This is a genomic window from Actinoallomurus spadix (assembly GCF_024055725.1).
GTDB classification, from domain to species: Bacteria; Actinomycetota; Actinomycetes; order Streptosporangiales; family Streptosporangiaceae; genus Actinoallomurus; species Actinoallomurus spadix.
In genome coordinates this window covers 57,672-113,742 of record NZ_JAMXMX010000018.1, presented here as the reverse complement: position 1 = coordinate 113,742, position 56,071 = coordinate 57,672, and the positions used below count along the sequence as shown (strand labels likewise).

At 72.3% G+C, this 56,071-nt stretch carries 55 protein-coding genes (2 of these 55 only partly in view); 26 read left to right on the top strand and 29 right to left on the bottom strand.

Annotation, left to right across the window (positions count from 1 at the left end; genetic code table 11):
• Positions 1-507, bottom strand: the beginning of a protein-coding gene (locus tag NE235_RS25170) for an MFS transporter (RefSeq protein ID WP_252807161.1). The gene continues 720 nt to the left of window position 1, outside the view; the window shows 507 of its 1,227 coding nt (coding positions 1-507); the start codon lies at positions 505-507; its stop codon lies off the left edge, out of view.
• A gap of 64 nt (positions 508-571) precedes the next feature.
• Here NE235_RS25170 and NE235_RS25165 point away from each other — a divergent pair, with 64 nt between their 5' ends.
• Positions 572-1,762: an ROK family protein gene (locus NE235_RS25165; protein WP_252807158.1), complete on the top strand. Its 1,191-nt coding sequence runs from the start codon at positions 572-574 to the stop codon at positions 1,760-1,762.
• Here NE235_RS25165 and NE235_RS25160 read toward each other — a convergent pair whose 3' ends face one another.
• Both NE235_RS25160 and NE235_RS25155 read right to left on the bottom strand, forming a co-directional pair.
• Complete coding sequence (locus NE235_RS25160) at positions 1,763-2,425, bottom strand: HAD family hydrolase (protein WP_252807156.1); 663 nt, start codon at positions 2,423-2,425, stop codon at positions 1,763-1,765. It lies immediately after the preceding gene.
• A complete protein-coding gene (locus tag NE235_RS25155) occupies positions 2,422-3,762 on the bottom strand; it encodes a sensor histidine kinase (RefSeq protein WP_252807154.1) in 1,341 nt (446 codons plus the stop codon). Before NE235_RS25155 ends, NE235_RS25160 begins: the two co-directional genes overlap by 4 nt.
• A gap of 542 nt (positions 3,763-4,304) precedes the next feature.
• Here NE235_RS25155 and NE235_RS25150 point away from each other — a divergent pair.
• On the top strand, positions 4,305-4,454 hold the full coding sequence (locus NE235_RS25150; protein ID WP_252807152.1) for a hypothetical protein: 150 nt from the start codon (positions 4,305-4,307) through the stop codon (positions 4,452-4,454).
• A gap of 165 nt (positions 4,455-4,619) precedes the next feature.
• Positions 4,620-5,771, top strand: a complete 1,152-nt coding sequence (locus tag NE235_RS25145; protein ID WP_289849167.1) for a CaiB/BaiF CoA transferase family protein — start codon at positions 4,620-4,622, stop codon at positions 5,769-5,771.
• Positions 5,772-5,800: 29 nt separating this feature from the next.
• Here NE235_RS25145 and NE235_RS25140 read toward each other — a convergent pair whose 3' ends face one another.
• A complete protein-coding gene (locus tag NE235_RS25140; protein ID WP_252807150.1) occupies positions 5,801-6,349 on the bottom strand; it encodes a hypothetical protein in 549 nt (182 codons plus the stop codon).
• On the opposite strand from NE235_RS25140, the gene NE235_RS25135 reads away from it, so the two are divergent.
• The 5 genes from NE235_RS25135 (at position 6,339) to NE235_RS25115 (ending at position 11,119) form a co-directional block, all read left to right on the top strand.
• The gene (locus NE235_RS25135) at positions 6,339-7,010 is read left to right on the top strand and encodes a response regulator (RefSeq protein WP_252807148.1); all 672 of its coding nucleotides are present in this window, start codon (positions 6,339-6,341) and stop codon (positions 7,008-7,010) included. The genes NE235_RS25140 and NE235_RS25135 overlap by 11 nt on opposite strands.
• A 165-nt stretch (positions 7,011-7,175) precedes the next feature.
• A complete protein-coding gene (locus NE235_RS25130) occupies positions 7,176-7,886 on the top strand; it encodes a sensor histidine kinase (RefSeq protein WP_252807147.1) in 711 nt (236 codons plus the stop codon).
• Positions 7,883-8,533: a response regulator gene (locus NE235_RS25125; protein ID WP_252807145.1), complete on the top strand. Its 651-nt coding sequence runs from the start codon at positions 7,883-7,885 to the stop codon at positions 8,531-8,533. Before NE235_RS25130 ends, NE235_RS25125 begins: the two co-directional genes overlap by 4 nt.
• Before the next feature lie 184 nt (positions 8,534-8,717).
• Positions 8,718-9,494 carry a DeoR/GlpR family DNA-binding transcription regulator gene (locus NE235_RS25120; RefSeq protein WP_252807143.1) on the top strand — a complete coding sequence of 259 codons (777 nt, stop codon included), beginning with the start codon at positions 8,718-8,720 and terminating at the stop codon, positions 9,492-9,494.
• Between the two features lie 233 nt (positions 9,495-9,727).
• Complete coding sequence (locus NE235_RS25115; RefSeq protein ID WP_252807142.1) at positions 9,728-11,119, top strand: cytochrome P450; 1,392 nt, start codon at positions 9,728-9,730, stop codon at positions 11,117-11,119.
• A 172-nt stretch (positions 11,120-11,291) separates the two neighbouring features.
• Here NE235_RS25115 and NE235_RS25110 read toward each other — a convergent pair whose 3' ends face one another.
• A complete protein-coding gene (locus tag NE235_RS25110) occupies positions 11,292-12,440 on the bottom strand; it encodes an alpha/beta hydrolase (protein ID WP_252807140.1) in 1,149 nt (382 codons plus the stop codon).
• Positions 12,441-12,748: 308 nt separating this feature from the next.
• On the opposite strand from NE235_RS25110, the gene NE235_RS25105 reads away from it, so the two are divergent.
• Both NE235_RS25105 and NE235_RS25100 read left to right on the top strand, forming a co-directional pair.
• Entirely contained in the window at positions 12,749-13,972 is a 1,224-nt protein-coding gene (locus tag NE235_RS25105) for a sensor histidine kinase (RefSeq protein WP_252807138.1), read from the top strand.
• Complete coding sequence (locus NE235_RS25100; RefSeq protein ID WP_252807136.1) at positions 13,969-14,634, top strand: response regulator; 666 nt, start codon at positions 13,969-13,971, stop codon at positions 14,632-14,634. Before NE235_RS25105 ends, NE235_RS25100 begins: the two co-directional genes overlap by 4 nt.
• 70 nt (positions 14,635-14,704) lie before the next feature.
• On the opposite strand, the gene NE235_RS25095 is transcribed toward NE235_RS25100, so the two are convergent.
• The 3 genes from NE235_RS25095 to NE235_RS25085 form a co-directional block, all read right to left on the bottom strand.
• Positions 14,705-15,136: an ATP-binding protein gene (locus NE235_RS25095; RefSeq protein WP_252807134.1), complete on the bottom strand. Its 432-nt coding sequence runs from the start codon at positions 15,134-15,136 to the stop codon at positions 14,705-14,707.
• Between the two features lie 110 nt (positions 15,137-15,246).
• On the bottom strand, positions 15,247-17,181 hold the full coding sequence (locus tag NE235_RS25090; protein WP_289849166.1) for a serine/threonine-protein kinase: 1,935 nt from the start codon (positions 17,179-17,181) through the stop codon (positions 15,247-15,249).
• 52 nt (positions 17,182-17,233) lie between these two features.
• Positions 17,234-18,358, bottom strand: coding sequence for a serine/threonine-protein kinase (locus NE235_RS25085; protein WP_252807130.1), 1,125 nt, complete (start codon positions 18,356-18,358; stop codon positions 17,234-17,236).
• 100 nt (positions 18,359-18,458) lie between these two features.
• Between NE235_RS25085 and lysX the strand changes: the two genes are divergently transcribed.
• The gene (gene lysX, locus NE235_RS25080) at positions 18,459-21,719 is read left to right on the top strand and encodes a bifunctional lysylphosphatidylglycerol synthetase/lysine--tRNA ligase LysX (RefSeq protein WP_252807128.1); all 3,261 of its coding nucleotides are present in this window, start codon (positions 18,459-18,461) and stop codon (positions 21,717-21,719) included.
• A 61-nt stretch (positions 21,720-21,780) separates the two neighbouring features.
• On the top strand, positions 21,781-22,443 hold the full coding sequence (locus NE235_RS25075) for a hypothetical protein (RefSeq protein ID WP_252807125.1): 663 nt from the start codon (positions 21,781-21,783) through the stop codon (positions 22,441-22,443).
• 162 nt (positions 22,444-22,605) lie between these two features.
• On the opposite strand, the gene NE235_RS25070 is transcribed toward NE235_RS25075, so the two are convergent.
• The 4 genes from NE235_RS25070 to NE235_RS25055 all read right to left on the bottom strand — a co-directional run bounded on the left by NE235_RS25070 (position 22,606) and on the right by NE235_RS25055 (position 27,343).
• On the bottom strand, positions 22,606-23,802 hold the full coding sequence (locus NE235_RS25070; protein WP_252807123.1) for a TIGR02679 family protein: 1,197 nt from the start codon (positions 23,800-23,802) through the stop codon (positions 22,606-22,608).
• Between the two features lie 205 nt (positions 23,803-24,007).
• Positions 24,008-24,676, bottom strand: a complete 669-nt coding sequence (locus NE235_RS25065) for a GOLPH3/VPS74 family protein (RefSeq protein WP_252807121.1) — start codon at positions 24,674-24,676, stop codon at positions 24,008-24,010.
• Between the two features lie 132 nt (positions 24,677-24,808).
• Positions 24,809-25,561 carry a C39 family peptidase gene (locus tag NE235_RS25060; RefSeq protein WP_252807120.1) on the bottom strand — a complete coding sequence of 251 codons (753 nt, stop codon included), beginning with the start codon at positions 25,559-25,561 and terminating at the stop codon, positions 24,809-24,811.
• Between the two features lie 483 nt (positions 25,562-26,044).
• Entirely contained in the window at positions 26,045-27,343 is a 1,299-nt protein-coding gene (locus tag NE235_RS25055; RefSeq protein ID WP_252807118.1) for an extracellular catalytic domain type 1 short-chain-length polyhydroxyalkanoate depolymerase, read from the bottom strand.
• Positions 27,344-27,713: 370 nt separating this feature from the next.
• Between NE235_RS25055 and NE235_RS25050 the strand changes: the two genes are divergently transcribed.
• Positions 27,714-29,777: a cellulose binding domain-containing protein gene (locus tag NE235_RS25050; protein WP_252807116.1), complete on the top strand. Its 2,064-nt coding sequence runs from the start codon at positions 27,714-27,716 to the stop codon at positions 29,775-29,777.
• Positions 29,778-29,815: 38 nt separating this feature from the next.
• On the opposite strand, the gene NE235_RS25045 is transcribed toward NE235_RS25050, so the two are convergent.
• Together NE235_RS25045 and NE235_RS25040 are read right to left on the bottom strand one after the other, a co-directional pair.
• A complete protein-coding gene (locus NE235_RS25045; RefSeq protein ID WP_252807114.1) occupies positions 29,816-30,229 on the bottom strand; it encodes a PIN-like domain-containing protein in 414 nt (137 codons plus the stop codon).
• Positions 30,204-30,911, bottom strand: coding sequence for a DUF433 domain-containing protein (locus tag NE235_RS25040; RefSeq protein WP_252807242.1), 708 nt, complete (start codon positions 30,909-30,911; stop codon positions 30,204-30,206). The genes NE235_RS25045 and NE235_RS25040 overlap by 26 nt, the downstream gene beginning before the upstream one ends.
• A gap of 392 nt (positions 30,912-31,303) precedes the next feature.
• On the opposite strand from NE235_RS25040, the gene NE235_RS25035 reads away from it, so the two are divergent.
• Positions 31,304-32,242, top strand: a complete 939-nt coding sequence (locus NE235_RS25035; protein WP_252807111.1) for an SDR family oxidoreductase — start codon at positions 31,304-31,306, stop codon at positions 32,240-32,242.
• Positions 32,243-32,282: 40 nt separating this feature from the next.
• On the opposite strand, the gene NE235_RS25030 is transcribed toward NE235_RS25035, so the two are convergent.
• The 8 genes from NE235_RS25030 to NE235_RS24995 are packed head-to-tail and all read right to left on the bottom strand — an operon-like array spanning position 32,283 to position 40,534.
• Positions 32,283-33,146 carry an amidohydrolase family protein gene (locus NE235_RS25030; protein ID WP_252807109.1) on the bottom strand — a complete coding sequence of 288 codons (864 nt, stop codon included), beginning with the start codon at positions 33,144-33,146 and terminating at the stop codon, positions 32,283-32,285.
• Positions 33,143-34,087 carry an aldo/keto reductase gene (locus NE235_RS25025; RefSeq protein WP_252807107.1) on the bottom strand — a complete coding sequence of 315 codons (945 nt, stop codon included), beginning with the start codon at positions 34,085-34,087 and terminating at the stop codon, positions 33,143-33,145. Before NE235_RS25025 ends, NE235_RS25030 begins: the two co-directional genes overlap by 4 nt.
• A gap of 2 nt (positions 34,088-34,089) precedes the next feature.
• Entirely contained in the window at positions 34,090-35,103 is a 1,014-nt protein-coding gene (locus NE235_RS25020; protein WP_252807106.1) for an ABC transporter permease, read from the bottom strand.
• On the bottom strand, positions 35,096-36,613 hold the full coding sequence (locus NE235_RS25015; RefSeq protein WP_252807104.1) for a sugar ABC transporter ATP-binding protein: 1,518 nt from the start codon (positions 36,611-36,613) through the stop codon (positions 35,096-35,098). Before NE235_RS25015 ends, NE235_RS25020 begins: the two co-directional genes overlap by 8 nt.
• Positions 36,610-37,662, bottom strand: a complete 1,053-nt coding sequence (locus tag NE235_RS25010) for a sugar ABC transporter substrate-binding protein (RefSeq protein WP_252807102.1) — start codon at positions 37,660-37,662, stop codon at positions 36,610-36,612. The genes NE235_RS25015 and NE235_RS25010 overlap by 4 nt, the downstream gene beginning before the upstream one ends.
• 7 nt (positions 37,663-37,669) lie before the next feature.
• The gene (locus NE235_RS25005; protein WP_252807100.1) at positions 37,670-38,413 is read right to left on the bottom strand and encodes an SDR family NAD(P)-dependent oxidoreductase; all 744 of its coding nucleotides are present in this window, start codon (positions 38,411-38,413) and stop codon (positions 37,670-37,672) included.
• A gap of 1 nt (position 38,414) precedes the next feature.
• Positions 38,415-39,698, bottom strand: coding sequence for an enolase C-terminal domain-like protein (locus tag NE235_RS25000; RefSeq protein ID WP_252807099.1), 1,284 nt, complete (start codon positions 39,696-39,698; stop codon positions 38,415-38,417).
• Positions 39,695-40,534 carry a fumarylacetoacetate hydrolase family protein gene (locus NE235_RS24995; RefSeq protein WP_252807097.1) on the bottom strand — a complete coding sequence of 280 codons (840 nt, stop codon included), beginning with the start codon at positions 40,532-40,534 and terminating at the stop codon, positions 39,695-39,697. The genes NE235_RS25000 and NE235_RS24995 overlap by 4 nt, the downstream gene beginning before the upstream one ends.
• Before the next feature lie 190 nt (positions 40,535-40,724).
• Here NE235_RS24995 and NE235_RS24990 point away from each other — a divergent pair, with 190 nt between their 5' ends.
• Positions 40,725-41,432 carry a FadR/GntR family transcriptional regulator gene (locus tag NE235_RS24990; RefSeq protein WP_252807095.1) on the top strand — a complete coding sequence of 236 codons (708 nt, stop codon included), beginning with the start codon at positions 40,725-40,727 and terminating at the stop codon, positions 41,430-41,432.
• A 2-nt stretch (positions 41,433-41,434) separates the two neighbouring features.
• Positions 41,435-41,749, top strand: coding sequence for an L-rhamnose mutarotase (locus tag NE235_RS24985; protein ID WP_252807093.1), 315 nt, complete (start codon positions 41,435-41,437; stop codon positions 41,747-41,749).
• 29 nt (positions 41,750-41,778) lie between these two features.
• Here NE235_RS24985 and NE235_RS24980 read toward each other — a convergent pair whose 3' ends face one another.
• Together NE235_RS24980 and NE235_RS24975 are read right to left on the bottom strand one after the other, a co-directional pair.
• Positions 41,779-41,958 (bottom strand): PspC domain-containing protein, encoded by a 180-nt coding sequence (locus NE235_RS24980; RefSeq protein ID WP_252807240.1) that lies wholly within the window; start codon positions 41,956-41,958, stop codon positions 41,779-41,781.
• 110 nt (positions 41,959-42,068) lie between these two features.
• Positions 42,069-42,707: an MBL fold metallo-hydrolase gene (locus NE235_RS24975; protein ID WP_252807091.1), complete on the bottom strand. Its 639-nt coding sequence runs from the start codon at positions 42,705-42,707 to the stop codon at positions 42,069-42,071.
• A 130-nt stretch (positions 42,708-42,837) separates the two neighbouring features.
• Between NE235_RS24975 and NE235_RS24970 the strand changes: the two genes are divergently transcribed.
• From NE235_RS24970 to NE235_RS24960, 3 genes are all read left to right on the top strand, one after another.
• Entirely contained in the window at positions 42,838-43,935 is a 1,098-nt protein-coding gene (locus NE235_RS24970; protein WP_252807089.1) for a phosphotransferase family protein, read from the top strand.
• Complete coding sequence (locus NE235_RS24965) at positions 43,932-45,029, top strand: hypothetical protein (protein WP_252807087.1); 1,098 nt, start codon at positions 43,932-43,934, stop codon at positions 45,027-45,029. The genes NE235_RS24970 and NE235_RS24965 overlap by 4 nt, the downstream gene beginning before the upstream one ends.
• Before the next feature lie 80 nt (positions 45,030-45,109).
• Positions 45,110-45,463 (top strand): hypothetical protein, encoded by a 354-nt coding sequence (locus NE235_RS24960; protein WP_252807085.1) that lies wholly within the window; start codon positions 45,110-45,112, stop codon positions 45,461-45,463.
• Positions 45,464-45,521: 58 nt separating this feature from the next.
• Here NE235_RS24960 and NE235_RS24955 read toward each other — a convergent pair whose 3' ends face one another.
• From NE235_RS24955 to NE235_RS24945, 3 genes are all read right to left on the bottom strand, one after another.
• Complete coding sequence (locus NE235_RS24955) at positions 45,522-45,812, bottom strand: iron-sulfur cluster biosynthesis family protein (RefSeq protein WP_252807083.1); 291 nt, start codon at positions 45,810-45,812, stop codon at positions 45,522-45,524.
• 119 nt (positions 45,813-45,931) lie between these two features.
• On the bottom strand, positions 45,932-46,879 hold the full coding sequence (locus NE235_RS24950; RefSeq protein ID WP_252807081.1) for an LLM class F420-dependent oxidoreductase: 948 nt from the start codon (positions 46,877-46,879) through the stop codon (positions 45,932-45,934).
• 11 nt (positions 46,880-46,890) lie between these two features.
• Positions 46,891-47,664, bottom strand: a complete 774-nt coding sequence (locus tag NE235_RS24945; protein WP_252807079.1) for an SDR family oxidoreductase — start codon at positions 47,662-47,664, stop codon at positions 46,891-46,893.
• Positions 47,665-47,735: 71 nt separating this feature from the next.
• On the opposite strand from NE235_RS24945, the gene NE235_RS24940 reads away from it, so the two are divergent.
• Positions 47,736-48,518, top strand: a complete 783-nt coding sequence (locus tag NE235_RS24940) for an SDR family oxidoreductase (protein ID WP_252807077.1) — start codon at positions 47,736-47,738, stop codon at positions 48,516-48,518.
• A gap of 50 nt (positions 48,519-48,568) precedes the next feature.
• Here the strand turns inward: NE235_RS24940 and NE235_RS24935 are convergent, their stop codons facing one another.
• Positions 48,569-49,429, bottom strand: coding sequence for a LysR family transcriptional regulator (locus NE235_RS24935; RefSeq protein WP_252807073.1), 861 nt, complete (start codon positions 49,427-49,429; stop codon positions 48,569-48,571).
• A 71-nt stretch (positions 49,430-49,500) separates the two neighbouring features.
• Here NE235_RS24935 and NE235_RS24930 point away from each other — a divergent pair, with 71 nt between their 5' ends.
• From NE235_RS24930 to menC, 6 genes are all read left to right on the top strand, one after another.
• A complete protein-coding gene (locus NE235_RS24930; protein WP_252807071.1) occupies positions 49,501-50,739 on the top strand; it encodes an MFS transporter in 1,239 nt (412 codons plus the stop codon).
• A 48-nt stretch (positions 50,740-50,787) separates the two neighbouring features.
• Positions 50,788-51,330, top strand: a complete 543-nt coding sequence (locus NE235_RS24925; protein WP_252807069.1) for a Zn-ribbon domain-containing OB-fold protein — start codon at positions 50,788-50,790, stop codon at positions 51,328-51,330.
• 32 nt (positions 51,331-51,362) lie between these two features.
• Positions 51,363-52,520 (top strand): lipid-transfer protein, encoded by a 1,158-nt coding sequence (locus NE235_RS24920; protein WP_406567634.1) that lies wholly within the window; start codon positions 51,363-51,365, stop codon positions 52,518-52,520.
• A gap of 231 nt (positions 52,521-52,751) precedes the next feature.
• Positions 52,752-53,903: an MCE family protein gene (locus NE235_RS24915; RefSeq protein WP_252807065.1), complete on the top strand. Its 1,152-nt coding sequence runs from the start codon at positions 52,752-52,754 to the stop codon at positions 53,901-53,903.
• Between the two features lie 43 nt (positions 53,904-53,946).
• A complete protein-coding gene (locus NE235_RS24910; protein ID WP_252807063.1) occupies positions 53,947-54,714 on the top strand; it encodes a GNAT family N-acetyltransferase in 768 nt (255 codons plus the stop codon).
• Entirely contained in the window at positions 54,711-55,811 is a 1,101-nt protein-coding gene (gene menC, locus NE235_RS24905; protein ID WP_252807061.1) for an o-succinylbenzoate synthase, read from the top strand. Before NE235_RS24910 ends, menC begins: the two co-directional genes overlap by 4 nt.
• Here menC and NE235_RS24900 read toward each other — a convergent pair.
• A protein-coding gene (locus NE235_RS24900) for a cysteine dioxygenase family protein (RefSeq protein WP_252807059.1) crosses the window boundary here: on the bottom strand, positions 55,808-56,071 show its final stretch. The gene runs 273 nt beyond the window's last position; 264 of the gene's 537 nt are visible here — the last part of the coding sequence; its start codon lies beyond the right edge, outside the window; its stop codon occupies positions 55,808-55,810. The two genes, menC and NE235_RS24900, sit on opposite strands and share 4 nt — an antisense overlap.

Genomic DNA, 56,071 nt, shown 5'->3' with positions numbered 1-56,071 from the left:
CGCCGTGCCGACGAGGAGGGTCCGGACGCCGAGACCGCCGTGGAGGACGGCGGACGTGACGAGGCCGCCGGCCGCGCCGCCGAGGCTCCACATGCCGTGGAACGCCGACATGATCGGCCGGTCGTAGCGGACCTCGACCTCGACGGCGTGGGCGTTCATGCCGACCTCGATCAGCCCGAACCCGAGCCCGAAGACGACCGCGCCGACGAGGAGCGCGGAGTAGGAGCCCGCGAGCGCCGGCCCGAGCAGGAGCAGGGCGTGGAGGGGACCGGCCGCCCAGGTGAGCCGCCGGCTCGACCAGCGGTCCACCATCCGTCCGGCGGCCTGCATCGCGACGAGCGCGGCGAGGGACACCAGGAGGAGCGCCGTGCCGGTCCGCCCGGAGTCCAGGTCGAGCCGGTCGGCGAGGGCGGGCAGGCTCGCGGCCCAGATGCCGACGGTCATGCCGGACAGCCCGAAGTAGCCGAAGACGCCGGCGCGGGCGCGCCTGGCCACGGAGTCGAACACGGACCCTCCCAATTTGCTCTCGCCGAGAACATAATGGATGAGTGAGGGCTGACACAATCGGCGGGTGCGAACGGTGACCGGAGCGACGACCAGCGGCGAGCTTCGCTCGCACAACCTCGCGCGCCTGCTGCGGGCCGCGCACGACGAAGCGGGCCGGGCCACCCGCTCCGAGCTCACCCGCGGCCTGGGCCTCGCGCGCGGCACGGCCGCCGTCCTGGTCGCCGAGCTCACCGAGGCCCGGCTGGCCGAGGAGCGGCCCGCGCCGCAGCGGGCGCGCGGCCGCCCGACCGCGATCCTCGGCCCGCACCCCGGCGGTCCCCTCACCCTCGCCGTCGACCTGCGAGAGGACGCCTGGACGATCGCCACGGCCGAGATCGGCGGAGCGCTGACGGTGCGCGAGGAACGACCGCATCCCGGGAACCCGCCGGAGACCGTCCTGAGCGGCCTGGCCACGGCGATCGGCCGGCACCTCACCGACCTCGGCCCCCGCGTCGTGGGCGTCGGTGTCGCGCTGCCCGGCCCCGTCCGGGACGGCCGCGTCGTGGACATCCCGCACCTGTCCTGGCGCGACGTCCCGGCGGCGGAGATCCTGCGCGCCGGCGCGGCGCCGGTCACGCTGGGCAACGACGCGACGCTCGCCGGCCTGGCGGAGGCCCGGCGCGGCGCGCTCCGCGGCGTCGCCGTCGGCCTGCACTTCCACGTCGACTTCGACCTCGGCGGCACCCTGCTCGTCGACGGCAGCCCCCTGCACGGCGCGCGCGGCACGACCGGGGAGTTCGGCCACATGCCGCTGGGCGGCTCGGACCTGCCCTGCGACTGCGGCGCCGTCGGGTGCTGGTCCCTCCAGGTCGGCGCGAACGCGCTGCTGCGGGCGATGGGCGTCCCGGTCGAGCCGGCGCGCGGCCGGGACGACGCCCTGCGGATCCTCGCCGGCGCCGCCGCGGGCGATGCCCGCCACGGCGCCGCGCTCGACGAGGTCGCCCGCGCCTTCGGGGCCGGCACCGCCGCGCTCGTCAACGCGCTCGACCCCCAGCGGGTGACCCTGTCCGGCCTCGGCGTACGACTCCGCGAGCAGGCGGCGGACGCCTTCGCGACCGCCTACGAGGCCGGCCTCATGGCCTTCCGCCGCGACGACCCACCGCCCGTCCTGCCGGCCGCGCTCGGCGGGGACGCCACGCTCGTCGGAGCGGCGGAGCTGGCCTTCGACGCGTTCCTCACGCCGGAGGGCCTGACCGCCTGGCAGGCCGCCCGCTGATCAGCCGGCGGCGTCCATCGCGGCGGCGACGCGCTCGGCGGTGAGGTCCCCCAGGTCCTCGGCGACGTACGCCGCCAGGGCGAGGGCGTCCGGCGCCGGCGGGTAGCGCGGGTGCGGCACCGCGATCACGCGCATCCCGGCGGCGTGCGCGGACCGCAGGCCGTTGCTGGAGTCCTCCACCGCGACGCACCCGGCGGCGTCGACGCCGACCCTGCGGGCGGCCAGGAGGTACCCGTCGGGCGCGGGCTTGCCCCGGGCGACCTCCTCGGTCGAGACGGTCGCCCGGAACGACGCCGCGAGCCCCGTACGGTCCAGGACGACGTCGATGAGCGCGCGCGGCGAGGAACTGGCCAGCCCGAGGGGCCAGCGGGACGCCAGGCGGCGTACGGTCTCGACGGCGCCCGGCATCAGCGGGACGCCGTCCTCGTACCGGCGGGCCATCTGCTCGACCACGCCGCGCGCGACCTCGTCGGCCGTCATGCGGACGCCGAGCTCACCGCTCAGGTAGGCGGCCCACTCCGAGGTGCTCATGCCCATCAGGCGCTGCTGGGTGTCGGGCTGCCACCGCCCACCGTGGTCGGCGACGAACGCCCGCCGCACCTCCTCCCAGACCGGTTCTGAGTCGACGAGCACGCCGTCGAGGTCGAAAACCACAGCATTCATGCCGATAACTCTGACAGCACGGGAAGAGCCAGCACGAAGCAGGCACCCTTGTCGCTGTCGGAGAGGGTGAGCGTGCCGCCCTGCGCGTGCGCGATCTCACGGGAGATCGCCAGGCCGAGGCCGCTGCCGCCCGGGTCGCGCTGCCGCGCGTCCGGCAGCCGGATGAACCGCTCGAAGATCCGTTCACGGTCGGCCGGGGGGATCTGCTCGCCGTCGTTGGACACCTCCACGACCGCCTCTCCGCCCTCCCGGCGTACGGTCACGGTGACCTCGGAGTCGGCGTGCCGCGCGGCGTTGTCGAGGAGGTTGGTGAGGATCCGGCTGATGTCCAGCCGGTTCGCCCGGACCACCACGCCCGGCTCGGCGACGACCTTGGCGGTGATCCGCCGCGGCACGCGCCGCACCTCGCGCTCGGCCAGGTCACCGAGGTCGACGGGGCCGTTGCGGCTGGGCAGGCCGGCGTCGCGGCGCGCGAGCGCCAGCAGCTCGGTCACGATGTTCTGCAGCCGGTCGATGTTGGTCAGCGTCCTGCCGAGCGCCTCCCGCAGGTCGGTGCCCTCCGGGTCGATCAGCGCGACCTCCAGCTCGGCGCGCAGCCCGGCGATCGGGCTGCGCAGGTCGTGGGAGACGTCGGAGACGAGACGGCGCTGCTGCTCGACGGCGGCCTCGAGCCGGTCGAGGGTCGCGTTGACGGCCATCGCCAGCCAGTAGAACTCGTCGCGGCGCTGCGGCATCGAGACCCTCCGCCGCAGGTCCGCGGCGTTGATCGCGTCGAGCTCGTCGCGCAGCGCCTCGATCGGCCGCAGCCGCCGCCCGGCGGCCCACCACCGCCAGACGCCGCCCACTCCGATGCCGGCGGGGATGCCGAGCGCCAGCAGGACGGCCAGGCCCGGGCGGGGGAACAGTCCCGGCTCCGGCGCGATCGAGTGGATCGTCAGCGCCTGCCCCGGGGCGGTGACCCGCTGGGAGACCACCGTGAGGCAGTGCCGCCGGTCGACGCACACGCGCTGCTCGATGCGCTGGCCGTCGGCGGGCCGGCGGGCGTGCAGGGCCGGCAGCCCGGACACGCTCCGGGTGGCCGCGACCACCTGGCCCCGGTCGTTCTGTACCTGGACGAGCTGGTGGCCGCCGACGATGACGGGATTGGTCAGGCGCCCGGCGCGGGCCAGCGCGGCCACCTGCCGGGTGGTGTACGTCAGCTCCGTCGAGAGCCGGCTCGCCACCTGGTACTGGATCAGGGCGAGCACCCCGATGTAGAGCACCACGGCGACGAACCCCGTCACCGTCATCGCGATGACGGTGGCGCGCTGCCGGATCGTCTGGTCCCTGTGTCGCACTGGCTGTCCCCCGCGGCCACGGCGCCCCCTGAGCCATGCCACAGCATCGGACAACTACCCAGCGGGGGACTCCCTATGCATTGCGTCACCCTGAGGCGTACGCCGGCGGGTGACCGGCGGCCCGTACGATCGGCGCCGCCTTCCCCCAGGTCATCGGCCGGAGAACCGGCGGCCACCGGTATGGGACGAGAGATTCGTCTGCCCGCACCGGGAGATTTGGACGGGATCCTTTTCGGCCACTCGTGAAGACGACGCGCCTGGGTAGGGACTTGAACCGCAGCATGCCCGGTACGTCCGATTCGTTGAGTGGAACGTGGCAAAGGTCGCCCGTCAAGGGTCGTCGCGATGCACGCATGTGTGTCAGAGTTGACACGCGACAGAACGCAGGGAAGCGGTGATACTCAACTGGAGGAGACGTACGGCCGCGAGGGCGGTCGCCCGCGGGGGCGGCCCGGCCGGTGGAATAACTGGACAACGAATGACTGCCGTCCGCGCCACAGATGGGCGACAATAGCGGCGTTCGATGGGAGGCGGGAGCGCCAATGAAGAAGTACCTGACCTGGGCACTTATAGCCTTTGTCATCTTCTACCTGCTGAATTCCCCCAATGGCGCAGCCCACGTCGTGCACAACGCACTCGGCGGGCTGGTGTCGGCGGGCAACTCCTTGTCGAGGTTCGTCAACGCACTGTGACCCCCTGACGGCGCGGAGGCCCTCTCGCGCCCAGCCCTACGTCCCCGCTGGTCCCTTCACCGCCGAGGTCCGGGCTTCTTTTCATGCCCGGACCTCGCAGGTCGCCGCGCGGCCCTCTAGAACGACGTTCTAGAGTGAGCCGCAAGGCCGACCTGAGGAGTGATCATGGGACCACTGCACGGTGTTCGCGTCATCGAGATCGCGAGCCTGGCGCCGGCGCCCTTCGGGTGCATGGTGCTCTCCGATCTCGGTGCCGACGTACTCCGCGTCGACCGTCCGTCAACCGTGGCCGGTGCGGCCACGGTCGTCGGCGGTTCCGCGACCGCGGATCCGCTGAGCCGCGGTCGCCGTTCCATCGGCCTGAACCTCAAGGATCCGGCCGGCGTCGACGTGCTCCTGCGTCTCCTCGAGTCGGCCGACGTCCTCGTCGAGGGCTTCCGGCCGGGCGTCGCCGAACGCCTCGGCTTCGGCCCCGACGTCTGCCTCGACCGCAACCCCCGCCTGGTGTACGGCCGGATGACCGGCTGGGGCCAGGAGGGCCCCATGGCCGGCATGGCCGGCCATGACATCAACTACATCGCGATCGCCGGCGCGCTCGACCCGATCGGTCACGCGGGCGAGCGGCCCGTCCCCCCGCTCAACCTCGTCGGCGACTTCGGCGGCGGCGGCATGCTCCTCGCACTCGGCATCCTCGCCGCGCTGTACGAGCGGTCGCGGTCCGGCCGGGGTCAGGTCGTCGACGCCGCCATGGTCGACGGCGCGGCCCTGCTGACCTCGTTCATCCACGGCATGCGCGGCCAGGGCCTCTGGCGCGACGAGCGTGGCACCAACCTCCTCGACGGCGGCGCGCCGTTCTACGACACGTACGAGACCGCCGACGGCCGGTACGTCAGCGTCGGCGCCCTGGAGCCGCAGTTCTACGCCGCCCTGCTGCGCGGCCTGGGCCTGGAGGGCGAGGACCTGCCCGCCCAGCTCGACCAGGAGCGCTGGCCCGAACTGCGGGCGCGCTTCACCGAGGTCTTCAAGCAGCGCGCCCGCGACGAGTGGGCCGAGATCTTCGACGGCACCGACGCCTGCGTGGCGCCGGTGCTCGGCCTCGGCGAGGCACCCGCCCACCCGCACAACCGGGCGCGCGACGGCTTCCTGGACCTCGGTGGCCTGCCGCAGCCGGCGCCGGCACCGCGCTTCGGCCGCACCGCCGCGGAGACCCCCCGCCCACCGGCCCGGCCGGGCGAGCACACCGACGCGGCCCTCGCCGAGCTCGGCCTCACCGGGGACGAGATCGCCGCCCTGCGCGCGAGCGGCGCCATCGCCTGATCACCGCGGTGCCCGGGTGGCGACCTGCATCACGCGTCGGCGAAGTCGACCCGACTCGCCAAGGGAATGTCGTCATCGACGATGCGGAACGGCACCTGCCACTCGAGCGTCGCACACTCCGCGGCGTGCAGCGCGGTCCGGACGTTGGCGGAGAACAACCGCACGGCATCGCGGAACGTGTCCGCCTCGACACCCATAACCACGGAGATGGTGCGGTCGGCGATGGCGGCGGTGATGTCCGGATCGACGAGCCCCGAATCGACCTTCTCCAGATCGCACAGCGCGTCCATGACCACTTCGACGAACGCGTCGAAGTCTTCGTCAGTCCCGACATGACTATCAGTAGCTACATGATCACAGTTCGCGGTGACCGGATGCGGACAGCCGGCTGTGGGCGTTCTCCCGGCACGCCGGCCGCGCCGCTGCCCGCCCGGATGACCGGCCGGCTGCTCGGCTTCCCGGCGAGACGGGACACCGGCGGGATGGGCCGAAAACACCGGGTCGTCTCCGTCAAATGAAGGATCTGCGCGGCTGCCGCATCCGTCATCCTCGGTGCATGAGGTCCTCATGAGGTCCATTCGTGTCCTCATCGTCGATGATCACGCGCTCTTCGCCGAGGCGCTCGCGGCCCGGCTGGCCGCGGAACCCGACCTTGAGGTGCTCCCCGTCGCGGGCGACGTCCGGCGCGCCGCGGCGCTCGTCGCCACCGAGTCGCCCGACGTCGTGGTGCTCGACTTCGTCCTCGGTGAGGAGAGCGGGCTGGACGCCCTCGACCTCCTGCGGCGCCGACGTCCGGAGGCGCGTGTCGTCGTCCTCAGCGCGATCATCGACGTCCCGCCGATCGTGACCGCCCTGCGGCACGGCGCGGTCGGCTGGGTTCCCAAGACGGAGAGCGCCGACGTGGTCGCCCGGGTGATCCGCGGCGCGGCGGGCCGGGGCGGGTGGATACCGCCCGACGTCCTCGGCGACGTGCTGCGCCGCCTGGTCGCCCCGGGCGAGCAGGGCGGAGGCGTGCTGACCGAGCTGACACCCCGGGAACGGCAGGTGCTGCAGGGAATGGTGGACGGGCTGAGCCGGACGCGGCTCGCCGAGCGCCTCGGCCTGTCCGCGAACACGGTCCGCACTCACACCCAGAACCTCCTGGCCAAGCTCGGTGCGCATTCGGCGGTGGAGGCCATCACCATCGCGATGCGCGCCGGGGTCGCACCCAGCGATCCGGGCGAGGAACCCCCGCATTGACGCGCGTTTCCCTTCGACGCGGCGATTTCAAGCACGGTTCACTCACGGTGACGGCGTGACCACCTGTGGCCAGGTCGGGTCTGGTTGCGGCCACTCGCCTGGACACCCGCGTCCTACAGAGTGACCGTCGATACGGTCGGTCACTTCACAAGACGGGGGTCTTCGATGATCAGTGCGCAGGCCAGGTCCTCGCCACCGCACGCGCCCGCCCGCCCGGGCCGCGTCGCGGCCACCACCGGCGCGCCGCAATCACCGCTGCTCGACACCGACTCCTGTGACCCCACGCTGTGGCGCCGCAGGATCCGGCACGACATCCGCCACGAACTCGGCACGATCATCATGCTCGCGTCCGCCGTCGCGGTCTCCGACGACATCGGCCCGGTAAGCCGGGAACGCGTCGAGGCGCTGCTCGGGGAGACGCGGTGGCTCGACCACCTGCTCCGGCAGCTGGACGCGGAGGAGGAGGCGCCCGTCCCCGCCGGTCCGGAGCGGGTGCGGGTGGATCGGCTCGTCGGGGAGATCGCCGCCGGGCTGCGGCTGGCCTCGCCCCGGCGCGTCTCCTACACGGCCGATCCGGCCTGGGCGCACATCGATCCGCTCGCACTCTGGCGGGCGGTTCGCAACGTCCTGGACAACGCTCACCGCATCGCCCGGGACCGCGTCGAGGTGCGCGTGGGCGTTGAGGCGGACTGGACGGTCGTCCAGGTCGACGACGACGGCCCCGGATTCGGATCGGGGTCCGCCGGCCTGGCGTCGCTCGGCCTGGGGATCGTCGGCGACCTGGTCGCCGAGTACGACGGCCTGATCGAGATACGGGGGTGCGAGCTCGGCGGGGCGCGCGTGCGGATCCTGCTGCCGTCCTCGGACGGCCCATGAGGGTGCTCATCTGCGACGACCACGCCGTGTTCGCCGACTCGCTCGCCGTCGTGCTGCGCGAGAAGGGACACGACGTGGTCGGCGTCGTTTACTCCCCCGAGGCCGCGCTGCGGCTGCTGCCGGGCGTACGCGCCGACGTGTGCCTCATCGACCTGCGGTTCCCGGCCGGCTCGGTCTTAGGCAGCCTGCCGGAGCTCGTCGCGACCGCCCCCGACACCAGGTTCGTGGTGCTGACGGGGTCGGCGGATCCCGGGACCGTCGAGACGGGGCTGGCCGCCGGGGTGCGCGGCTTCGCGCACAAGGGCCAGCAGGCCGGAGAGATCGTCGACCTGCTGGCCCGGGTCCACGCCGGCGAGGTCGTCGTCGACCCGGAGGCCGCCGGGCGGCTTCCGGCGCGGCCCCGTACCGAGGCCCAGCGGCTCGCGAACTACCTCACCCCCCGCGAGCGGGAGGTCCTCACCCGTCTGGTCCGCGGGGAGAACACCGCGGCCCTCGCCCGCAGCATGAGGATCACCCGCAGCACCGCCCGCAGCCATGTGCAGAGCGTGCTCACCAAACTCGGCGTCCACTCCCAGCGGGAGGCCGTGATCGTCGCCGCGCGGCACGGTCTGGTCAGCGTCAGCACCGGTGAGTGGCTGCTGTCCTGAGGCCGGTGCCCGGAGTCGTCCCTTTCGATCCCGTCTGCGGGCGTCACTGGCATCACTCCGGTCACATGCACAATCGTGCGCGGTGCAGGCGATGTACGATCAGCAAAGCTCAGAGGTGGCAAGTGGTCTAATCGTTGACCTGCGCCCTGCCCACCACTCTGAGCACTGGCGGAGGGAGGCGCGGGTGAGCAGGTATGAACGCTGGAACGACCTGCTGTCGCTACTGGCGGGACGCGGACGGCTCAGCGTCGAGGAGGCCGCCGCGGAGCTGGGCGTCTCGACGGCCACGATCCGCCGCGACTTCGACCAGCTCGCACAGCAGCAGATGCTGACCCGCACCCGCGGCGGCGCGGTCGCCCACACCGTGACCTACGACCTGCCGCTGCGCTACAAGAGCGCGCGGCAGGCCTCGGAGAAGCAGCGGATCGCGGCGGCCGCCGCCGAGCTCGTACAACCGGGCGCGGTGATCGGCGTCAACGGCGGCACGACCACCACCGAGGTCGCGCGGGCCCTCGCCACCCGCGCCGACCTGCACGCCGAGAACGGCGCCCCCGCCATCACGATCGTCACGAACGCCCTGAACATCGCCAACGAGCTGGTCGTCCGGCCCCACGTGAAGATCGCGCTGACCGGCGGGGTGGCGTTGCCGCAGTCGTACGAGCTGGTCGGGCCCCTCGCGAACGGGGTGTTCGACCAGGTGACACTCGACATGGTGATCCTCGGCGTCAGCGGCCTCGACGTGGAGCGCGGCGCCACCTGCCACAACGAGGACGAGGCGAACATCAACCGGCAGATGGCCGTCCGCGCGGAGCGGGTGGTCGTCGCGGCGGACAGTTCCAAGCTGGGCGAGCGCGCCTTCGCCAAGATCTGCGGGATCGGCGAGATCGACATCCTCGTCACGGACGCGAGCGCCGACACCCGCGCCTTCGAGGAGGCCGGCGTCAAGGTCGTCGGCGCCTGAGGAGTCGCTCCTGGGCGTGGCGGGTCACCTGGAGGAGCGGACGAGCCGACCGGCCCGGCCTGCACGGACCCGAGCACATGAAAAAACCTTCCTATAACTGAGGCGCGAGTCGACGCCCGCTCTCGAGGCCGTCGCCGGACCTCCATCCGCGTGGATCGACGTGACGGCCGGAACCGGCCCTTGGTCTCAGAGCGGCGCGCGAGATACGGTCCTTAGACGCGGGAGGGGAATCCATGACTCAACGACGAGTCGCCACGCCGGTCTCCGATACCGACCTGATCTACAGCGCCGACACGTACGTCCGGGGCGTACCCTACGACGCGCTGGCGCGGCTGCGCGGCTCCACGCCGGTCGCGTGGATCGAGCAGAGACCGGCCTGCCATGAGCCGGCCTCCACCGGGTTCTGGGCGGTGCTCCGGCACGCCGACGCGTGCCACGTCCTGCACAACCCCAAGCTCTTCGCCGCACGCGGGTCCACGGGCGAGGACGCGGGTCACGGCCGGGGCAGCAGGCCCGCCACGGAGCCACCCACGCGCTCCCGGCTCCGCCGGCGACTGCCGAGGGCCTTCGGCGCGCGGACCGTCACGGGCCTGGCCGAGCGGATCGAGCGCCGGGCGTACGCCCTGGTGGACGCGGTGGCCGAGAAGGGCGAGGCGGACTTCACCACCGAGATCGCGGCGGAGCTGCCCCTGCTGAGCCTCGCGGACCTCCTCGGGATCCCCGACTCCGACCGGTGGCTGCTGTCCGACTGGTCCGACCGGGTCACCGGCCGTCCCGTCGCCGGGTACCCGGTCGGATACTCCCCCGAGCCCACGACCGATCCGGCCGCCTGCACCGAGATGGCCCACCACGCGGTCGCCGCGCGGCCGCGCGGCCCGCTCGACCCGGAGACGGCCGTGCGCGACAGGGCCGACGCGGAGCCGGCCGCACCGGACAGGCCCGGCGCGGAGACCGAAGAAGAGCTGCCCGACCTGCGCCTCTACGCCGATGAGCTCGCCGAGTACAAACGGCGGCACCCCGGCGAGGACCTCATGACCGTCCTCGTGCACCAGTCCGGCGGCAAGAACGCCCCGGTCCCGGCGGAGGAGTTCGAGAACCTCTTCCGGATGTTCGCGGCGGCGGCGGACGACACCGTCCGCGGCGGGCTGTCCGGCGGGATGCTCGCCCTGCTGAAGAATCCCGCCGAGGCCGCGCGGCTGCGCGCCGACCCGGACCTCCTCGACACCGCGGTCGAGGAGATGCTGCGCTGGTGGTCCCCGGTCATCCGCGTCGCGCGTACGGCCGCCACCGACACCGTCGTCGGCAACGTGCCGGTCCGCAAGGGTGAGCGGCTCGTCGTCTGGCTCGCCTCCGCCAACCGCGACGAGCCGGTCTTCGAGGAGCCCGCGCGGTTCGACGTCGGACGCGCGCCGAACGACCATGTCGCGCTCGGCCGCGGGCCACGCGCCTGCCTGGGCGCGCACCTGGTCCGGATGCAGATGCGCGCGATGTTCGCGGCCGTCCTCGACCGGTTCGAGGCGATCGAACCGGCCAGCGAGGCCCGGCGGCTGCGGTCGAACGTCCACAACGGCATCACGCACCTGCCGATCCGCTGGCAGCCCCGCGCCCGCCCGGCCGAGGAGTAAGCCAGCACCCGTCCGAGGCGGAGGCCCGCACCCGCCCGGCCGAGGAGTAAGCCAGCACCCGCCCGAGGCGGAGGCCCGCACCCGCCCGGCCGAGGAGTAAGCCCGCACCCGCCCGAGGCGGAGGCCCGCACCCGCCCGAGGCGTGCGCGACGCGCCGCGCAGGACGCCGCGATCAGGGGCCTTCGTGGGCGAGGTGAGCGCTCAACCACTGCAGGGCGCTCGGCGTGACCCGCTTCCAGGTGTGCGGGTTGTGGCCGCCGCCCGGGACGAGGATCTTGTCCGTGGCCATGGGGGCCGCGGCGAGCTGGAGGAACTTCCGCGCCTCGCCGTAGTCCTTCTCGCCGTCCGGGCTGGTCGTGACGAGCACGGAGATCGGGGGCGGCGGCAGATGCTGCAGCCGCCAGATCAGGCTGTTGTCCGTCTTGACCTGCTTGCTGCCGCCGTACAGGTCGCCGGTCTGCCAGTCCTGCCGCGGGTAGAAGTAGCCGGCCATCGAGACCGCCGCGGTGAACCGGTCGGAGTGCGTCATGGCGAGCTTGACCGCGCAGTATCCGCCGGTCGAGTCGCCCATCACGCCCCAGCTCCGGTAGCCGTTCGCGACGCGATAGGTGGACGCGAGGCGTTCGGGCAGGTCCTGGGAGTAGAAGGTCAGCACCTGCGGGCCGCCCGGAACGTCCGTGCACTCGGTGTCCCTCGGCATGAGCGAGGTGGGCGTCGGGCGCAGCATCACGATGACCATCGGCTGCACCCGGCCGGCGTTCATCTCCTTGGCGGCGGTGGCCGGAACGTTCAGCCGGGTGATGAGCTGCTCGGGGACGCCGGGGAAGCCCGTGAAGTCGAACATCACCGGGAAGTGGCGCTTGTCGAACTTCTTCTGGAAGTACTGCGGAGGCAGGTAGACGTACGCCTGGGTGGTGAGCCCCGTGCGCTCGCCGCGGATCTCGACCTGCTCGATCTGGCCGTCCTTGGCGGGGGCGCCCTTCTTCTTCTGGCCGATGGTCGTCACCTGGCGGGCCAGGGGCCGCCCGGTTCCCTGGGGCTCGCTCGGGCCGCTGCTGTTGTTGTTCAGCTGCACGTTCACGCCCTGGTTGTTGGTGCCGAACAGGTCGGACCAGGAGGCGTAGAACAGGAAGTAGTTGTTCACCCCGGCGAGCAGCACCGCGATCAGCGCGACCTGCGCGGTCAGGAACAGCCCGATCCGGGCGAGGAACGCCCCGATGCCGGATCCGGCGAACTTCGGCCACCACCAGATGATGACGGCCGTCACCGCCACGGCCACCACGATCAGAAAACCGAAGAAGCCCCCGCTCGTCAGTCCCACTGGTGTCCTCTCAGATCCGGCACGCTCGCCGACGGAACGCGCCCGAAACTCATCGAGCTCTCAGCATGGCTCAATGCCGGGCTCAGCCGACTACGGTATCCGGGAACGCGCGCTTCCCTATACAAGATGCCTGCGCCACCGGAAAAGTTGCCCAGAAGCCGCAAATCAGTCAGGCCAGGCCAGTATCCGGACGTGTGGGCTATCGGCCGGTAAACCTCAGGTCAGCGGCACGGATACTCCCCGGGGCGTACGCCCGATGCCGACCGCGACCGGATGCCCGCCGCGCGGTCGCATCCTAGAGTCCAGCTGTGAGTACGCGATGGCGGCCCGGTGCGCTGCCGGTATGGGCCGTTCCGCCGATCATCGGCCTCGTCCAGGTGATGAGCTCGACCGGCGCCGACCTCCACGTGCGCTACCAGGCCCGGCACCTGGACACGCTCGCCTACGCGCTGCTCATCGCCGGGCCGGTCGCCCTGCTCGCGCGGCGGCGTCTCCCGGTCGCCGCGCTCGCGGTCGTGTTCGCCGTGACCGGCTGCTACCTCCTCCGCGGGTACGTCGCCGGGCCGGTCTTCCTGAGCATGGTCGTCGCCGTCGTGGCGGCGGTGGGCGCCGGGCGCCGCATCGCCACCTGGGCCGTCACGGGCACCGGGTTCGCCGTGCTCACCGTGCTGGGCGAACTGACGCCGTTCGGGCCGTTCCGGCCGCGCGTCTGGACGTCCGGGCACGCCCTGATCGGCCTGGCCTGGCTGCTGCTCGTGCTGACCGGCGCCGAACTGGTGCGCATCCGCAGCGAACGCGCGGCCGAGGCGCGCCGTACCCGCGCGGAGGAGGAGCGCCGGCGGGCCAGTGAGGAACGGCTCCGCATCGCGCGCGAACTGCACGACGTCCTGGCGCACAACATCTCGATGATCAACGTGCAGGCGGGGGTGGCCCTGCACCTCATGGACGAACGCCCCGAACAGGCGCGGACGGCCCTGGCCGCCATCAAGGAGGCGAGCAAGGAGGCGCTGGCCGAGGTCCGCTCCGTGCTCGGCGTACTGCGGCAGGTGGACGAGGACGCGCCCCGCGCGCCCACCGCCGGCCTGGGCCGCCTCGACGACCTGGTCTCCCGCGCGCGGGCGGCGGGCATCACCGTCCGGACCAGCGTGACCGGGCGGCCGTACCCACTGCCCGCCGGGATCGACCTGGCGGCGTTCCGCATCCTCCAGGAGGGTCTGACGAACGTGACGCGGCACGCCGGGCCGGGCGTCACCGCCACCGTGCGTGTCGCGTACGGCGCGGGCGAGCTCGCGCTGGAGGTCGAGGACGACGGGCGCGGCGCGCCCGGGGACCTGCCCGGCGGAGGCGACGGCATCCCCGGGATGCGCGAACGCGTCACCGCCCTCGGTGGTGAGATCGTGGCGGGGCCGCGGCCGGGCGCCGGCGGTTTCCGGGTACACGCGACCCTTCCGGTGCCCGTGGACGAGACGAGGGCGGGGATCCCCGCTCAGGACGCGGCGGGGGCACCCGCCGGTGACGAGGAGCACGATTGATCCGCGTACTGCTCGCCGACGACCAGGCACTGGTACGGGCGGGGTTCCGGGCACTGCTCGACGCGCAGCCCGACGTCGAGGTCGTCGCCGAGGCCGGAGACGGCGCCGAGGCCGTGCGCCTGGCCCGGCGGGAACGACCCGACGTCGTGCTGATGGACATCCGGATGCCGGTCCTGGACGGCCTGGCCGCGACCCGCGAGATCGTGGGCGACGACCGGCTGGCGGGTACCCGTGTCGTCATCCTCACGACGTTCGAGCTCGACGAGTACGTCTTCGAGGCGATCCGCGGCGGCGCCAGCGGCTTCCTCGTCAAGGACACCGAGCCGACCGATCTGATCAGGGGCGTACGGGAGGTCGCCTCCGGCGACGCGCTGCTGTCGCCGAGCGTGACCCGCCGCCTCATCGCGGAGTTCGCCGCGAAGGCCAGGAAGCCCCGGTCCGCCGCGGAGCTCCGCGGCCTGACCGACCGGGAGCGCGAGGTCATGGCACTGGTGGCGGAGGGGTTGTCGAACGAGGAGATCGCCCGGCGCCTGGTCGTCAGCCCCGCGACCGCCAAGACCCACGTGAGCCGGACGATGGTGAAGCTGCACGCCCGCGACCGCGCCCAGCTCGTCGTGATGGCGTACGAGACCGGCCTGGTCAAACCCGGATGGCTGCAGTAGGACCGGCGTCGAGGACGGCCGGCGCGAGCCCGGTCACCGCGGCGGCGAGGCGCGCCCGCCGGACGCGCGGTCACCCCACCGGCGTGGCGCACCCGCAGGGCGCCGGCGCCCAGCCCGCCGCCGACCGGGTGGCCAGGCGGAACCAGACGGTCTTTGATCCGGCGGCGTAGGTCACGCCCCAGGCCGCGGCGAGCAGCATGGGCATCAGCAGCCCGCGGCCGCTGACGCTGAGGTCGTCCGCCTCGCGGGGTGCGGGGAGCAGCCGTGCCGGGTCGTGGTCCACCACCTCCACCTGCACGGAGCGGTCGTCCACGCGGCAGACCACCTCGAACGGGGTTCCGGCGTGTGTGACGGCGTTGGTCGCCAGTTCGCTCGTCAGCAGCACCGCGTCGTCGAGCGCGTCCTCGGCTCCCCACGCCGTGAGCGCGTCCCGGACGAACCGGCGCGCCTGCGCCACGGCGGTGCGGTCCGCCGGATAGGCCGCCCGCACAGTCGTATGCACGGGAACTCCCTTCACGAGGTCTCTCGCCTCACCTGCGCCTTACATCGTGACAGAGAGTGGTGATCGATTACTCATTGTGAGAGAAATGGCGGCCGGTCGCCGGGTGCGCGTCACCGGGCTCCCGGCTGGAAGGACCTGAACACCTCGTCGAAGTAGGTGCGGGCCGTCTTCCCGCTGCCGTCGGCGGCCATGATGGAGTACTGCGTCCGACCCACGGTGAAGCCCCGGTCGATGGCGTACAGCGTCCCGTGGCTGCCCGCGGTCCAGCTGTACTCGGCGTCGCCCGCCTCCCAGCCGCGCTCCGTCACGGCATGCGGCCTGGCGACCCACTGGAACCCCGGGAGGTTGTCCGGGGCCTTCCGGCCCCACTGCACCCAGTGCTGCACCGGGTCGGACGTCTTCCAGGGGATCGTGTCCACCTGGACGCGGCTCCCCGTGGCCTGGTCGATCCAGAGCTCGGACTGCGAGGTGTTGATCATGTGCTGCCATTTCCTGGGGACCACGAGCGTCGACCCGTCCTGGGTGGTGACCTTGTGGTACCCCGCCGGCACGGTCGGAGCCGGGGTCTTGCTCACCGAACGGCTCGCCGACGGGGACGGCTGCTTCGTTCCCGCGTCGAACGGCGTCGGCGTCCGTTCGCCGCCGCCGGAGTAATCGATCGGCAGCGCCAGGCCGATCGCGACCGCGACGATGACGGCGGCCAGGGTGATCGCCACCGCCCTCCTCCGCGATACGCGCGTTCGGGTCGCGACGGGCGCCGTGGCCCGGTCGTAGGCCCGCATCCACGCCTCGTCCTGGGGGGCGAAGGCGGGGCCCGAGGGCCCGGCGGGATCCGGGGCCGGCGGGCCGCCCGGATCCGGGCCGCCGACGCCTGTCGGGGCGAAGTCCCGCGCCGTGGCCGGGTCGTAGGTCCGCCCGCCCGCCAGGGGGTCCGCCATGGCGGCGGAGGGATGCCGCGGCGGCGGAGGGGTGTCGGCGGCGAGGCGCCAGGGGACCGGCGGCCCCTCAGGTCCGGTCCCCGCGCCGTTGCCCGCCCCCGGCCCGGTGCCCGCCGCCGGGGCGCCGCCCATCCCCGGCCCGTTGCCCCGCCCCGTGCCCATCGCCGATCCGGGACCCGTCCCCGGCCCCGTGCCCATCACCGGCCCGTTGCCCGCCGCCGGGGAGTCGCCGGGCGCCGGACCGGAGGTGGGCAGCGGGCTGGTGCCGTGGGCGGCACGGGTCAGGCCCTCCGCGGTCTGGTCCGCCGTCAGGCGCCGCGCCGGGTCCTTGTCGAGCAGGCCCATGAGCACCGGCGCGAGCGGCCCGGCGTGGCGGGGCGGCGGCGCCTCCTCCGAGAGCACCGAGGCGAGCGCGGCCATCGCCTCGCTCCGGTGGTGCGGCGACCGTCCCTCCACGGCGGCGTAGAGGGTCGCGCCGAGCGACCACAGGTCGGAGGCGGGTGAGGCCTTGTCACCGCGCGCCCGCTCGGGGGCGATGTAGGCGGGCGACCCCATGATCAGACCGGTCTGGGTCAGCGTCGAGTCGCCCTCCATCGTCGCGATGCCGAAGTCGGTGATGACGACGCGGGTGGAGCGGGAGATCGGTTCGTCCGCCGCCCCGGCGAGCAGCACGTTGGCCGGTTTGACGTCCCGGTGGGTGATGCCCGCGGCGTGCGCCGTGCGCAGGGCGGCGAGCACCTGAGCGCCGATCTCGGCGACCTGGGCCGGCGGGAGCCGGCCCTCCTCGTCGATGACCTCCTGCAGGGACCGTGCCTGGACGAACTCCATGACGATGCAGGGACGGCCGTCCTCCTCGACCACGTCGTGCACCGTGACGATCCCCGGGTGGTTCAGCCGGGCCGCCGAGCGCGCCTCGCGGAGCGTGCGCTCGTACATCACCTTGCGCTCGTCGTCGCTCAGTCCGGGTGGGAAGAGCACCTCCTTGACGGCGACGTCGCGCGCCAGGAGGTCGTCATGGGCCCGCCATACGGTGCCCATGCCTCCTCGCCCGATGTGCGAGAGCAGTCGGTAACGACTGCCCAGTACGGAACCCTCCCCCAGTGGCATAGCTAGGGACGATACCGATCAGGAGCGACGGATCGGCATCGTTTGCGGCGAGTCACCGCACGAGAGTAAGGATGATCAGACCGATCACGATAACGGCGACGACGACCGCGATCGCCAGGTTGCCGTGCCGTCCCGAGAGCCAGACCGGCCGCGCGTCCCCGGCCGCCGCCGCGCCGCGGCCGGCGCCGTCGACCGGGGTGCGCCCGCCCGCCGGGTCGTCGGCCGCCGTCTCACCTGGATCCACCGGAGTCATGACCTGGCCGGTGACCGGCATGCCCGCGGGGTCGCCCGAGTCCGTCAGCGTGGCCGCGGCGGCCTGGGCCCCGGCCGTCTCCAGCACCCGGGTCGAGCCCGAGGTGTCCATGAGGATCCGGTCGAGCATCACCCCGGCCTCCGCCGCGGTCAGCCGCGTCTCCTGGTCCTTGCGGAGCAGGCCGGCGATCACGGGGGCCAGCGGCCCGGCGTGCGGGGCCGGGGGTGGCTCCTCGGTGAGGACGGCCACCAGGCTCGCCATCGCCTCGGTCCGCTCGAAGGGCGACTTGCCCTCCACGGCCGCGAACAGCGTCGCGCCGAGCGACCACAGGTCGGAGGCGGGCACCGCCTGACGGCCCTTGGCTCGCTCGGGGGCGATGTAGGCCGGAGAGCCGATCAGCATGCCGGTCTGGGTGAGCGTCGCGTCGCTCTGCGCCCGGGCGATGCCGAAGTCGGTCAGCACGGCCCGGATCGACCGCCCGTCGATGACCAGGACGTTGCTCGGTTTGACGTCGCGGTGCAGGATGCCCGCCTCGTGCGCGGTCATCAGGGCGCTCAGCATCTGCCGCCCGATCTCGGCGGCGCGCCTGGGCGAGAGCGGGCCGTCCTGTTTGATCATCTGCTCGAGGGAGCGGGCCCGGATCAGCTCCATCACGATCCAGGGCCGGCCGTCCTCTTCGACGACGTCGAAGACGGCGACGACGCCGGGATGACTGAGCCGGGCGGCGGTGCGCGCCTCGCGGAAGGTCCGCTTGTGCTGGATCTCCCGCTCTTCGTCGGAGAACCCGTGCGGGAGGATCACCTCTTTGACGGCGACGTCGCGGCCGAGGGCTTCATCTCGGGCGTGCCAGACCGTCCCCATGCCGCCACGGCCTACTTCGGTGAGCAGGCGGTAACGCTGGGCAAGAAGGGGTTTTTCCGGCATAGTCCATGCACGATACCGACAGGCGGAGCGTTCATTTGGCCTGACGCTCACCTAATCCCCGGTACAAAGAAAGAATGTGCGGCATGACGACGAGGGTGCGATGAAGACCACGGTGGCCCGGACGTGGCAGCGGGTGATCGAGGCCGTACCCACCGCTCTGTTCTGGTATCTCCGGGTTTCTGGCGTTTTGTCCGTTCTGGCGTGGTTGTCGTCCGGGCTCATCCAGTGGCTGTCCGGCATCTGGGTGCTGCGCTCGATCAACTACTTCGGGTGGTACTCCAGCCTCCCGTACGGCCTGCTGCTCATCCTGCTGTCGGTCGGCGTCCGCCGGCGCAAGAAGGCCGCCTGGCGGATCAGCGTGGTCTTCTTCCTGCTGTTCTTCGGCGTCTGGGCACTCGCCAGTACCTCAGGCGGCGGGGGCGAGCTCACCACGGCCGCCGCGTTCGGCGGCATCGTGGTGCTCCTCGTCGCCGCGCGCGGGCAGTTCTCCGCCCTGCCGGACCGCGCCAACCGGCGCCTCGCCCTCCTGGTCTTCACCGGGCTGCTCGTCGTCGGCGGCGTGATCGGCACCAGCCTGGTCTTCCTCACCGACCGCGACCCGCGCGGCGCCGAGTGGACCCACCTGGTGTACGCCGGCCTGCAGACGCTCCTCGGCGCGGGCATCAGCGGCGATGAGCTGTACGTCGACGTCCCCGGCTGGGTCGACGGCATCCTCGGCGTGCTCGGCAGCGGCCTGCTCGTGGTCACCGTGTGGGCGCTGTTCCGGCCCGGCCAGCGCCGCGCCGTCCTCACGCCCGACGAGGAGCTCCCGGCGCGCTCCCTGCTCGCCGAGTGGGGCGACCAGGACTCCCTGGGCTACTTCGCGCTCCGCCGCGACAAGGACATCATCTTCTCCCCCAACGGCCGGGCCGGCATCTCGTACCGCGTCGAAGGCTCGGTCTCCCTCGCCGCCGGCGACCCGCTCGGCGACCCGGAGGCCTGGGACGCCGCGATCAAGGAGTGGCTCGCCGAGTGCCGCGCGCACGCCTGGATCCCCGGCGTGATCGGCGCCAGCGAGCGCGCCGCCGCCGCGTACGGCCGGTGCGGGCTCGACGCCCTCGAACTCGGCGACGAGGCGATCCTGGACCTGCGGGAGTTCAACCTCGAGGGCCGCGACATGCGGCAGGTGCGCCAGGCCGTCCGCCGCGTGGAACGTGCCGGTTACACCGTACGGATCCGCCGGCACGGCGCGATCGGCCCCGAGGAGATGGCCGAGCTGATCGCCGACGCCGACCGGTGGCGCGACGGCCACACCGAGCGCGGGTTCTCCATGGCACTCGGCCGCCTCGGCGACCCGACCGACGAGCGCTGCGTGATGGTCGAGGCGTTCGACGGCGTGGGACGGCGGCGCGGCCTGCTCAGCTTCGTCCCCTGGGGGCGGTCCGGCCTCTCCCTGGACCTGATGCGCCGCGACCGCGACGCCGAGAACGGCCTCAACGAGTTCATGGTCGCCAAGCTCGCCGAGAACGCCGCCGTCATCGGCGTCACCCGCGTCTCGCTGAACTTCGCCATGCTGCGCTCGGTGTTCGAACGCGGCTCGGCGATCGGCGCCGGGCCCGTCAGCCGGCTGGCGTACCGCCTGCTGTCCTTCGCCTCGAAGTTCTGGCAGCTCGAGTCGCTCTTCCTGGCGAACGCCAAGTACAACCCGGTCTGGACGCCGCGGTTCGTGTGCTTCGAGCAGAACCGCGAGCTCATCCGGATCGGCCTGGCCATGGCCCGCGCCGAGGGGTTCCTGCCGACGCCGTTCGGCCCTCGCCTCGACACGCCGACCCCGTTTCTCGCGCTGGTCGAGCGGATCAAGGCGATCGAGGCGTCCGCGGAGGCCGCCCGCATGCCGACGCGGCGCCTGTCCGAGCAGGAACGGGTCCGCCACGCCAAACTCGACCGGCTGCGCGAGGCCGGCATCGAGCCCTACCCGCTCGGCTTCGCGCGCACGGCCACCGCGGCCGAGGTCCGGGAACGGTTCGGCGGCCTGGCCCCCGACGCGCACACGGGCGAGCAGGTCGCGATCGCCGGCCGGGTCATGCTCGCCCGCGAGCACGGCAGGCTGATCTTCGCCCAGCTACGCGACGAGACCGGCGACCTGCAGGTGATGCTCGCCGCGGACGTCCTCGATGCCGAGGCCCTGCGGGCGTGGAAGCAGCTGATCGACCTCGGTGACCAGGTCGGAGTGCGCGGGGAGGTCGTCACCTCCCGCACGGGCGAGCTGTCGGTGCTGGCCTCCGCCTGGACCCTCACCGCCAAGTGCCTGCGCCCCCTCCCCAGCGGCTTCAACGCGCCCGGCAAGACCCTGTCCGACGAGACCCGGGTACGGCAGCGGTACGTCGACCTGATCGTCAACGACGACAGCCGGCGCATGCTCCGCATGCGCGGCGACGTCGTCACGGCCCTGCGCGACCGCCTGCGCCGGGAGGGCTTCCTCGAAGTCGAGACGCCGATGCTGCAGCCGGTGCACGGCGGCGCGGCCGCGAGGCCGTTCACCACCCGGATGAACGCCTACAACATGGACCTCTTCCTGCGGATCGCGCCCGAGCTGTACCTCAAGCGGCTGCTCGTCGGCGGCGCCGGCAAGGTCTTCGAGCTGAACCGCAACTTCCGCAACGAGGGCGTGTCCCCCCGACACAACCCCGAGTTCACGATGCTGGAGGCGTACGAACCGTACGGCGACTACGACACGATGGCGGTGCTGACCCGCGAACTCGTCACCGACGCGGCCCGCGCGGCGACCGGAACGACCGTCGTCGTCCGTGACGGCGTCGAATACGACTTCGGCGAGCCGTGGCGCGAGATCACCGTGTACGGCTCGGTGTCCGAGGCGCTCGGCGAGCAGGTCACACCGGGAACCTCGCTGCGCACGGTGCAGAAGCACGCCGACCGGGTCGGCCTCGCGTACGACCCGTCGTGGGAACAGGGCAAGCTCGTCCAGGAGCTGTTCGAGGCGCTGGTGGAGCACACGCTGCAGGCGCCGACCTTCGTCCGCGACTACCCGGCCGCCACCTCGCCCCTCACCCGCCCGCACCGCGACGACCCGCGGCTCGCCGAGAAGTGGGACCTCATCGTCTTCGGCCTGGAGCTCGGCACGGCGTACTCCGAGCTCATCGACCCGATCGTCCAGCGCCGCAACCTCACCGAGCAGTCGCTGCTGGCCGCCGGCGGCGACCCGGAGGCCATGGACCTGGACGAGGACTTCCTGCGGGCCCTGGAGTACGGCATGCCGCCCTCCGGCGGCCTCGGCATGGGCGTCGACCGGCTGCTCATCACGCTGACCGGCCGCAACATCCGCGAGACCATCCCCTTCCCGCTGCTCCGGCCGGGGTCCTGACGAGGGCGGCGACTTCCGCAACCGGCGATCAGCCCTCGCGAACGCCTATACAGTCGGTGTCGTGAGCGACAAGGACGACAACGTCACACGGCTCCCGACGAGCGAGGTGGAGGGGTACGACGACCTCCTCGAATTCGACGCGGACGAGTTCCTGCGAGAGTGGCAGGAGGCCGACCGTGCGGCGGTGGAGATCCTACGAGAGGCACTGCCCGAGGTCGTGGCCACCGCCGTTCCCGCCGAGCAGCTGCGCCGGGCCGCCGAGGGCATCCGCCGTGGTCTGAAGGACTGGCCCCACCGCCACCTGGCCACGGCCGCCGGCTGGCGCGGGGGGCCGCCCGCGGACGACGAGATCCTGTGGACCCAGGCCGCCGGAGCACTGATCGCCATGAACGGCGAGTCGGGCCTCGGCACCCACGAGGAGAGCGCGCTGATGACCCTCCAGCACGCGGACTGGGCGGGTGCGGTGATCGGCCTGGCCCGGGCCGGCGTCGGCGCACGGGCCCACCCCTCGGACCTGTTCTCGTACGCGGACCGCTGCCCCGAGATCGAAGGCTCCTACGACCCGGACGACCGCGAACCGGTCGAGCAGGGATTCGAGCTGATCGTCCCCGTCTGGGAGGCCGTCGGCGCCCTGGACGAGCACCGGCGCCTCACGCCGCTCGGGCACTGGGGCCTGCCCCGCGCCCTGGCGTGGGCCTGGGACGGCTCCCTCGACGAGGGCTGAGATGTGTGAGAGGGCCGCGCCGCCGGACCGGCGCGGCCCTCTCAGTTCCAGCCGTAGCCGGAGACCCTGTGACAAGAATGTGGATTTCGGGCCGACCGCACTAGATCCTGCGGTCCCCATCCGAACCGGGACTCCGGTCCCAATCCCCCGCGCCGGAGCGGGTCAGGCGGCGCCGGCCGGCAGGTCTTCGAGCAGCACGGGCACGAGACGGTCCTCCCGGACCGCGCACCCCTCCCTGACCATCTCGACCGCGAGGCGCTCGTCCCAGGGCGTGGCGGCGCGCGCGCCACGCAGCGGATCGCGGGCCACCCGCACGGCCTCCAGATAGTCCTCGGCGCCCATGCGCCAGGGCAGCGCGGCATACCGGTGCACGGCCGCGGCCGTCATGCGCAGCGCCGCCCAGTCGAAGTCGCCGTGCCACCGGATCCGGGCCCCGGCGGCCGCCGCCGCGCTGAGAAGCCGGCGACAGGCCACGGACGCCCGGCCCTCCGTGCACACCAGCGCGGCGCATTCCGGACCCAGCCGGGCGGCCGCCGCGCGGACCACCGCCGGACTCTGGCAGACGAAGACCTCCCCCGCCCGCGGCGTCAGCGGACCGCTCATCAGCTGCTGCAGCGTGGCCCGGAACGGCAGCCCCGCGGCCGCCGCCTCCCCCAGCCACCGGGCGACCGCGTGATCCTCGGCCACGCGCAGGTTGAGGACCAGGACCTGGCTCGTCAGGTCGTCGACGAGGACGCCCGCGTCGTTCCAGATCCTGTGCTCGGCCGCCCGGTCGGACGGCTGCGACGCCCCCTGCCAGAGCCGCAGCGCCCGTAGTACCAGGTCGGACAGCGGAGTGGCGTACAGCGCCGTCGCGTCACCCGTCGCCCACTCCGCGAGCACCGGGAGCGGCAGGTCCTCGGCGGGCAGCCGGTCGAGCACGGCGGCGGCCTGCGCGAAGAGCCCGCCCCGCCCCTGCCGTACGAGCCGGGCGGCGGTCCCGTCCCGCGAGAGCCCCCCGAGCCACGCCGAATACCACCCCTCGCCGGCGTGCCGCCCACCCAGCGCGGCCCGCAGCGCCGCGGCCATGCCCTCCGGCGGCCGCGGCGCGTCGATCCACGCGAGCGCGGCCAGCAGACCGGTGCCGTACGTGCGGCGCAGCATGCGGTCGAGGTCGCTCATGGCAACGGTCAGCCGCCGTGCCAGCGGCCCGTTCGGAGGGGAATCGGTGATCCGGGCGACGAGCCGCCGTTCGTCAGCGGAGGGATCGGTGAGCGCGATGACCCCGACCGGTTCCCCGCCGGTCGTCGTCAGCCGGCGGCGGGCCGCGGCCAGCAGCCGCCGCCACTCCGCCTCCCGCAGCTCGTCGAGCGTCCCCACGGAATCAGTCTGCCCCGGACGGGCGCCCGGCGGGCGTCTCCGGCCTCGCCGCCGTCATCGGCGCCGCCGGCCCGGCCCGTGCCGTCGGTGACCCGGCCGCCGGTCTCGCCGAACACGCCGGCGCCGTCGCGAGCCGTCGTGTCGCGTGCCGCCAGTACCGTCAGTACCGTCAGTGCCGTCGTCGGAGATGGCGGGCCGGAGCGCCTCAGCCGCCGGTCGCGGCGCTCGTGGTCGACGCGATCACCGCGGCGGATATCGAGGCCATCACGGCGGCCTGGATCGACGCGATGACCTTCGCGACCGCCCGGCCGGCCCACTGCTCCTCGGTGATCTCCTTGACGCGGGCCCGCAGGACCTTGCCGTCGACGTCCGGGAACGCCTTGCGGTCGAGGCGGCAGGCGTGGACGATCGCGAGCAGGGCGCTGGACCGTACGTCGGCCGGAGCGCCGCCCAGCACCGCCCGGAGCCGGGCGCGCAGCTCCTGCTCGGGCCGCGGATCCCGCTCCGGGTAGTTCGTGCGCTTGACGAAGAGCACCCGGCGCTCGCGCTCCTCCAGGACGCCCATCGCCACGAGCCGGGCCAGGCGCCGCTTCCGTACCTCGTCCCGGCGGCTCTTGTTCACCCAGTGCTCGGCCTTGCGGGGCCTGCCGTCCGCCGCGATCCGCGCCAGGAGCGCATCGAGGTCGGGATCGCCGGTCGGCGACGCGTCGGCCACGGCGATGCGCCCGTCGGCGAGTCGTACGCGTTCGGCCAGGGCGAGCTCCGCCAGCAGCGCACCCGCCACACCGCAGTCCAGCTCGGCGGACCCGATCATCGCGACGCCGTCCTGCTCCCGGAGCGCCAGCAGGAGGAGTTCATCGGCCAGTGTCAGCATTCATCCACCCCTCATGGCTCGATGCCCTCTCCGACGCCGCCGCCCTCCCCGGGGTTCCCGTGCCGGGCCCCGCCCGCCCGGCGAGGCGAGCGGGGAGACGGACCGGTCCGCACCCCGCTCGCCGGTCTCGGGTCAGAACGGCAGGCCGCTCCACGCGACGACGAACCGGCCCGCGTAGGCGATCTTCTGCCACTGGGTCGCCTTCAGCGTGCGCTTGCCGTGCGCGGGGTCCCAGATCAGGTAGGTCGACTGGTTCCAGCTCGTGGTGTCGTCGAAGCCGTAGATCACCACGTAGTGGGCCATGGCCTTCGGCGCCTTCGGGTACCAGCTCTTCCTGGAATAGACGGTGATGACGACCGGTCCCTCACCGTAGGCGTAGGCGCCGCGCACCCCGTCCCAGAGGTTCGGGTTGGTGATGCTGCGGTACGCCTTGTACTTGGTGCCCTTACGCTTCCACGCCTTGTTGATGTAGTTGGTCATCTCCCGGCCCATCGCGATGGGCGAGGTGAAGCCGACCTTGTCGGTGCCCATCTTCTTCGCCAGGTAGCTCTGGGTGCTCGACGTGACCTTGACGCCCGTCTGATACGTCAGCGCCGAGGCGGCGGCGGCCGGGCCGCACCAGTTGCTCTTCTTCTGCTTCTGGCCCTTGATGGACATGGACTTCCAGTAGTGGGCCGCCGCGGTGACGTCCGCCGGCGGCTCCGCGAGCAGCTTGTAGTGATGGCCGTTCTCGACGACCTCCGAAGCGGCGGGCGCCGCCGCCGGCGCCGCCTGCGTGAAGGCAGGGGCCGGAGTTCGCGGAGCGGCGGAGGCGACCGACGGGCCGGCCGCCACGGCACCGGCCGTGACCAGTACGGAGGCGACACGAAGAGGAGTACGCGCCACGTCTTCTCCCGGGGAGAGGGGGGATGGGGCTGAAACTCCGGTGATCGTTTCACCCGGTATTCCGGCCCGATAGGGACTGAAGGTTCAATCGCCGCCATGACCACCGCCCCATCGCCCACCGGACCCCTATCGAGGACGGAGACGAAGGCTGAGCACGGTGATCACGGCCCGCTGCCGCGCCCGCCTCGGCCGCCGGGAAGTGTCGCAGCCGACAATTAGCCTCAGGGCATGTGACCCGGCCTCGCCCGGCCTGGTGGCGCGGGTCCGGACGCGACCACGGCGTCCACACTCGCGGAGTGCCTCGGTACGTCCCTGCCCTGGCTGCTCGGTCTGGTGCCCGCAGCCCGGGAGCGGACACGGTCACGCTCTGCGGCTGAACAGGGCCGGCGGGAGGTGCCGGGGAGGCGGCAGTGCTGATCCCTGGCGTCCGCCCTATCTCTCCGCTCGGCGGGCGCCAGGGATCAGCCGTTCTCGGGGTCTCCGTCAGGAGACCGTGCAGGCGGTTCCGTTCAGGGTGAAGGCCGACGGGGCGGCGGCGTTCCCGGTGTGGTTCGCCTGGAAGCCGAAGCTGGTCGACGCGCCCGGTGCCAGGGAGCCGTTGTAGGAGACGTTGGTCGCCGTCACCTGGCCGCTCGAACCGGTGAAGGCGGCGTTCCAGCCGGAGGTGATCGTCTGGCCGCCGTGGAGGGTGAAGGCGAGGGACCAGCCGTTGATCGCCGCGCTGCCGGTGTTCTTGATGGTGATGCTCTCGGTCAGGCCGGTGTTCCAGGCGCTCACCGTGTCACTGACCGCGCAGGGCCCCGACTCGCCCGGCGGGGTCGGCGTGGGGGTGGGAGTCGGGGTCGGCGTCGAACCGTCAGCGATGAGGCCCATGAACCGCAGGGCGAGCTCGCCCATCCCGGTCTGGTAGACGCCGTGACCGGCGCCCTGGACGCTGATCCCCTCGACCGGCGCGGTGGTTCCCGTCCCTCCGTACCGGGTGCGGGTCCACGAGGACTGCGGGTGGTCGGTGGAGCTCGGCGTCTGGCCGACACCGAGCACGTTGGTCCACTCCTTGATCTCCTCGCCGAAGTTGTTGTAGTTCAGCGTGGAGTCCGCCGTACCGTGCCAGACCTCCATACGCGGGCGGGGGCCGGTGTAGCCGGGGTAGGCGGCGCGAACCAGGTCGCCCCACTGCTGCGGCGTCTTGCTGATCTGGCCGTTCGCGCAGGCGCTGTTCCACATCGAGCCGTCGGTGGTGGCGAAGCAGGCGAACGGAACCCCGGCGAAGGCCGCCCCGGCCTTGAAGACGTCGGGATAGTCGCCGAGCAGCACGTTGGTCATCATCGCGCCGGAGGACTCGCCCGTGGCGTACACCCGGCTCGCGTCGGCGTTCCGGTGCTGCTCCTCCCACTGGACCATCGACATGATGCCGGCCGGGTCGCTGGTGCCGTTGTGCTTGAGCGCGCCGGCCGTCGACACGTCGAAGCAGGAGCCGCTGCGGGTGGCCGAGGGGTAGACGATGATGAAGCCGTACCTGTCCGCGAGCCGGGGGAACTCCGGGCGGCCCGAGTACATCGCCGGGCCAGAGCCGGTGCAGTAGTGCGAGACGACGAGGATCGCCGGGTGCGCCGCCACGGAGTTCGGCACGTACTCGTACATCCGTAGGTTCGTCGGGTTGTTGCCGAAGTTCGTCACCTCGACGAGCGACGCCGCCGACGCCTTGTGCATGGACACCAGCCCACCGGCCGCGGCCAGCAGGGCGGCGAGCAGTGTCGCCAGACCTCTCGTCTTCAGCTTCATGGCCGCCGTGGCTCCTCCTCCCGATGCGTGGGCTGGGTGGGACAGCACCGTGCGGTGTTCAGAAATCCGTTCGGTATGCCGGACGGGTCGAAACGGTAAGAACCGTTCGCCGGATGGGTCAACGTCACGGATGAGGAGGCGGCCCCGACCTGGGGGCCCGCGCGAAAGTTTCACGCCGGGCGGACCGGACCCGGCGCACCGGGGCGGGACCCACCGGTGGCCTCCGGTGCCCGGACCAGGCCGGACTCCCCGCTCCGCGGTGGCATCCGGTCCGATCGTTCTCCGGGTACGGGCGGGCTCCGTTGACAGTCCTGGGGCGCGATCTCAGCATGAGGCGACCTTGATCACCGGTGATTGGACTCCGATGAGGATGCGCCTACGTCCTGCCGTCGCCGCGACGCTGACCGCGTTCGTCGCGGCTCTCTCCCCGGCCGGGCTCGCGTCGGCCGGCCCGAGTGCGGCGGTTACACCGGTGAAGGTCACCGTGAACGCCCGCGCGGGGCTGGCGGCCATGCCCGGCACCGGGCTCGGCGTGAACGACGCGATCTGGGACGCCGAACTCGGCACCACCGCCGTGTCGGACCGGCTCAAGACGGCCGGCGTCCGGATGATCCGGTACCCGGGCGGCTCGTACGGCGACATCTACCACTGGAAGACGCACACCGCGCCCGGCGGATACGTCGCCCCGAACACCGACTTCGACACCTTCATGGCCTCCGTACGGCGGGTCGGCGCGCAGCCGATGATCATCGCGAACTACGGCACCGGGACGCCCGGGGAGGCGGCCGACTGGGTCCGGTACGCCAACGTGACCAAGGGGTACGCCGCGAAGTACTGGACGATCGGCAACGAGAACTACGGCAACGGCCACTACGGCTCCGGCTGGGAGGCCGACGACCACGCCGACAAGAGCCCGGCGGCGTACGCCCAGGGCGTCGTCGCGTACGCCGACGCGATGAAGGCGGCCGACCCCACGATCAAGGTCGGCGCCGTGCTCACCATGCCGGCGAACTGGCCGGACGCGGTGGTCGCCGACGGCGACGCGGCCAACTGGAACCAGACCGTGCTCTCCATCGCCGGACCGAAGATCGACTTCGTGGACGTGCACTGGTACCCGGGCGGCGGTACGGCGGGCGAGGCCCTGGCCAAGCCGGAGCAGATCGACGACGCCGTCTACCTGCTGCGGCGGCAGATCGCCCGGTACGCCGGTGCCGGGTCCGACCGCATCGGCATCAGCCTCACCGAGACGAACGTGGGCGTGGGCGAGGACACCCAGCCGGGCGCGCTGTTCCTCGCCGACGCGTACAGCGGGCTGCTCGCGAACGGCGTCTTCACCGTCGACTGGTGGGACGTCCACAACGGCATCGGCACGATCTCGACGGTGGCCGGCCAGACCGACTACGGCGACTTCGGCATGCTGTCCAGCGGCACCTGCACCTCCGACGGCGCGACCTGTGAACCGCCGCTCAACACGCCCTTCGCCCCCTACCACGGCCTGGCCATGATGAACGACTTCGCCCGCCCCGGCGACCGGTTCGTCCGGGCCGGCACCGACCAGGCCCTGGTCACCGCGCACGCCGCCCGCCGCCCGAACGGCGACCTCGCGGTCCTCCTGGTGAACAAGGACCCCGACAACGCCCACCCGGTGAGCATCGACTACGCCGGCTACACCCCCGCCGCCACGACGCCCACCGTCTTCTCGTTCGGGAACGGCGACACGGCCGTGCACTCGGCCCGGACCGGCAGCGCGACGAGCCAGACCCTGCCGCCGTACTCGCTGACCACGCTCGTCCTGCACCCGGCGGGCGAGCCCGCCGGAGCGCCTGCGGCGCCCGGCCTGCCGACCGCCTCGGCGGTCACCGACCGGACCGCGACGATCTCCTGGCCGGCGGCCGCCGCGGGAACGCACCCGATCGCCAAATACGAGGTGTACCGGCAGAACGGCACCACCAGCGAGGAACTCGGCGAGACCGCCGGCACGTCGATGACGGTTCGCAACCTCGACCCCGGCACCCGGTACACGGTGAACGTGCTGGCCCGCGACACCGCCGGGAAGGTGTCCTGGGCCTCGCCGCCGCTGACGTTCACCACCGGCAGTCCGGCGACCAGTGCGTGCACCGTCCGCTTCACCGACCAGAACGACTGGGCCAGCGGCTACGTCGCCGGGGTCGACGTCACCGACAACGGCCCCGACCCGCTCGACGGCTGGACCCTCACCTTCACCTGGCCGACCGGCCGCCAGCAGGTCGGCAGCGGCTGGAACGCCACCTGGACCCAGGACGGCCGGGACGTCAAGGCCACCAGCCTCGACACGAACGGGCGACTGGCCGCCGGCGCCACCGTGAGCATCGGCTTCGTCGGCGCCTACACCGGCCCGAACATCCCGCCGGGCGTGTTCCGCCTCAACGGCGAGGTCTGCACCACCACCGAGTGATCAAAAGTCACCGAAACCGATTTCGGTGATGATGCCCGTCAGGTTCTCGGGTACAAGGGCTCAAGGCGATCGAGGTGTACGGCGTAGATGAACGGCCCTGCCATTGATGCCGTCCTGAATATCGCTTCTCGGTTCCTGATGAAACGCTCCGCATACTCCGCAGAAGTGAGATCACCGCGGCTGATGACATAGCACCGCGCCTGATGCTCACTGACCGCGTCGATCTCTGCGCGACGGTAACGGATCTTCTTGTCCTTCATCAGGACGGGCCAGCCGAGCTTGGCGGTTTGTTCGATCCACTCAACGTCGGCGACCTGCTCGTCTTGGGGCACGCCATAGTGCTCGGCGAGCGTGATGATGTTCCAACCGGCGACTCGGAGTAACCGGGGCACGGCGACGCGGCCCAGACTCCGGTCGACGAAGAACTTAAGCGGCTGCTCGTGTTGCGACACGCAGGGCGTCCTCGACTTCGACCTGGGTCAGCCCGAATTCTTCGGCGACCGCCTGGATTGGCTCACCTGCCTGGAAGAGATCGAGCACATCTTCCAATTTCGCACCGCCGTGCGCGAATCGCGGCCTGCCAAAGGCGTGTTCCGCATCGATGAGAACATCCGCGACGCGATACTGCGGAAGCCTGATCATCTGGGCATACCCATCGTCGGCGAACTCAACGCGGCGTAGGTACTCTTCGACGACCTCGGCGAAGACTCGCTGGTTGTTGCGGACCACCACGAGCTCTCTGGCCGAGATGCCCCCAGGGGTATCTGCCGCGTGTTCGGCGTAGTCGTAAAGAACCTCGGCTCCGTCGGTGAACAGTTGCCGACTGGCCAAGGCGTGTTCCAAGCCGAGCTCTCGCTTGAGCGCGTCGATGGCCGGCCTGATCCGCTGAAGAGGAACACCGGCGTGCCGGAAGGCCGCCAGCGCGTACGCTTCGGCCAGCCCGACGAACGGGACCGCCGGGTCCTTTCGCCGGGCCGGCCGAACCGCAGTGATCACAGGCCGCACGCTGACAAGAGCCCCACCGGGCCTCCTGCGCTCGTAGCCGAAGGCCCAGGTTGTGAACGTCGACGCAGGAACCGCCAGGTAATCCGCCGCCTCGGCGATCCCGTAAAGCGGAGTGGAGAATCGATCCACCGCCAAGCCTGTCACCTCCGGCCTCGGCTTTCCAGGATGAAGCATCCTGACAGACGGGGGAAGCAACGACGCCACCGTCCCGGCGCGATCCCCACCACGCCGACCGTCTCCGAGAACGCCTGCCATGTCAGCCCCGCGATCGACACCGACAGGCGCGGCATGCCGCGTCATGACTCTGATGCATGGACCGAGCATCCACGACGAACGGTGTCAGCGCAACCACTTTCCGTTGGTACCGGCCGGTGGGACCCGCCGGCTACTCGCTCCGGTTCCCAACAGGGGATCGGCGATCCGTGGATGACCGGGCCCTGAATCCGCGGCCGGCGAGGTTCGAGCATGGACGCACACGCCGACCCGCAGCGGATCTCGCCGCGGGAAGAAGGAGACCGCTCATGCCTCGCACCATCGGCCTCGCCGTCCCCGACCTGTCCGGGAGGCTCGCCGTCATCACCGGCGCGAGCGACGGCATCGGCTTCGTCATCGCCACCCGCCTCGCCGCGGCGGGCGCCGAGGTGATCATGCCGGTCCGCACCCCGGCCAAGGGCGAGAGCGCGGCCGGCCGCATTCGCGGCCTCGTCCCGGGTGCGAAGATCACTACCCGCGCCCTCGATCTGGCCTCGCTCGACTCGGTGGCCGCGCTCACGGACCGGCTCGTGAGTGAAGGCCGCCCGATCGACATCCTCATCAACAACGCCGGTGTGATGACACCGCCCAGCCACCAGGTCACCAAGGACGGATTCGAGCTGCAGTTCGGCACCAACCACCTCGGTCACTTCGCGCTCACCCTAGGCCTGCTGCCGCTGCTCCGTGAGGGCAGGGCCCGGATCACGCACCAGACGAGCATCGCCGCGCACAGCGGCGCGATCAACTGGGACGACCTGAACTGGGAGCGCGGCTACGACGCGCGGAAGGCCTACAGCCAGTCCAAGATCGCGATCGGCCTGTTCGCCCGCGAGCTCGAGGCGCGCAGCAAGGCGAACGGGTGGGGTATCACCAGCAATCTCTGCCACCCCGGCATCTCCCCCACGAACCTGCTGTCCGCGCAGCCCGGCATGGGGCGGCAGAAGGACACCGGCGCGGTCCGCGTGATCCGGGTGCTCTCTCGCCTGGGCATCATCGTCGGCACCGTCGACACCGCCGCCCTGCCCGCGCTGCTGGCCGCGACCGGCCCGGACGCGCGGGGCGGCCGGTTCTACGGCCCCAAGGGACCGGGCGGTCTCGGCGGCGCTCCCGCGCAGCAGGAGCTATGGGCTCCGCTGCGCGACCTGGACGACGCCCGCAGGATCTGGGAGGCCTCCGAGCGGCTGGTCGGCGTGCGCTTCCCCGTGTGAACCCCACCGCACGTCTCACGGGGCAGGGCGGATGAGGACCTCAACTCAGCCCGTACACGCGGCGGGCCGTTCCGCCGAACACCGCGTCCCGGTCCCCGGCCGGCACCGCCTCCCGCGCCAGGTCGAGGACCTGCCCGTACGACGCGGCGAGCGTGCAGACCGGCCAGTCGGAGCCGTACATCACGCGGTCCGCGCCGAAGGAGTCCAGCACATGACGGGCGTACGGCAGGATGTCGGCCGGTTTCCACTCGGGTGCCGCCTCGGTGAGGAGGCCGGACAGTTTGACTGTCACGTTGGGCAGCGCGGCCAGCGAGGTGATCCAGCCCGCCCACGGCTCCCAGGCGCCGCCGGCGATGTCGGGCTTCCCAGCGTGGTCGAGGACGAAGGACACCTCCGGCAGCCGGCGCACGAGCTCCAGGGCGGCCGTGGCCTGCGGCGGCCGGATCAGCACGTCGTACACCAGGCCGGCGGCCCCGACGGCCGCGATGCCGCGCGTGACCTCCGGCCGCAGCAGCCACGCGGGGTCCGGCTCGTCCTGGGCGAGGTGCCGGATACCGACGAGCAGCCCGCCCGCCGGGCTCTCCCGCACCTCGGCGATCCGGTCCGCGACGTCGGGCGCGGTCAGGTCCACCCAGCCGACCACACCCGCGATCGGACCCGGCTCGTCGCCGTGCTCGAGCTCGACCGGGTCGGCCGCGACGGCCAGCAGGTCGTACGTCTCGCCGACGTCCTGCAGCGCCTGCACGGCGATCGAGTCCCGCACGCCGTACGGCCGGGTCAGCTCCGTGTAACGGGCCGCGTCGAACCGGCCCTGGAGGGGATCGGCCCACGGGCCGTCCATCCAGGAGTAGTCGCGGACGCCGGTGTCCCACAGGTGATGGTGGGCGTCGACGAGCGTGCTCACAGCTCCTCCCAGAGCGCCTCGGGGATGTCCAGCTCGAACAGGTCGCAGTTGTCGTCGACCTCCGCCGCGCTGCGGCAGCCGACCAGAACGCTCGCCACCACCGGGTGCCGCAGCGGGAACCGCAGCGCCGCCGCGCGCAGCGGCACGCCGTGCCCGGCGCAGATCCGTTCCAGCCGGGCGACGCGTTCCAGCAGCTCCGGCGGGGCCGGCGCGTAGTCGTACGTGGTGCCGCCGGCCAGCAGCCCGGAGTTGAACACGCCGCCGGCGACGACCGAGGTGCCGCGCCGGACGCACGCGGGGAACAGGTCCTCCTCCGCCGACCGGTCGAGGAGCGTGTACCGGCCGGCGCACAGCACGACGTCCAGGTCGAGGCGTTCGACGAACCGCGTCAGCATGGGGGTCTGGTTCATCCCCGCGCCGATCGCGCCGACCACGCCCTCGTCGCGCAGCGCGGCCAGCGCCGGGTACGCCGTCGCGTACACCTCTTCCTCGTGGCCGTCCGGGTCGTGCAGGTAGACGACGTCCACGTGGTCGGCGCCGAGGCGTTCCAGGGACTCCTCCAGGGACCGGCGGATGCCGTCGGCGCTCCAGTCCCACACCCGCTTGTACGGCGGCGGGTCGGCGAAGCCCTCCTCCTCGGGCGGCTCCCCGGGTCCGAGGGGAACGATGATCCGCCCGACCTTGGTCGACAGCACGTACGCGGCGGCGGGCGCGGCGCCTGCGGACGCGGCGGTCAGGGCGGCGCCCATGCGGCGTTCCCCGCGGCCGGCGCCGTAGTGCGGCGCGGTGTCGAAGTACCCGATGCCCCGCTCCCGGGCGCGGCGTACGGCCGCGGTGGCATCGGCGTCGGAGACCGGGGCGAACAGCCCGCCGATCGCCGCGCCACCGAACGACAGCGTCGTCACCTCGACCGGGGAGGATCCGAGTCTGCGGCGTTCCATCACTACTCCTGTGCCTGCCCCGACGTGATCCGGCTGATGATCAGCGCGATGAGGATGATCGCACCGTTGAGCGCGCCGATCCACTGCGCCGGGACGCCGGCCAGCGTGAGCACATTCTGGATCATGTAGAGCAGCAGGATGCCGGTGAAGGCGCCGAAGATCGTGCCCTTGCCGCCGTTGAGCGAGACGCCGCCGATCACCGCCGCCGCGAACACCGTGAAGATCGCGCCATTGCCCTGGCTGGCCGCGACGGAGGCGAGCCGTCCGGTGAGCAGCAGGCCGCCGAGGGCGGCGAGGAGGCTCGCCAGCACGAGCGTGCCCCACAGCACCCGGTCGACGCGGATGCCGGCGGCGCGGGCCGCGTCGGTGTTGCCGCCGATGGCGTACAGCGCGCGGCCCCAGCGGGTGTAGCCGGTCACGACGATGGCCAGGGCGTACAGGACCAGGCAGATCCAGATCGACGCGGGCAGGCCCAACCAGACCGCGTTGCCCAGGTAGACCATGGAGGACGGCAGGTTGAAGAACGTCTTGCCGCCGCTGATGCCGGTCAGCAGGCCGCGCAGCACGATCAGCATGCCGAGCGTGACGATGAAGCCGTTCAGGCGGAACCGTACGATCAGCAGGCCGTTGATCCAGCCGATGACGGCGCCGATGGCCAGGGTGACCGGGATCGACCAGGCGCCGGACAGCCAGCCGACGCCGTGCGTGACGCCGGGGGCGAGCACGAGCCAGGCGGCGATGCCCGGGGCGAGGCCGAACGTCGACTCCAGCGACAGGTCCATCCGCCCGCAGATGAGGATGAGCGCCTCGGCCAGCACGAGCAGGGAGATCTCCGACTGCTGCTGCAGGACGTTGACCAGGTTGTCCCAGTGCAGGAACACCGGGTTGACGAAGTAGCCGACGATGGCGATCACGATGATCGCCGGTACGAGCGCGAGGTCGCGCAGGCGCGCCAGCCGTGGCGCGGTGATCCGGCCGCGGGCCGGCGCGGCCATGGCCGTCTGTGTCTCAGTCACGGATGCCCTCCATCGCGGCGATCAGTTCGTGGTCGGCCCAGCCGGCCGGCATCTGGGCGACGACGGCGCCCTTGAACAGGACGGTCACCCGGTCGCAGGGGCGCAGGTCGTCGAGGTCGTCGGAGATGATCAGGACGCCCGCCCCGCCGGCGGCCGCCGCGGCGGCCGTGCCGAGGAGCGTCTCCTTGGCCTTGACGTCGACCCCTGCGGTGGGTTGCATGAGCACCAGCACCTTCGGGTCGCCCGCGAGCGCGCGGGCCATGACGACCTTCTGCTGGTTGCCGCCGGACAGCGCGGACACCGGCTGCTCCGGCCCGGCCGCCTTGATGTCCAGGTCGCCGATGGCCTTGGCGCCGAGTTCGTCGCGCCGCCGCGATCCGACGAGCCCGAAGCGGCCCAGCCGTTCGGGGACGGTGAGGGTGGCGTTCTCGGCGATGGACAGGCCGGGCACCAGGCCCTCCTTGTGCCGGTCCTGCGGCACGAAGCCGAGGCCGGCCCGCAGGGCCGCCTGCACGCTGCCCGGCCGTGGCGTCGTCCCGCCGATCTCGACGGTGCCGCGGGCGGCCCGGCGCAGGCCGACGATCGACTCGCCGACGGCCATCTTCCCGGAGCCGCCGGCCCCGGCCAGCCCGACGATCTCGCCGGGCGCGACGGTCAGCGACACGTCCTCGAAGACGCCGGGGATCCCGAGTCCGGTGACGGTCAGCGCGGGCGCGGCGCCGGGCGCCGGCGCGGGCCGGCCGGCGCCGAGGTCGATCAGCCCGGTGGCCTCGCCGGTCATCGCGGTGACCAGCGCCTCCTTGCCCAGCTCCGCGACCGGAGAGGTCACGATGTGCCGGGCGTCGCGCATGACGGTGACGGTGTCGCAGACCTCGTACACCTCGTCGAGGTGGTGGCTGATGAACAGGAACGTCACCCCGGACTCCCGCAGGGAGCGCATGCGGGCGAACAGTCGCTCGATCGCCTGGCCGTCGAGCTGGGCGGTCGGCTCGTCGAGGATGATGAACCGCGAGCCGTGCGACAGCGCCCGCGCGATCTCCACGAGCTGCCGCTGCTCGACGGTGAGGCGCTCGGCGGGCGCCTGCACGTCGACGTCGACCTCCCAGGCGTCCAGGAGCTCGCGGGCGCGGCGGCGCAGCGAGCCCCACGAGATCAGGCCGCGGCCCTGCCTGTTCAAGAACAGGTTCTCGGCGACGGACAGGGACGGGATGACCGTGAGCTTCTGGTACACGCAGGCGACCCGCTGCCGCCACGCCTCGCGGTCCGCGAGCGGCGGGGCGGGCTCGCCGCCGAACTCCACCGTTCCGGAGTCCGGGGGTACGAGGCCGGTGAGGATCGACACGAGCGTCGACTTCCCGGCGCCGTTGCGGCCGACGAGGGCGTGGATGTCGCCGTCATCGACGGTGAGCGACACGTCGTTCAGCGCGACGGTCACGCCGAACCGCTTGGTGATGTGGTGAGCCGCCGCGACCGGCCGTACACCGGCCGCGGCACTGGCGGAATGGCTCATTTGACCTGGTTGCCCCAGAGCTGGGGGTCTGTCGCCTTCAGCGAGCCCGCGTAGGTGCCGTCCTTGGTGACCAGCGGCGCGGGCAGTTGGTCCTCGAGCAGGCCGGGCCGCGGCGCGACGATCGTCGAGTCGTGGTCGGTCTTGCCCGGCGCGAACTTCTTGCCGTCGATGGCGGCCTTTACGTAGTACAGCGCGTATTTGGCGTACAGGTCGGCGGGCTGGGAGACGGTGGCGTCGATCTGCCCGGCCTCGATCGCCTTCAGCTCCTCCGGGATGCCGTCGTTGGAGATGATCGCGATGTGCTTCGGATCGCCCGGCGGGACGAGCAGGCCCTTCTGCTTCAGCACGTTGAGCGTCGGAGCGAGGAACGCCCCGCCCGCCTGCATGTAGATCCCGTTCAGGTCCGGGTTGGCGGCGAGCGTGGTCTGCAGCTTGTTCGCGCCGACGTCGCCCTTCCACTCCGTGGGCAGGCCGATGACCTTGACGCCCGGGTAGTTCTGGGACATGCACTGGTTGAACGCCTCGGTGCGGTCCCGGCCGTTGATGGAGGCCAGGTCGCCCTCCAGCATCGCGACCTTGCCCTTGCCCTTCAGCGTGTCGCCGAGGAACTTGCAGGCCTTCTCGCCGTACGCGCGGTTGTCGGCGCGGACCACCATGTAGACGTCGCCCTTGTCCGGGCGGGTGTCCACGGTGACCACCGGGATCTTCTTCTGCTTCAGCTGGTTCAGCGTGGGCGCCACCGCCGCGGTGTCCTGCGGGGCGAGGACCATGCCCTTCACGCCCTGGCCCATCAGCGACTGGACGTTCGCGGTCAGCTTGGCGATGTCGTTCTCGGAGTTCGTGGTCTTCAGGTCGAGGCCGTCCTGCTTGCCGAACTGCGGGACGTACTTGATGTAGGAGTTCCAGAAGTCGGTGTCGGACCGGGGGTAGTCCACGCCGACGGCGCCGCCGCCGGCCGAGCCGCCACCACCGCTGCCGCTCTTGCACCCGGCCGCCAGGCAGGCGGCCGCCGCGAAGACGGCACCCGCCGCCAGCATTCCTCGCTTCATCGCGTCCTCATTTCTCGTGGCGAAGTCGCAGGCCGGCCATGCCCCCGTCGACCGCCAGCGCCGTTCCTGTCGTCGCCGACGCCAGCGGGCTCGCCAGGTAGGCGATCGCCGCGGCGACCTCCTCCGGGCTGACCAGCCGGCCGCTCGGCTGGCGGGCCGCCAGTGCGGCCCGCTCCGCCTCCGGATCGTCGGTCGCGGCGAGCAGCCGGCCGATCCAGGGAGTGTCGGCGGTTCCCGGGTTGACGCAGGTCACCCGGATGCCGTCGCGCAGGTGATCCGCCGCCATCGCCAGGGTGAGCGACTGCACGGCGCCCTTGGTCGCCGAGTACAGCGCCCGCTGCGGCAGCCCGGCGGTGGCCGCGATCGAGCAGGTGTTGACGATCGCGGCGTGCTCGGATCGGCGCAGGTGCGGCAGCGCGGCGCGGGTGACCCGCACCATGCCGAACACGTTCACGTCGAAGACGTTGCGCCACTCGTCGTCGTCGTTGTCCTCGACCGTGCCCTGCGCGCCGATCCCGGCGTTGTTGACCAGCACGTCCAGGCCGCCGAGGTGGGCGGCCGCCGCCGTGACCGCCGCGCGGACCGACGCGTCGTCCCGTACGTCGGCCCGTACCCCGTGCAGGGCCGCGGGCGGATCGGTGAGGTCGAGGCAGCTCACGGTCGCGCCGCGCTCGGTGAGCAGCCGGGCGGCGGCGAGCCCGATGCCGGAGGCTCCTCCGGTGACGAGCGCCCTGACGCCGTCGAATTCCACGTCACAACCTCCAGGCGGGGCCGTCGGGGAAGGCGTACTCGCGCAGGCTGTCGGGCTTGATCTGCGCCGACATCCCCGGAGCCGACGGCGCGAAGTAGCGGCCGTCCCGGATGCGCACCGGGTCGGTGAAGTGTTCGTGCAGGTGGTCGACGTACTCGATGACGCGGTCCTCGGTGCTGCCGCTGACGGCGAGGTAGTCGAACATCGACAGGTGCTGCACGACCTCACACAGCCCGACCCCGCCGGCGTGCGGGCACACCGGGACGCCGTACTTGGCGGCGAGCAGGAGGATCGCGACGTTCTCCGGCACGCCGGCGACGCGGCAGGCGTCGATCTGCAGCACGTCGATCGCGTCGGCCTGCAGCAGCTGCTTGAAGATGACGCGGTTCGCCACGTGCTCGCCGGTCGCCACCCGTACGGGCCGGACCGCCCGGCGCACGGCCGCGTGGCCCAGGATGTCGTCGGGGCTGGTCGGCTCCTCGATCCACCACGGGTCGTACGGCTTGAGGGCCTCGACCCATTCGATCGCCTGGCCGACGTCCCACCGCTGGTTGGCGTCGATGGCGATGCGGATGCCGGGGCCGACCGTCCGGCGGGCCAGCTCCATGCGGCGCACGTCGTCGGCCAGGTCACCGCCGACCTTCAGCTTGATCTGGGTGAAGCCCTCCGCGACGGCCTCCCGGGCGAGGACCACGAGCTTTTCGTCGGTGTACCCGAGCCAGCCGGGCGTCGTCGTGTACGCGGGGTAGCCGCCGGCCAGCAGGGCGGCCTCCCGTTCCTCACGTCCCGCGCGCGCCGCCCTCAGCAGCTCGACGGCCTCCTCCGGGCGGAGGGCGTCCGTGAGGTACCTCCAGTCGGCCAGGTCGACGATCTGCTCGGGCGGCAGGTCCGCCAGCAGCCGCCAGACCGGCTTGCCGGCGACGCGCCCGGCGAGGTCGAACGCCGCGTTGATGATCGCGGCGGCGGCCATGTGCACGGCGCCCTTCTCCGGGCCGAGCCAGCGCAGCTGGGAGTCGTGGAGCAGCCGCCGCGAGAACTCGCCCAGGTCGGACAGGTCGAGGTCCAGGCCGACGACCAGCGGCGCGTACGCCCGGATCGCGGCGACGCACACCTCCGTGCCACGCCCGATCGTGAAGGTGAACCCGTGTCCCTCGGCGCCGTCGTCCGTGCGCAGGACGGCGTAGGCCGCGGAGTAGTCCGGGTCCGGGTTCATCGCGTCCGAGCCGTCGAGCTGCCGCGAGGTCGGGAACCGGATGTCGTGGGCCTCGAGCGCGACGACCTTCATGCGAGCCTCTGCCGCTGCCGGCCGAGCCCGTCGATCTCGAGCTCCATGACGTCCCCCCGGCGTAGGAAGGGGATGCCGGGGCTGCCCAGCGCGACGCCGGCCGGGGTCCCGGTGTTGATGACGTCCCCGGGGTCCAGGACCATGAACTGGCTGAGGTACCAGATCAGGTGGTCGACCGGGAAGATCATGTTCTCGGAGTCGCCGTCCTGGCGGAGCTCGCCGTTGACCCAGAGCCGCAGCCCGAGGTTCTGGGGCTCGTCGATCTCGTCGGCGGTCACGAGGTACGGCCCCAGGGGGTTGAACGTCTCGCAGGACTTGCCCTTGTCCCACTGGCCGCCGCGTTCGAGCTGGAACTCCCGCTCCGACACGTCGTTGCTGATCGCGTACCCGGCGATGAGCGGGCGGGCGTCCGCCGGCGAGTCCAGGTAACGGGCGCGGCCGCCCATGACGACGGCCAGTTCGACCTCGTAGTCGGTCTTCTCGCTGCCCCGGGGGATGAGCACGTCGTCGTCCGGGCCGACGACCGTGTTCGACGCCTTCATGAAGATGATCGGCTCGGCCGGGGTGTCCGCGCCGGTCTCCTCCGCGTGGTCGCGGTAGTTCAGCCCGATGCACACCACCTTGCCGGGCCGGGCCAGCGGTGCGCCGATCCGCTCGGCGTTCTGGAGGGGCGGCAGTTCGCCTGCCGCGTACGCCGCCCTGGCCCGCTCCAGACCGGCGGCGAGGAAGTCGCCGTCGATGTCGCGGGTCAGGCCGGACAGATCGAGGAGCGAGCCGTCCTCGGCCAGGACCGCGGGGCGTTCGGCGCCTTCCGGTCCGACACGCAGCAGCTTCACGTGGTCGTACTCCCTGCTCGTTCGGTTGGTCCGACCTCTCCTGCACTCATCGGACCTCTTGTGCCGACATAAGACCATTAAGGGGCAACGTGCTGGCAATACCCCGTTACATAGTTGTTACTTTTGACAAATTGGTAAGACCACTTCGCATCAGGCAGGATGTGATCCGCCGTCGGAGGAGGGAGCGCGCGTGACGGAAGACGCCGGGGTGAAGACCACCGTCACCCAGCGGGCGATCGATGAGATCAAGACCCGGATCGCCATGGGTGAGTTCACGCCCGGCCAGCGCCTGCCGACCGAACGCGACCTCGCCGCCGACCTCGGGCTGTCCCGCAGCTCGATGCGCGAGGCCATCCGCGCCCTGACCGTCATGGGGGTCCTGGAGGCCCGCCACGGGGCCGGCATCTACGTCACCCGGCTCGAACCCGGCGACCTGCTGGAGACGTTCGGCGTGGTCGCGGAGATCTCCCGCGGCGACACGCTGCTGCACCTCGTCCAGGTCCGCAAGATCCTCGAGCCGGCGGCCGCGGCCGCCGCGGCGGCCCGGATCGACGACGAGGGACTCGCCCGCCTGCGCGCCGAGATGGCGGCGATGGAGCGGGGCGGGAAGGCCGAGGAGATCGTCGGCCACGACATGGAGTTCCACCGCATCATCACGGAGGCCGCGGGGAACCCGGTGCTCGCCGCGATCCTGGGCGGGCTCAACAGCCGTACGTTCCGGGCCCGCGTCTGGCGCGGCTACCGCGAGGAGGGCGTCTTCGCGCGCACGTACCGCGAACACGACGCGATCTACCGCGCGCTGCTCGATCGCGACCCCGACGGCGCTCGCATCGCCGCCGCGGTCCACATCGGGGCCGTCGAGGACTGGGCCCGCCGCCAGCAGCAGGAAGAGGAGTGACGTTGCGCGTCGCACTGCACACCCGGCTCAAGCCGGGCCGCGAGGAGGAGTACGAGCAGGCGCACCGGGAGGTCCCGCCGGAGCTCGTCCAGGCGATCAAGGACGCCGGCGCGCACGAGTGGACGATCTGGCGCAGCGGCCTCGACCTGTTCCACGTCATCGACTGCGACGACTACGCCGCCCTGCTGGCCGCCCTGGAGGACCTGCCCGTCAACGTCGCCTGGCAGGCGCGCATGGCCGGCTACCTCGACGTCGTGCACGACTACTCCGGCGACGGCGCCGCCAAGGGCCTTCCCGCCGTCTGGCACCTGCGGTAGGGCCCCGCCGGTCCGCCGCCGGGAGCGGATCACTCGCTCGGCATCATGACCCAGAGGATGATGTAGAGCACGAACTGAGGTCCGGGCAGCAGGCAGGACAGGATGGCCAGCAGCCTGACCGTCCAGGCCGACATGCCGTACCGGCGGCCGAGCCCGGCGCAGACACCGGCGATGACACGCCCCTGGCGCGGACGGGACAGACCGTTCATCACGAACACTCCTTCTCGGTTGCCTGTCTCCGACGCTATGGCGCGCGCCCGGCCCGCACATCGCTCCCCGGACCGATCCGGGCTCCTCCCCTGGACCTACGGGGTGACCCCTAGGGGACGTCGACCGACTCGCCCGGGCGGAGCCGGCGGAACTCCGCCTTCTGGCGCTCGCCCTCCCCGGCCAACTGGCCGTCCAGCAGGCCCAGTCCGGCGTCGTTGAGCAGGCCGTCGTGGACGGCGAAGGCGCGGCGGGGCGCCACCGCCCGCAGGTACTCGATCATCTCCGGGGCCTTCATCCACGGCGCCTGGCCCGGCACGAGGAGCGTCGGCGCCTCCAGGACGGTGAAGGCGTCACCCGGGTGGAAGACCTCCCCGTCGATGAGGAACCCGATGTTCTCCACCGGCGGGACGTCGGGATGGACCACCTCGTGCCGCTGCCCGGCCACGGCGACCTCGAACCCGGCGATCGTCAGCGCGTCCCCCTCACCGACCGTACGGACCCGGTCCCCCAGGTCGCTCAGGTCGGCGGCGACGGCGCGGCAGGTGTAGACCGTGAGGCGCGGATCGTCCACCAGGGCCTTGCGCAGGCGTTCCGCGGCGTAGTGATCGAAGTGCTCGTGGGTGATGAGGACGGCCTCCGCGCCCGCGATCGCGTCGCCCTGCGGCGTCAGGCCGCCCGGGTCGATGACGATGGTCCGGTCGTCCTTCTGGAGGCGGACACAGGAGTGCCCGAGCTTCGTCAACCTCATCCCCCGATCGTGCCACGCGACCGGCGGGCGGTTCCGCGCCCGGCGGGCCATTGACGGACCAAGTGACAGCTTGGTAAGCCTTGATCGACATCGGGGAAACCACGGCGGGGGCGCACTGAGGAGGCCGGACATGCCCGTTCCCGACCAGCGGGATCCCACGGTGACCCGTGCGGTGCTGACCCGATGGCTGGCGGAACGCCTGCCCGGCGGCGATGTGACGCTGTCCGAGCTGGAGATGCCCGCGACGACCGGGTTCTCCGCCGAGACACTCCTGTTCGACACCGCCTGCGGCGGCCGTACCCAGCGGTTAGTCGCCAAGGTGGCGCCGGTCCGCTACCAGGTCTTCCCGGACCCGCTGCCGTACGCCGACCAATACCGGCTGCTGCGCCTCCTCGACGAGCGGACGACGATCCCCGTCCCGCCGATGCGCTGGTACGAGGCCGACCCGGCGCTGCTGGGCGCGCCCTTCTACGTCATCGACCGGGTGGACGGCCGGGCCCCCGGCGACGACCCGCCGTACCACCAGGCGGGATGGGTCGCCGAGACCACGCCCGAGCGGCGGCGCCGCATCTGGACCGCGGGCCTGGAGATCATGGCGGAGGTCCACCGGCTGGACCCGGCGCCGTTCGCCTTCCTCGACCGGCCCAGGTACGGGCGGACGGGCCTGGACCAGCGACTCGGCTACTACACGCACTACATGAGCTGGGCGTACCACCGCCCGCAGCCGACCTGTGCCGAGGCGCTGCGATGGCTGCGCGACCACCGGCCGCCCGAACCCGGCCCGCCGGTCCTGCTGTGGGGCGACTCCCGCATCGGCAACATCCTCTACGGCGACGACGGCGAGCCGCGCGCCGTGCTCGACTGGGAGATCGCCACGCTCGGCGCGCCCGAGGAGGACCTCGCCTGGTTCATGTTCCTGGACCGGCACCACTCGGAGGGCATCGCAGTGCCGCGCCTGCCCGGCTTCCCCTCCTACGCCGACACCGTCGCGTACTACGAGGAGCTGAGCGGCCGGCGAATGCGGCACCTGGCGTACTACGAGGTCCTGTCCGCGTTCAAGTTCGCGGTGATCATGGCGCGGATCGGGCAGGCGTTCATCGACTTCGGCCTGGTGCCGCCCGACAGCGACTTCCCCGTCGACAACACCGCCTCACGGCTCCTGGCCGCGCTCCTCGGCCTCCCCGCGCCCCGGCCCGTGACCGGCCCGCCCTCCGGAGGCCCGCGATGACGCTGTCCCCGCTCGACGACTACCCGGTCCACCAGGTGCCCGACGTCATGCGCCACGTCGGCACGTCGGACCGGAACTTCTATGACCGGTACTACTTCAACTGCCACTCCCGCTCGGACGAGCTGATGCTGATCGCCGGGCTCGGGCAGTACCCCAACCTGGGCGTCACGGACGCCTTCGCCCTGGTCCGGTACGGCCCGCTGCACCGCGTCGTCCGCGCCTCCCGCGAGCTGGGCGCCGACCGGATGGACACGACGGTCGGCCCGTTCCGCGTCGAGGTGCTGGAGGGCCTGAAACGCCTGCGCGTCGTCCTCGGCCCGAACGACCACGGGCTGTCGTTCGACCTGACCTGGGAGGGGGCGATCCCGGCGCAGCTGGAGCCCCCGCACTTCGTCCGCGCCCGGGAACGGGTGGTGTTCGACTCGCGGCGGCTCGCGCAGACCGGCCGGTGGACCGGCTCGATCACCGTGGACGGCACGACGCTGCCGGTCACCCCGGACCGCTGGTGGGGCAGCCGCGACCGGTCCTGGGGCATCCGCCCGGTCGGGGAGGCGGAACCACCGGGCATCCAGGCGAAGAACCCGGCGAGCTTCTACTGGGTGTACGCCCCGATGCAGTTCGAGGACCACGCGATCCTGTGCATCCTCCAGGAGGACGCGCAGGGCCGGCGGATCCTGGAGGAGGCCGTGCGCGTGTGGCCGGACGACCGCGAGCCGGAGTACCTCGGCCGTCCCGGCTACCGGCCGGCGTACGCCCCGGGGACCCGCGACGTCACGGAGGCGGTGCTCTCCTTCGCGCCGCCGGCGGGCGAGCCCTTCGAGGTGCGCGTCACCCCGCTGCTGCCCGTCCACCTGATGGTCGGCAGCGGCTACGGCCTCGAACCCGACTGGCGGCACGGGATGTACCAGGGACCCGAGCTGAAGGTCCAGGGCGTGACCTACGACCTGCGGCGCCCGGAGGACGCCGCCCGGATGTGGGGCATGGTCGACTCCGTCGCCCGCTTCGACTACGAGGGCGGCGTCGGCCACGGCCTCTTCGAGTACTGGGCCCTCGGCCCCCACCCGACCTTCCCGGCCGACCTCACCGAGTCCTGACCCGGATTTTGTCGGCATCACATGCTGTAGTCACCCCGTCGCCCATCGTCAGGACGGGCCGGGAGGAAGGTGCTACGGTCATGCTCGTGTCGAGCCTCGAAGAGCGGGTCAGCGCACTGGAGAAGGACGTACAGATCCTGCGCATGGCGACCCATGGGTGGGCGGAGGTGGCGGTCGCCGCCGACCGTAAGGTCGGTGGCGTGCCCGAGCTGCTCAACCTCATCTACGGCGAGATCGCGTTGATCAAGGAGACGCTCGCCCGCCACGATGAACACTTCACCGCCATCGAGACCCGGCTCGGCGGGGTCGAGGACCGGATCGACCGGGTCGAAACCCGGCTCGACGGGATCGAAACCCACCTCGGCGGGGTCGAAAGCCGCCTCGACGGGATGGATCCCAAGCTGGATCTGATCCTGGACCGCCTGGCGGCCTGAGGACGACAAAGGCCCCGGGCTCGCGGACGCGGGCCCGGGGCCGGTCGGTTCCAGGTGGTCAGGTCTGTTCCGCGAGGCGGAAGGTGACGTCCCCGTTCTCGTCGACGCTCGCGTCCAGCGTCATCTCGTCCAGGATCGTCGCCGCGTCCGGTTCCAGGTAGACGCGCGCGCCCTGATCCTCGACGATCTCATCGCCGGCCTGCGGCCCTTCGGCCACCGCGAGGGAGAGCGTGCCCGTCTCCTCCGTCTGGCCCTGGGTCGCGATCCGCAGGCCGGTCTGTGGTGAGAGCTCGGGCTGGCTGGTGACGGTACGGATCACCTGGACCGCCGAATCGGTCAGCGTCAGCACGGTCGACAGCTCCTTCGGTTCGATTGCAGGTCAGCACGGCGCACGCACGGCCCGTGCATGCGCCCTGCCATGCCCGACGCTCCTTGTCGGCAAACATCCGGGATTCGGCGATTCTCCGGTTATCGGGGAGCGAGAGCGGAAACGGCGTCCGGAATCGACAGCTCGCCGTTCGGCAGGACGGCGAGGATCGGGGTGTCCAGACCGGCCTCGACGTACGCGCGGACGCGTTCCCGGCAGGCGTCCGGCGGACCGTGCACGACGAGGTCGTCGACGACGTCGTCCGGGATGGCGTCCAGGGCGGCCCGGCGGTCCCCGGCGGCCCACGCCTCGTTCATCGCGGCGAGCCGCTCGCCGCGGCCGAGCCACTCGTGGAAGGCCGCGTAGACGGGCACGGTCAGGTACGCCGCGATCAGCCGGCGGCCGAGCGTCCGCGCCTCCTCGGCGTTCGACGTCGGGCAGACGAAGATCCGCGCGATCAGCTCCTTCTCCGTGCCGAACGCGCTCCGCACCGTACCGACGTCCTGCGGCGCCAGCCAGTTGGTGATCGCCCCGTCGGCCTCGCGGGCGGCGAGCCGGAGCATGCCGGGCCGCAACGCGGCGAGCACGATCGGCGGGGGCGTCTTCGGCGGGTTGTCGAGCCGGAAGCCGGACACGCCGAGCGCCTCGTCGGTGACCTTCTCCCCCGCCAGCGCCCGGCGCAGGAACCGCAGCGTGTCCCGGACCCGCTGGTACGGCTCGGTGAAGGGGATGGCGTTCCACCGCTCGACGATGACCTGGGAGGACGTCCCGAGGCCGAGCACGAACCGGCCGGGGGCCAGGTCGGCGAGGGTGGCGGCCTGCTGGGCGAGCAGGGCCGGGCCACGCGTGTAGACCGGCACGATCGCGGGGCCGAGCCGCAGGTCCGGGGCCCACTGCGAGGCGAGCGCCAGCGGGGTGAAGGCGTCCGTCCCGTTGCTCTCCGCCGACCACGCGTCGGTGTAGCCGAGGCCGGCCAGGCCCTCGACGATGTCGCGGTGGGCGGCCAGGGGCACGCCCATGAGCGGGATCGTCAGTCCCCATCGAGACATGCGGAGCCTCCTCAGGCGATGGACGGACGGACGGTCGAGCCGCCGTCGACGACGAGGGTCTGCCCGGTCAGCCAGCTCGCGGTGTCCCCGGCGAGGAAGACGACCGCCTTGGCGATGTCCTCGGGTTCGCCGAGGCGGCCGAGCGGCATGTACTTGGCGATCTGCTCCTCGTTGTTCTCCCACAGCGCCCGGGCGAGCTGGGTCTTGACCAGGCCGGGGGCGACGGCGTTGACGCGCACCGAGGGCGCCAGCTCGATGGCGAACTGCCGGGTGAGGTGGATGACGGCGGCCTTCGTGGCGTTGTAGTAGCCGATGCCGTGCTCGGTCACCATGCCGCCGACGGAGGAGATGTTGACGATCGCCCCGCCGCGCGCCCGCATGGACAGCTTCCAGGCGAGCTGCGTCCACAGGACGACGGCGAACTGGTTGACCTGTACGGTCTTGTCGGCTCGCGCGGCGTCGATGTCGACCATCGGGCCGAAGTACGGGCTGGTGCCCGCGTTGTTCACCAGGACGTCCACGCCGCCGAACTCGGCGACGGCGGCCTCGACGCAGGCGCGGGCGGCGTCCTCGTCGCCGACGTGGGCGGCCTTCGGCAGCACGCCGACCCCGGGGCAGGCGGCCCGGATGTCCTCGGCGACCTCGTCGAGGGCGTCCTGTTTTCGCGAGGACAGGACGACGTTGCAGCCCTCCGCGGCCAGCAGCTCGGCGGTGGCGCGTCCGATGCCGCGCGACGCGCCGGTGATGAGGGCGGTCTTGCCCGCCAGCCCGGTCTCGAGTCCCATGGTGCCGCCTTCCCGGATCTTTCTGACAACCGAATCGGGTTCAGCCTAGTCTCGGATGTTACGTTCCTGCCATGCAGATCGCCGGGAAGAACATCGTGATCACCGGAGCCGGCAGCGGGATCGGCGCCGCGATGGCCCGCCGGTTCGCGGCCGAGGGCGCGGCCTCCCTCACCCTCGCCGACCTGGACGGGGACGCCGTGGAGCGGGTCGCCGCCGGGCTGGAGTGCCGCACGCTCGCGCTCCGCGTCGACGTCGGCGACGAGGAGCAGGTCCGGGCGATGATCGGCAGGGCCGGCGAGTACGGCCCGGTGGACCTGGTGTGCTCGAACGCCGGCATCGGCACCGGCGCCGGGCTGGAGGCCACGCCGGAGCAGTGGGCGTCCGCCTGGGCGGTCAACGTCCAGGCCCACGTGTACGCGGCGCGGGCCGCGCTGCCCGGCATGGTGGAACGCGGCGGAGGCTACCTGCTGAACACGTGCTCGGCCGCCGGCCTGCTCACCCAGCCCGGCGACGCTCCGTACGCGGTGACGAAGCACGCGGCGGTGGCCTTCGCCGAGTGGCTCGCGCTGACGTACGGCGAGCAGGGCGTCGGGGTGAGCGCGCTGTGTCCCCAGGGGGTGCGCACCCCGCTGCTCGCCGAGGCCCTGGAGGGTGTGGCGGGCCGGGTCGTGGCCGCGGCGGGCAGCGTCCTCGAACCCGACGACGTCGCCGAGGTGGTCGTCGAGGGGCTCGCGGCCGAGAGGTTCCTCATCCTTCCCCACCCCGAGGTGGCCGAGTTCGAGCGCCGCAAGGCCACCGACCGCGACCGCTGGCTCGCCGGCCTGCGCCGGATGGTCTCCGCCGTCCGCGGCTGAGCGGACAGGCGCCCCCGCGGGAGCGGATCAGGCGGTCGTACCGGAGCGGGTCAGACGGTCGCGCGGGAGATGACGAAGCGGCGGAAGCCCTCGACGGCGGGCGGGCGGGTCCGGCCCTCCACCCACACGAGGCCGATCGTGCGCCGCGCCCCCGCGAGGACGACCTCCGTCACGCCGGGAACCGGCTCGCCCGGCGGCACGATCGCGACACCGAGCCCGGCGGCGACCAGCCCGCGGAGGGTGGCGGCCTCCTCGCCCTCGAACGCGATGTCGGGCCGGACGCCCTCCTCGCGGAAGAGCTCGTCGGTGATGGAGCGCAGCCCGTAGCCCGGCCGCATCAGGATGAACGGCTCACAGGCGGCGTCGGACGGGCGTACCCGGTGGCGCCCGGCGAGCCGGTGCCCGGTGGGGACGGCGAGACGGAGGCGTTCGGTCGTGAGCGGATGCCAGGCCAGGCTCTCCGGGCGCGGGCTGGTGATCGCCAGGTCCGCGCGGCCCTCGGTGACGGCCGTCTCGATGTGCTCCCTGCTGCCCTGGCTCAGCCGGAACGTCACCCGCGGGTGCTCGCGCCGGTGGTCGCGGAGCAGTTCCGGTACGAGCGCGGTGCCCTGGGTGTGCAAGAACGCCAGGCCGACCTCGCCGCTCTCGGGGTCGGCGGCCTGGGCGAGGGCGTGGCGGGCCGCCCGTTCCTCGGCGACGAGGCGCTCCGCGTGCCGGCGGAAGATCGCGCCGTACGCGCTGAGCCGGAGCGTCCGGCCTTCGCGGTCGAACAGCCGCACGCCGAGCTCGCGTTCGAGACGGGCGATCGCGCGGGACAGGCCCGGCTGGGAGATGCGCAGCTCGGCCGCGGTCTGGGTCACGTGCCCGTCCTCGGCGAGCGCGAGGAACCAGCGCACCGTCTGCAGGTCCATGACCGTCCAGCATAGGTTCCCGCCACATCGTTCATTGGACGCATCGGTGCGGTGGCACGCAGCCTGGAACGGTGCTCATCACCGCTCCCCCTGACCTGGACCTGCGCCATCGGCGCGGCTCGCGCGGGCTGCGCCGCGTGAACCTCGCGCTGTTCGCGGCGGGCCTGACGACCTTCATGTCGCTGTACTCGACCCAGGCGCTGCTGCCGGCGCTCTCCCGCGTCTTCGGCGTCTCCCCGACCGCCTCCAGTCTGCTGGTCTCGCTGTCGACCGGGGCGCTGGCGCTCGCGGTGATCCCGGTAAGCTCGCTGTCGGAGCACCTCGGCCGGACCCGGGTCATGCTGGTGTCGTCCGTCGCGGCGGCGGTCCTCGGCCTGCTGCTGCCGCTCAGCCCGTCGTTCCCCGTGCTCGGACTGATCCGCGCCGCACAGGGGGTGGCGCTCGCCGGGGTGCCGGCCGTGGCGATGGCCTACCTCGCCGATGAGGTGCATCCCGAGGCGCTGGGCGGGGCGATGGGCCGGTACATCGCCGGCAACACGATCGGCGGCCTGCTCGGGCGGCTCATCCCCGGCTTCGTCACCGACCTGGCGGGCTGGCGGTGGGCGCTCGGCGTCACCGCGGCCGGGGCGCTGCTGCTCACGCTCGCCTTCTGGGCACTGCTCCCCGCCTCCCGCTGCTTCCGCCCGGCCCGGGCCGGGCAGGGGGCGCTCCTGCGCCACCTCCGGGACCCCGGCCTGCGGCGGCTGTACCTGATGGGGCTGGTGCTGATGGCGGGGTTCGTCACCGTCTACAACTACCTGGGCTACCGCCTGCTGGCCGCCCCGTTCGGGCTGCCGCAGTGGCTGACCGGCCTGGTCTTCCTGATGTACCTGGCGGGCACGTTCAGCTCCCCGGCGGCGGGGTCGCTGGCCGACCGGGTCGGGCGCCGCCCGGTCATGTACGGTTCGTTCGCCCTGGCCGCGGCAGGGCTGCTGGCGACGATGCCGGACACGCTGCCGGTCCTGGGGCTCGGGCTGCTGCTCTTCACGGCGGGTTTCTTCGCCGCGCACTCGGTCGCCAGCGGCTGGGTCGGGCGGCGCGCGGTCGGCGGGAAGGCGCAGGCGTCGGCGTTGTACCTCTTCGCGTACTACGCGGGGAGCAGCCTCGGCGGATCGGCGGGCGGCCTGGCGTACGAGCACGGCCGCTGGCCGGCCACGGTCGGCTACGGCCTGGTCCTCCTGGCCGTCGCCGCGGTCGCCGCCCTCCGCCTGGCCGAGCCCGGTGCGCGCGGACCCCGCCCCCGCCGATCTCCGGACCTTCCACTCGACTAGAACGCGTTATAGATTTGAGCGGTCGCTTGGTCAACAAGGAGGTCACCGGTGGCGCAGCCCGCACCCGAGCCCGAACTCGCGGCCGAGCCTGGAGCCGAACGCATGGCCGAGCCGGGAGCCGAGCCCGCGGCCGAACGCGTCGCCGAACGGGTGGCCGAGTCCGCGGCCGCCGGCGCGCCGGTGAGCGTGGTCGACGGCTGGTTCACCGTCGACCCTCCCCGCCTGACCGGCACCCGCTGCACCGCCTGTGGCACCGTCTACTTCCCGCCGCAGACCCTGACCTGCCGCAATCCCGCCTGCGACGGCGAGGACCTGGTTCCCACGCCGCTGTCGCGCCGGGGCCGGATCTGGTCGTACGCCGACGCGCGCTACCGCCCGCCGCCGCCGTACGTCTCGGGCGAGGACTTCGAGCCGTACGCCATTGCCGCCGTCGAACTGGCGGCCGAACGGATCATCGTCCTCGGCCAGGTCGTGAGGGGCGTCGGCGTCGGGGACCTGGCCGTCGGGATGACGGCCGAGCTCGTCGTCGAGGAGCTCGACCCGGGCCACCTCGTCTGGAAGTGGCGCCCGGTCGCCGGGGAGGGCGCGTGAGCGATCGCGACGTCGCCGTCCTCGGTGTCGGAATGCACCCGTGGGGCAAGTGGGGGCGGAACTTCGTCGAGTACGGCCTGGCGGCGGCGCGTGACGCGTTGAAGGACGCCGGGCTCGCCTGGGCCGACGTGCAGTACGTCGCGGGCGCCGACACGATACGGAACGGTTATCCCGGCTTCGTCGCGGGCGCGACGTTCGCCCGGGCACTGGGCTGGTCGGGGGCGCGCGTCTCGAGCTGCTACGCCGCGTGTGCGTCGGGCGCGCAGGCGATGAGCGTGGCCCGGGCGCAGATCCTGGCGGGCCTGGTCGACGTCGCCCTCGTCGTCGGCGCGGACGCGGCACCGAAGGGCTTCTTCGCGCCCGTCGGCGGGGACCGGCCCGACGATCCGGACTGGCTGCGGTTCCGGCTGCTCGGCGCGACGAACCCGGTCTACTTCGCGCTGTACGCGCGGCGCCGCATGGTGCGGTACGGCGCGACGCGGGAGGACTTCGCCGCCGTCAAGGTGAAGAACGCCCGGCACGGGCGGCACAACCCGTACGCGCGGTACCGCGCGGAGGTCACCGCGGCGGACGTGGCCGCGTCGCCGGTGGTCGCCGACCCGCTGCGGCTGCTGGACGTCTGCGCGACCAGCGATGGCGGCGCGGCCGTCGTGCTGTCCAGCCTGGCGTACGCGCGCCGGCGCGGGCACGGCGCCCCCGTGCGCGTCGGCGCGATCGCGACCGTCACCCCGGCCTTCCCGAACACCGCCCTCGACCTGCCGGACTTCGCGACCGATTCGAGTGTCGCGGTCGATCCGCCCGAGCGGCCCTTCCGGTCGGCGAACGCGGCGGCGGCGTACGAGGAGGCGGGGCTGGGCCCGGAGGACCTGTCGTTCGCCGAGGTCTACGACCTGTCCACGGCGCTGGAGCTGGACTGGTACGAGGACATCGGCCTGTGCGCGCCGGGCGAGGCGGAGGGACTGCTGCGCGATGGGGCGACCGCGCTCGGTGGCCGGATCCCGGTGAATCCGAGCGGCGGGCTGGCCTGCTTCGGTGAGGCGATTCCCGCGCAGGCGATCGCCCAGGTCTGCGAGCTGACCTGGCAGCTGCGAGGCAGGGCGGGAAAACGGCAGGTGGAGGGGGCGCGCGCCGGGATCGCGGTCAACCAGGGGCTGTTCGGCCACGGATCGGCGATCATCGCCCGAACGTGAGTTACATCACTCGATGCCGCCAGTAAGGCATTGCTGACCTGCGTGGATGCTCCTTCGTGCGCAGGTGGCGGGCCGGGCCGGGCACGGTGGGTTCTTGTCGGCCACGCTACGCGTCAGTACCTTTCACTGACGCGCAGGTTTCAGCCGTGTCGCACGCGCACCGTGCGGGCGCCGGCGTCCCTCCTGACCGCGCGCCCAGTCCGCCGACATTCGACGCGAGGTGCCGCGCTGATGCGTCCATTCCGGGAGCGCAATCCGCTGCCGATCGGCATCGCCGGCCTGGCGACCGCCGGCCTGGCGACACTGCTCGCGTTCAACCTGCAGCACTTCGCCGGCGGCACGACGTACTCCGCGGCGTTCAGTGAGGCGGCCGGCCTGAAGGCCGGCGAAGAGGTGCGGATCGCGGGCGTGAAGGTCGGCAAGGTCTCGAGCGTCGACCTCGACGGCGACCACGTGAAGGTGAAGTTCACCAGCAGCGCGCGCTTCGGAACGCAGACCCGCGCCCAAATCAAGATCAAGACGCTGCTCGGCTCGCACTTCCTCTCCCTCGACCCCAAGGGACCCGGACAGCAGCCCGCGGGCCGGGAGATCCCGCTCTCACGCACCACGGCGCCGTACGAGGTGGTGCCCGCCCTCCAGGACGCCAGCGCCCAGCTCGGCAAGATCGACACGAAACAGCTGGCCAAGGCGATGGACACCCTGACCCAGACGATGGAGGGCACTCCGGAGAACGTCCGGCGCACCCTGGCGGGCCTGCAGAAGGTCTCCCGGGCGGTGTCCTCCCGCGACGACGAGCTGAACGAGCTGCTGAAGCACTCCGGCAACGTCACCTCACTGCTGGCCGCCCGCAGTGGCGACCTCGCCGTCCTCGTCCAGAACGGCGGCCTGCTGCTACAGGAGATCAACGACCGGCGCGCGGTGATCGACCAGCTGCTGACCGGCACCGTCTCCCTCTCCCAGCAGATCACCGCGACGATCCACGAGAACCAGGCGACGCTCAACCCCGCCCTGCGGAACCTGCAGAAGGTCGTGCAGATCCTGCAGCGCAACCAGGCCAACCTGGAAAAGTCCTTCGCGCTGATGGGCCCCTTCGGGAACGAGCTGACCGACCTCACCGGCAACGGCCGGTGGTTCGACGTCTACATCCAGAACCTCATCCCGCTGCCGGTCTCGATCGCCCCGCCCAGCACCCGCGGCGACACCACGCAGCCGACCCCGGCGCCGAAGACGGGCAAGAAGTCCTCCGGGAAGACGAACACGGCCGGCCGCCCGTCGAAGAGCCCGAAGACCGGCGGCCCGTCCCCGTCGAAGACCGGCACGCCGTCCAGGAGCGGCAGCCCCTCCCCGTCCAAGAGCGCGAACCCGTTCCCATACCTGCCCTGACCCTGGTGCGCGCGGACGGCCGGTCCGGGGCCACCATCGGACTATGGACGTACGCGAGCTGACGACCCGGAACGAACTCTTCGCCGCGTCCGCGCTGCTCGCCGAGGTCTGGCGGCCGACCGATCCGATGCCGTACGAGATGCTCCAGGTGACGCGGCACATCGGCGGGTACGTCGCCGGGGCGTTCGACGGGGACACGATGATCGGGGCCTGCGCGGCCTTCCCGACCGCGGACGGCGGCCTGCACTCCCACATCACCGGCGTCACCGTGCCGGGCCGGGGCGTCGGGTACGCGATCAAAGCGCACCAGCGCGCGTGGGCGCTGGCGCGCGGCATCCCGACCATCGGCTGGACGTTCGACCCGCTGACCCGGCGCAACGCGTACTTCAACCTGGTGAAGCTGGCGGCGCGGGCGACCGGGTACGCCGAGGACTTCTACGGCGACATGCCCGACGAGCTGAACATGGGCGACCCCAGCGACCGTCTCCTCCTCACCTGGCCGCTCGAGGACCCGAAGGTGGTGGCGGCCCTCGCCGGCCGGCCCGCGACGTGGCCGGAGCCCGGGCCGGACACGCCGGCCGTGCTCCGCGCGGACGCGGCGGACCGTCCTGAGACGCGGGACGCGGCGGGCGCCGCGACCCTGGCGGTCGGCACGCCGGCCGACATCACCGCCCTGCGGGCGGGCGACCCGGACGCGGCCCGGGAGTGGCGCCGGGCGCAGCGCGCGGCGCTCGGCGGCTCCCTCACCGGGGGATACCGTGTGACCGGTTTCACCCGTGCCGGCTACTACCTCCTGGAGCGCCCGAGATGAAGCTCGCCGGAGTGGAGCTGCGGCGGATCCGCGTGCCCCTCGTGTCGCCGTTCCGCACGTCCTTCGGTACGGAGATCGACCGGGAGGTGCTGCTCGTCCGGGTCTTCGGTGACGACGCCGAGGGCTGGGGCGAGTGCGTCGCCGCCGCGGACCCCCTCTACTCCGCCGAGTACGTCAACGGCGCCGAGCAGGTCATCCGCGACTTCCTGCTCCCCCGGCTGCCCGCGGAGGTCACCGCCCGCGGGCTCGGCGCGGCGTTCGAACCGGTCCGGGGCCACCCGATGGCGAAGGCCGCCGTCGAGATGGCGGTGCTGGACGCCGAGCTGCGCCTGGCGGGGATGTCGTACGCGGCGTACCTGGGCGCGACGCGGACGCGGGTGCCCGCCGGGGTGTCCGTCGGGATCATGGACTCGATCCCCGAACTGCTGGACGCCGTGGGCGCCTACCTGGAGCAGGGGTACGCGCGGATCAAGCTGAAGATCGAGCCGGGCTGGGACCTCGAGCCGGTGCGCGCGGTACGGGAGCGGTTCGGCGACATCCTCCTGCAGGTGGACGCCAACGCGGCGTACCGCCGGGCGGACCTGCGGCACCTCGCGGAGCTGGACCCCTTCGGCCTGCTGCTGATCGAGCAGCCGCTGCCCGAGGACGACCTGCTCGGCCACGCCCGGCTCGCCCGGTCGCTGACCACCCCGGTCTGCCTCGACGAGTCGATCACCTCGGCGCGGGCCGCCGCCGACGCCGTCACCCTGGGCGCCTGCTCGATCGTCAACCTCAAGGCCGGCCGCGTCGGCGGGTACCTGGAGGCCCGGCGGATCCACGACCTGTGCGCGGCGCACGGCGTTCCGGTGTGGTGCGGCGGAATGCTGGAGACCGGGCTGGGCCGGGCCGCCAACCTCGCGCTCGCGGCCCTGCCCGGCTGCACGCTGCCGGGGGACGTCTCGGCGTCCGACCGGTACTACACGCGCGACATCACCGAGCCGTTCCGGCTGGAGGACGGGCTGATGACCGTGCCGTCCGGTCCGGGGCTCGGCGTGGCCCCGGTCCCGGACGTCCTGCGCGCGTTCACCGAGCGGGCCGACGTCGTGCGGCTCCCCTAACCCAGGACGGGCAGGTCGTAGACGCGCCGCACGCTCGACTCGACCCGGGAGATGTCCGTGCCGTAGATGTGCAGGGAGATCGCGACACCGTCACCGGAGTTCCGCACGCGGTGGATGTCGCCGGGCGGCGCGAAGCCGCTGACCTCGCCGACGTGGTTGTCGTTCGTCCCCACCCGGACCAGGTGGTCGTCCCGCTCCACGTAGAGCTCCTCGTGCTCCACACCCTGCAGGACACCGAAGACGCACCACGTGACGTGGTC

Excerpts from the sequence above, each read along its gene's own strand:
- NE235_RS24910 (WP_252807063.1), top strand. The coding sequence starts at position 53,947 with ATGGACGTACGCGAGCTGACGACCCGGAACGAACTCTTCGCCGCGTCC.
- NE235_RS25010 (WP_252807102.1), bottom strand. The coding sequence starts at position 37,662 with ATGAAGCGAGGAATGCTGGCGGCGGGTGCCGTCTTCGCGGCGGCCGCC.
- NE235_RS25065 (WP_252807121.1), bottom strand. The coding sequence starts at position 24,676 with ATGCTGACACTGGCCGATGAACTCCTCCTGCTGGCGCTCCGGGAGCAG.
- NE235_RS25015 (WP_252807104.1), bottom strand. The coding sequence starts at position 36,613 with ATGAGCCATTCCGCCAGTGCCGCGGCCGGTGTACGGCCGGTCGCGGCG.
- NE235_RS25055 (WP_252807118.1), bottom strand. The coding sequence starts at position 27,343 with ATGAAGCTGAAGACGAGAGGTCTGGCGACACTGCTCGCCGCCCTGCTG.
- NE235_RS25050 (WP_252807116.1), top strand. The coding sequence starts at position 27,714 with ATGCGCCTACGTCCTGCCGTCGCCGCGACGCTGACCGCGTTCGTCGCG.
- NE235_RS25130 (WP_252807147.1), top strand. The coding sequence starts at position 7,176 with ATGATCAGTGCGCAGGCCAGGTCCTCGCCACCGCACGCGCCCGCCCGC.
- NE235_RS25135 (WP_252807148.1), top strand. The coding sequence starts at position 6,339 with ATGAGGTCCATTCGTGTCCTCATCGTCGATGATCACGCGCTCTTCGCC.
- NE235_RS24970 (WP_252807089.1), top strand. The coding sequence starts at position 42,838 with ATGCCCGTTCCCGACCAGCGGGATCCCACGGTGACCCGTGCGGTGCTG.
- NE235_RS24940 (WP_252807077.1), top strand. The coding sequence starts at position 47,736 with ATGCAGATCGCCGGGAAGAACATCGTGATCACCGGAGCCGGCAGCGGG.
- NE235_RS25145 (WP_289849167.1), top strand. The coding sequence starts at position 4,620 with ATGGGACCACTGCACGGTGTTCGCGTCATCGAGATCGCGAGCCTGGCG.
- NE235_RS25150 (WP_252807152.1), top strand. The coding sequence starts at position 4,305 with ATGAAGAAGTACCTGACCTGGGCACTTATAGCCTTTGTCATCTTCTAC.
- NE235_RS25035 (WP_252807111.1), top strand. The coding sequence starts at position 31,304 with ATGCCTCGCACCATCGGCCTCGCCGTCCCCGACCTGTCCGGGAGGCTC.
- NE235_RS25090 (WP_289849166.1), bottom strand. The coding sequence starts at position 17,181 with ATGCCACTGGGGGAGGGTTCCGTACTGGGCAGTCGTTACCGACTGCTC.
- NE235_RS25115 (WP_252807142.1), top strand. The coding sequence starts at position 9,728 with ATGACTCAACGACGAGTCGCCACGCCGGTCTCCGATACCGACCTGATC.
- NE235_RS24915 (WP_252807065.1), top strand. The coding sequence starts at position 52,752 with ATGCGTCCATTCCGGGAGCGCAATCCGCTGCCGATCGGCATCGCCGGC.
- NE235_RS25025 (WP_252807107.1), bottom strand. The coding sequence starts at position 34,087 with ATGGAACGCCGCAGACTCGGATCCTCCCCGGTCGAGGTGACGACGCTG.
- NE235_RS24935 (WP_252807073.1), bottom strand. The coding sequence starts at position 49,429 with ATGGACCTGCAGACGGTGCGCTGGTTCCTCGCGCTCGCCGAGGACGGG.
- NE235_RS24975 (WP_252807091.1), bottom strand. The coding sequence starts at position 42,707 with ATGAGGTTGACGAAGCTCGGGCACTCCTGTGTCCGCCTCCAGAAGGAC.
- NE235_RS24920 (WP_406567634.1), top strand. The coding sequence starts at position 51,363 with ATGCACCCGTGGGGCAAGTGGGGGCGGAACTTCGTCGAGTACGGCCTG.
- NE235_RS25140 (WP_252807150.1), bottom strand. The coding sequence starts at position 6,349 with ATGGACCTCATGAGGACCTCATGCACCGAGGATGACGGATGCGGCAGC.
- NE235_RS24980 (WP_252807240.1), bottom strand. The coding sequence starts at position 41,958 with ATGAACGGTCTGTCCCGTCCGCGCCAGGGGCGTGTCATCGCCGGTGTC.
- NE235_RS24950 (WP_252807081.1), bottom strand. The coding sequence starts at position 46,879 with ATGTCTCGATGGGGACTGACGATCCCGCTCATGGGCGTGCCCCTGGCC.
- NE235_RS24960 (WP_252807085.1), top strand. The coding sequence starts at position 45,110 with ATGCTCGTGTCGAGCCTCGAAGAGCGGGTCAGCGCACTGGAGAAGGAC.
- NE235_RS24945 (WP_252807079.1), bottom strand. The coding sequence starts at position 47,664 with ATGGGACTCGAGACCGGGCTGGCGGGCAAGACCGCCCTCATCACCGGC.
- NE235_RS24965 (WP_252807087.1), top strand. The coding sequence starts at position 43,932 with ATGACGCTGTCCCCGCTCGACGACTACCCGGTCCACCAGGTGCCCGAC.
- menC (WP_252807061.1), top strand. The coding sequence starts at position 54,711 with ATGAAGCTCGCCGGAGTGGAGCTGCGGCGGATCCGCGTGCCCCTCGTG.
- NE235_RS25085 (WP_252807130.1), bottom strand. The coding sequence starts at position 18,358 with ATGCCGGAAAAACCCCTTCTTGCCCAGCGTTACCGCCTGCTCACCGAA.
- NE235_RS25160 (WP_252807156.1), bottom strand. The coding sequence starts at position 2,425 with ATGAATGCTGTGGTTTTCGACCTCGACGGCGTGCTCGTCGACTCAGAA.
- NE235_RS25125 (WP_252807145.1), top strand. The coding sequence starts at position 7,883 with ATGAGGGTGCTCATCTGCGACGACCACGCCGTGTTCGCCGACTCGCTC.
- NE235_RS25000 (WP_252807099.1), bottom strand. The coding sequence starts at position 39,698 with ATGAAGGTCGTCGCGCTCGAGGCCCACGACATCCGGTTCCCGACCTCG.
- lysX (WP_252807128.1), top strand. The coding sequence starts at position 18,459 with ATGAAGACCACGGTGGCCCGGACGTGGCAGCGGGTGATCGAGGCCGTA.